At 71.5% G+C, this 54,770-nt stretch carries 55 protein-coding genes (2 of these 55 only partly in view); 17 read left to right on the forward strand and 38 right to left on the reverse strand.

The annotated features are described in order from the left end of the window. On the forward strand, positions 1–1,788 hold the 3' portion of the coding sequence (locus PH203_RS31760; protein ID WP_289924308.1) for a serine/threonine-protein kinase. 93 nt of this gene lie to the left of the window's left edge; only the last 1,788 of its 1,881 coding nucleotides appear in the window; its start codon lies off the left edge, out of view; it ends in the stop codon at positions 1,786–1,788. A gap of 61 nt (positions 1,789–1,849) precedes the next feature. Here the strand turns inward: PH203_RS31760 and PH203_RS31765 are convergent, their stop codons facing one another. Then, a complete protein-coding gene (locus tag PH203_RS31765; RefSeq protein ID WP_289924309.1) occupies positions 1,850–3,133 on the reverse strand; it encodes an adenylosuccinate synthase in 1,284 nt (427 codons plus the stop codon). Between the two features lie 210 nt (positions 3,134–3,343). Here PH203_RS31765 and PH203_RS31770 point away from each other — a divergent pair, with 210 nt between their 5' ends. Both PH203_RS31770 and PH203_RS31775 read left to right on the forward strand, forming a co-directional pair. Further along, positions 3,344–4,192: a diacylglycerol kinase gene (locus PH203_RS31770; protein ID WP_289924310.1), complete on the forward strand. Its 849-nt coding sequence runs from the start codon at positions 3,344–3,346 to the stop codon at positions 4,190–4,192. 8 nt (positions 4,193–4,200) lie between these two features. Beyond that, positions 4,201–4,617 (forward strand): DUF6086 family protein, encoded by a 417-nt coding sequence (locus PH203_RS31775; protein WP_289924311.1) that lies wholly within the window; start codon positions 4,201–4,203, stop codon positions 4,615–4,617. On the opposite strand, the gene PH203_RS31780 is transcribed toward PH203_RS31775, so the two are convergent. Genes PH203_RS31780 through PH203_RS31790 form a run of 3 tightly spaced genes read right to left on the reverse strand, consistent with a single transcriptional unit; the run spans position 4,614 to position 7,407 of the window. After that, entirely contained in the window at positions 4,614–5,234 is a 621-nt protein-coding gene (locus tag PH203_RS31780) for a Uma2 family endonuclease (protein WP_289924312.1), read from the reverse strand. The two genes, PH203_RS31775 and PH203_RS31780, sit on opposite strands and share 4 nt — an antisense overlap. Positions 5,235–5,269: 35 nt before the next feature. After that, complete coding sequence (eutC, locus tag PH203_RS31785; protein WP_289924313.1) at positions 5,270–6,028, reverse strand: ethanolamine ammonia-lyase subunit EutC; 759 nt, start codon at positions 6,026–6,028, stop codon at positions 5,270–5,272. Next, the gene (locus tag PH203_RS31790) at positions 6,025–7,407 is read right to left on the reverse strand and encodes an ethanolamine ammonia-lyase subunit EutB (protein ID WP_289924314.1); all 1,383 of its coding nucleotides are present in this window, start codon (positions 7,405–7,407) and stop codon (positions 6,025–6,027) included. Before PH203_RS31790 ends, eutC begins: the two co-directional genes overlap by 4 nt. Positions 7,408–7,578: 171 nt before the next feature. Here PH203_RS31790 and PH203_RS31795 point away from each other — a divergent pair, with 171 nt between their 5' ends. Beyond that, positions 7,579–9,087, forward strand: a complete 1,509-nt coding sequence (locus PH203_RS31795) for an APC family permease (protein WP_289924316.1) — start codon at positions 7,579–7,581, stop codon at positions 9,085–9,087. A gap of 4 nt (positions 9,088–9,091) precedes the next feature. On the opposite strand, the gene PH203_RS31800 is transcribed toward PH203_RS31795, so the two are convergent. Then, positions 9,092–9,583, reverse strand: coding sequence for a MarR family transcriptional regulator (locus PH203_RS31800; protein WP_289924317.1), 492 nt, complete (start codon positions 9,581–9,583; stop codon positions 9,092–9,094). Positions 9,584–9,657: 74 nt separating this feature from the next. Here PH203_RS31800 and PH203_RS31805 point away from each other — a divergent pair, with 74 nt between their 5' ends. Genes PH203_RS31805 through PH203_RS31815 form a run of 3 tightly spaced genes read left to right on the forward strand, consistent with a single transcriptional unit; the run spans position 9,658 to position 12,405 of the window. Further along, positions 9,658–10,566, forward strand: a complete 909-nt coding sequence (locus PH203_RS31805) for an ABC transporter ATP-binding protein (protein WP_289924318.1) — start codon at positions 9,658–9,660, stop codon at positions 10,564–10,566. Further along, positions 10,563–12,131 carry an ABC transporter permease gene (locus PH203_RS31810; protein ID WP_289924319.1) on the forward strand — a complete coding sequence of 523 codons (1,569 nt, stop codon included), beginning with the start codon at positions 10,563–10,565 and terminating at the stop codon, positions 12,129–12,131. The genes PH203_RS31805 and PH203_RS31810 overlap by 4 nt, the downstream gene beginning before the upstream one ends. A 49-nt stretch (positions 12,132–12,180) precedes the next feature. Then, on the forward strand, positions 12,181–12,405 hold the full coding sequence (locus PH203_RS31815) for a hypothetical protein (RefSeq protein ID WP_289924320.1): 225 nt from the start codon (positions 12,181–12,183) through the stop codon (positions 12,403–12,405). On the opposite strand, the gene PH203_RS31820 is transcribed toward PH203_RS31815, so the two are convergent. Then, positions 12,389–13,591, reverse strand: coding sequence for a cytochrome P450 (locus PH203_RS31820; RefSeq protein WP_289924323.1), 1,203 nt, complete (start codon positions 13,589–13,591; stop codon positions 12,389–12,391). The genes PH203_RS31815 and PH203_RS31820 overlap by 17 nt on opposite strands. Positions 13,592–13,827: 236 nt before the next feature. Between PH203_RS31820 and PH203_RS31825 the strand changes: the two genes are divergently transcribed. Continuing rightward, the gene (locus PH203_RS31825; RefSeq protein ID WP_289924324.1) at positions 13,828–14,433 is read left to right on the forward strand and encodes a hypothetical protein; all 606 of its coding nucleotides are present in this window, start codon (positions 13,828–13,830) and stop codon (positions 14,431–14,433) included. 34 nt (positions 14,434–14,467) lie between these two features. Continuing rightward, the gene (locus tag PH203_RS31830) at positions 14,468–14,698 is read left to right on the forward strand and encodes a hypothetical protein (RefSeq protein WP_289924326.1); all 231 of its coding nucleotides are present in this window, start codon (positions 14,468–14,470) and stop codon (positions 14,696–14,698) included. Here the strand turns inward: PH203_RS31830 and PH203_RS31835 are convergent. The 3 genes from PH203_RS31835 to PH203_RS31845 are packed head-to-tail and all read right to left on the reverse strand — an operon-like array spanning position 14,695 to position 16,162. Then, a complete protein-coding gene (locus tag PH203_RS31835) occupies positions 14,695–15,135 on the reverse strand; it encodes a VOC family protein (RefSeq protein ID WP_289924327.1) in 441 nt (146 codons plus the stop codon). The genes PH203_RS31830 and PH203_RS31835 overlap by 4 nt on opposite strands. Next, positions 15,114–15,311 carry a DUF397 domain-containing protein gene (locus tag PH203_RS31840; RefSeq protein ID WP_289924328.1) on the reverse strand — a complete coding sequence of 66 codons (198 nt, stop codon included), beginning with the start codon at positions 15,309–15,311 and terminating at the stop codon, positions 15,114–15,116. The genes PH203_RS31835 and PH203_RS31840 overlap by 22 nt, the downstream gene beginning before the upstream one ends. Further along, complete coding sequence (locus PH203_RS31845; RefSeq protein ID WP_289924330.1) at positions 15,311–16,162, reverse strand: helix-turn-helix transcriptional regulator; 852 nt, start codon at positions 16,160–16,162, stop codon at positions 15,311–15,313. Before PH203_RS31845 ends, PH203_RS31840 begins: the two co-directional genes overlap by 1 nt. A gap of 182 nt (positions 16,163–16,344) precedes the next feature. On the opposite strand from PH203_RS31845, the gene PH203_RS31850 reads away from it, so the two are divergent. After that, entirely contained in the window at positions 16,345–16,758 is a 414-nt protein-coding gene (locus PH203_RS31850) for an ATP-binding protein (protein ID WP_289924331.1), read from the forward strand. A gap of 144 nt (positions 16,759–16,902) precedes the next feature. Here PH203_RS31850 and PH203_RS31855 read toward each other — a convergent pair whose 3' ends face one another. The 8 genes from PH203_RS31855 to PH203_RS31890 form a co-directional block, all read right to left on the reverse strand. After that, positions 16,903–17,283: a hypothetical protein gene (locus PH203_RS31855; RefSeq protein ID WP_289924333.1), complete on the reverse strand. Its 381-nt coding sequence runs from the start codon at positions 17,281–17,283 to the stop codon at positions 16,903–16,905. A gap of 158 nt (positions 17,284–17,441) precedes the next feature. After that, positions 17,442–18,107, reverse strand: coding sequence for a response regulator transcription factor (locus PH203_RS31860; RefSeq protein WP_289924335.1), 666 nt, complete (start codon positions 18,105–18,107; stop codon positions 17,442–17,444). Beyond that, complete coding sequence (locus PH203_RS31865) at positions 18,104–19,444, reverse strand: histidine kinase (protein ID WP_289924336.1); 1,341 nt, start codon at positions 19,442–19,444, stop codon at positions 18,104–18,106. The genes PH203_RS31860 and PH203_RS31865 overlap by 4 nt, the downstream gene beginning before the upstream one ends. A 159-nt stretch (positions 19,445–19,603) precedes the next feature. After that, positions 19,604–20,278 (reverse strand): response regulator transcription factor, encoded by a 675-nt coding sequence (locus PH203_RS31870; protein ID WP_289924337.1) that lies wholly within the window; start codon positions 20,276–20,278, stop codon positions 19,604–19,606. After that, entirely contained in the window at positions 20,275–21,654 is a 1,380-nt protein-coding gene (locus tag PH203_RS31875) for a histidine kinase (protein WP_289924338.1), read from the reverse strand. The genes PH203_RS31870 and PH203_RS31875 overlap by 4 nt, the downstream gene beginning before the upstream one ends. Beyond that, positions 21,647–22,819, reverse strand: coding sequence for an acyltransferase (locus tag PH203_RS31880; RefSeq protein WP_289924415.1), 1,173 nt, complete (start codon positions 22,817–22,819; stop codon positions 21,647–21,649). Before PH203_RS31880 ends, PH203_RS31875 begins: the two co-directional genes overlap by 8 nt. Before the next feature lie 43 nt (positions 22,820–22,862). Further along, positions 22,863–23,912, reverse strand: a complete 1,050-nt coding sequence (locus tag PH203_RS31885; RefSeq protein WP_289924416.1) for an alpha/beta hydrolase — start codon at positions 23,910–23,912, stop codon at positions 22,863–22,865. 294 nt (positions 23,913–24,206) lie between these two features. After that, positions 24,207–25,094 (reverse strand): alpha/beta hydrolase, encoded by an 888-nt coding sequence (locus PH203_RS31890; protein ID WP_289924340.1) that lies wholly within the window; start codon positions 25,092–25,094, stop codon positions 24,207–24,209. Between the two features lie 233 nt (positions 25,095–25,327). Between PH203_RS31890 and PH203_RS31895 the strand changes: the two genes are divergently transcribed. The 3 genes from PH203_RS31895 to PH203_RS31905 all read left to right on the forward strand — a co-directional run bounded on the left by PH203_RS31895 (position 25,328) and on the right by PH203_RS31905 (position 28,408). Continuing rightward, a complete protein-coding gene (locus PH203_RS31895; protein ID WP_289924342.1) occupies positions 25,328–25,933 on the forward strand; it encodes a TetR/AcrR family transcriptional regulator in 606 nt (201 codons plus the stop codon). Positions 25,934–26,129: 196 nt separating this feature from the next. Beyond that, positions 26,130–28,040: an FHA domain-containing protein gene (locus tag PH203_RS31900; protein WP_289924344.1), complete on the forward strand. Its 1,911-nt coding sequence runs from the start codon at positions 26,130–26,132 to the stop codon at positions 28,038–28,040. Positions 28,041–28,063: 23 nt separating this feature from the next. Beyond that, positions 28,064–28,408: a DUF5955 family protein gene (locus tag PH203_RS31905; protein ID WP_289924346.1), complete on the forward strand. Its 345-nt coding sequence runs from the start codon at positions 28,064–28,066 to the stop codon at positions 28,406–28,408. Here PH203_RS31905 and PH203_RS31910 read toward each other — a convergent pair. The 9 genes from PH203_RS31910 to PH203_RS31950 all read right to left on the reverse strand — a co-directional run bounded on the left by PH203_RS31910 (position 28,405) and on the right by PH203_RS31950 (position 36,911). After that, positions 28,405–29,211, reverse strand: a complete 807-nt coding sequence (locus PH203_RS31910; RefSeq protein WP_289924347.1) for a hypothetical protein — start codon at positions 29,209–29,211, stop codon at positions 28,405–28,407. The genes PH203_RS31905 and PH203_RS31910 overlap by 4 nt on opposite strands. Then, complete coding sequence (locus PH203_RS31915) at positions 29,211–30,701, reverse strand: MFS transporter (protein WP_289924349.1); 1,491 nt, start codon at positions 30,699–30,701, stop codon at positions 29,211–29,213. Before PH203_RS31915 ends, PH203_RS31910 begins: the two co-directional genes overlap by 1 nt. Before the next feature lie 61 nt (positions 30,702–30,762). Next, positions 30,763–31,461 carry an HAD family hydrolase gene (locus PH203_RS31920; RefSeq protein WP_289924350.1) on the reverse strand — a complete coding sequence of 233 codons (699 nt, stop codon included), beginning with the start codon at positions 31,459–31,461 and terminating at the stop codon, positions 30,763–30,765. Continuing rightward, entirely contained in the window at positions 31,458–32,435 is a 978-nt protein-coding gene (locus PH203_RS31925) for a pseudouridine-5'-phosphate glycosidase (protein ID WP_289924351.1), read from the reverse strand. The genes PH203_RS31920 and PH203_RS31925 overlap by 4 nt, the downstream gene beginning before the upstream one ends. 13 nt (positions 32,436–32,448) lie before the next feature. After that, the gene (locus tag PH203_RS31930) at positions 32,449–33,174 is read right to left on the reverse strand and encodes a transglutaminase-like domain-containing protein (protein WP_289924352.1); all 726 of its coding nucleotides are present in this window, start codon (positions 33,172–33,174) and stop codon (positions 32,449–32,451) included. Positions 33,175–33,203: 29 nt separating this feature from the next. Then, a complete protein-coding gene (locus tag PH203_RS31935) occupies positions 33,204–34,319 on the reverse strand; it encodes an acyl-CoA dehydrogenase family protein (RefSeq protein WP_289924353.1) in 1,116 nt (371 codons plus the stop codon). A gap of 28 nt (positions 34,320–34,347) precedes the next feature. Next, the gene (locus tag PH203_RS31940) at positions 34,348–34,722 is read right to left on the reverse strand and encodes an ectoine synthase (RefSeq protein ID WP_289924354.1); all 375 of its coding nucleotides are present in this window, start codon (positions 34,720–34,722) and stop codon (positions 34,348–34,350) included. Positions 34,723–34,792: 70 nt separating this feature from the next. After that, the gene (locus PH203_RS31945; RefSeq protein ID WP_289924355.1) at positions 34,793–35,059 is read right to left on the reverse strand and encodes a phosphopantetheine-binding protein; all 267 of its coding nucleotides are present in this window, start codon (positions 35,057–35,059) and stop codon (positions 34,793–34,795) included. A gap of 370 nt (positions 35,060–35,429) precedes the next feature. Continuing rightward, positions 35,430–36,911: an AMP-binding protein gene (locus PH203_RS31950; RefSeq protein ID WP_289924357.1), complete on the reverse strand. Its 1,482-nt coding sequence runs from the start codon at positions 36,909–36,911 to the stop codon at positions 35,430–35,432. 331 nt (positions 36,912–37,242) lie between these two features. On the opposite strand from PH203_RS31950, the gene PH203_RS31955 reads away from it, so the two are divergent. Then, positions 37,243–38,454: a transposase gene (locus PH203_RS31955; RefSeq protein ID WP_289924359.1), complete on the forward strand. Its 1,212-nt coding sequence runs from the start codon at positions 37,243–37,245 to the stop codon at positions 38,452–38,454. A gap of 17 nt (positions 38,455–38,471) precedes the next feature. Here the strand turns inward: PH203_RS31955 and PH203_RS31960 are convergent, their stop codons facing one another. After that, a complete protein-coding gene (locus PH203_RS31960) occupies positions 38,472–40,466 on the reverse strand; it encodes a GAF domain-containing protein (protein ID WP_354671284.1) in 1,995 nt (664 codons plus the stop codon). Between the two features lie 254 nt (positions 40,467–40,720). On the opposite strand from PH203_RS31960, the gene PH203_RS31965 reads away from it, so the two are divergent. Both PH203_RS31965 and pabB read left to right on the forward strand, forming a co-directional pair. Continuing rightward, positions 40,721–41,452 carry a methyltransferase domain-containing protein gene (locus PH203_RS31965; protein ID WP_289924360.1) on the forward strand — a complete coding sequence of 244 codons (732 nt, stop codon included), beginning with the start codon at positions 40,721–40,723 and terminating at the stop codon, positions 41,450–41,452. A 57-nt stretch (positions 41,453–41,509) separates the two neighbouring features. After that, positions 41,510–43,591, forward strand: coding sequence for an aminodeoxychorismate synthase component I (pabB, locus tag PH203_RS31970; protein ID WP_289924361.1), 2,082 nt, complete (start codon positions 41,510–41,512; stop codon positions 43,589–43,591). Between the two features lie 97 nt (positions 43,592–43,688). Here pabB and PH203_RS31975 read toward each other — a convergent pair whose 3' ends face one another. The 9 genes from PH203_RS31975 to PH203_RS32015 form a co-directional block, all read right to left on the reverse strand. Then, positions 43,689–44,615, reverse strand: coding sequence for a transaldolase family protein (locus PH203_RS31975; RefSeq protein WP_289924362.1), 927 nt, complete (start codon positions 44,613–44,615; stop codon positions 43,689–43,691). 111 nt (positions 44,616–44,726) lie between these two features. Further along, positions 44,727–45,911, reverse strand: a complete 1,185-nt coding sequence (gene kynU, locus PH203_RS31980; protein WP_289924363.1) for a kynureninase — start codon at positions 45,909–45,911, stop codon at positions 44,727–44,729. Beyond that, positions 45,904–46,743, reverse strand: a complete 840-nt coding sequence (locus PH203_RS31985) for a tryptophan 2,3-dioxygenase family protein (protein ID WP_289924364.1) — start codon at positions 46,741–46,743, stop codon at positions 45,904–45,906. The genes kynU and PH203_RS31985 overlap by 8 nt, the downstream gene beginning before the upstream one ends. 148 nt (positions 46,744–46,891) lie before the next feature. Then, on the reverse strand, positions 46,892–47,305 hold the full coding sequence (locus tag PH203_RS31990; RefSeq protein WP_289924366.1) for a DUF3151 domain-containing protein: 414 nt from the start codon (positions 47,303–47,305) through the stop codon (positions 46,892–46,894). A 190-nt stretch (positions 47,306–47,495) separates the two neighbouring features. Beyond that, a complete protein-coding gene (locus PH203_RS31995) occupies positions 47,496–48,944 on the reverse strand; it encodes an MFS transporter (RefSeq protein WP_289924367.1) in 1,449 nt (482 codons plus the stop codon). A 58-nt stretch (positions 48,945–49,002) separates the two neighbouring features. Then, positions 49,003–50,025, reverse strand: coding sequence for a class II fructose-bisphosphate aldolase (fbaA, locus tag PH203_RS32000; protein ID WP_289924368.1), 1,023 nt, complete (start codon positions 50,023–50,025; stop codon positions 49,003–49,005). A gap of 125 nt (positions 50,026–50,150) precedes the next feature. Beyond that, a complete protein-coding gene (gene pyrE, locus PH203_RS32005; protein ID WP_289924369.1) occupies positions 50,151–50,702 on the reverse strand; it encodes an orotate phosphoribosyltransferase in 552 nt (183 codons plus the stop codon). Positions 50,703–50,712: 10 nt separating this feature from the next. After that, positions 50,713–51,501 (reverse strand): aldose 1-epimerase, encoded by a 789-nt coding sequence (locus PH203_RS32010; RefSeq protein WP_289924371.1) that lies wholly within the window; start codon positions 51,499–51,501, stop codon positions 50,713–50,715. A gap of 92 nt (positions 51,502–51,593) precedes the next feature. Beyond that, positions 51,594–52,574 carry an SRPBCC domain-containing protein gene (locus PH203_RS32015; protein WP_289924373.1) on the reverse strand — a complete coding sequence of 327 codons (981 nt, stop codon included), beginning with the start codon at positions 52,572–52,574 and terminating at the stop codon, positions 51,594–51,596. A gap of 199 nt (positions 52,575–52,773) precedes the next feature. On the opposite strand from PH203_RS32015, the gene PH203_RS32020 reads away from it, so the two are divergent. Next, positions 52,774–53,301, forward strand: coding sequence for a YbjN domain-containing protein (locus PH203_RS32020; protein WP_289924375.1), 528 nt, complete (start codon positions 52,774–52,776; stop codon positions 53,299–53,301). A gap of 10 nt (positions 53,302–53,311) precedes the next feature. Here PH203_RS32020 and PH203_RS32025 read toward each other — a convergent pair whose 3' ends face one another. Both PH203_RS32025 and PH203_RS32030 read right to left on the reverse strand, forming a co-directional pair. Continuing rightward, complete coding sequence (locus PH203_RS32025; protein ID WP_289924420.1) at positions 53,312–54,412, reverse strand: mannosyltransferase family protein; 1,101 nt, start codon at positions 54,410–54,412, stop codon at positions 53,312–53,314. A 119-nt stretch (positions 54,413–54,531) separates the two neighbouring features. Beyond that, positions 54,532–54,770, reverse strand: partial view of a pyridoxal phosphate-dependent aminotransferase gene (locus PH203_RS32030; RefSeq protein ID WP_289924376.1) — the 3' portion only. Its footprint extends 988 nt past the window's final position; the window shows 239 of its 1,227 coding nt (coding positions 989–1,227); its start codon lies beyond the right edge, outside the window; it ends in the stop codon at positions 54,532–54,534.

The following is a 54,770-nucleotide window of genomic DNA, read 5'->3' on the forward strand; positions in this document are numbered from 1 at the left end:
TGCCGGGGCGAGGACGGACGTACCGCCGCCGTGAAGCTGGTGCGGGGCGAGGTCGCCGAACAGGAGGAGTTCCGGCGGAGGTTCGCCCGTGAGGTGGCGGCGGCGCGGCGGGTGAGCGGGGAGTGGACCGCGGGCGTCCTGGAAGCGGACACCTCGGCCGAACTGCCCTGGGTGGCCACGGAGTACGTGCCGGGACCGACCCTGCGGGCCGTGGTTCGCGGCGACTTCGGGCCGCTGCCCTCCGCCTCCGCGCATGTCCTCGCCCACCGTCTCGCGCAGGCGCTCCAAGCCGTGCACGGGGCGGGGCTGGTCCACCGTGACCTCAAGCCGTCCAACATCCTGCTCACCGTCAACGGGCCGCGGGTGATCGACTTCGGCATCGCGCGGGCGCTGGACACGTCGCCGGACAGCACGCTCACGCCTGCCGGATCTCTGCTCGGGACACCGGAGTTCATGTCGCCGGAGCAGGTGCGGGGGGAGCGGGTGGGGCCGGCCGGGGATGTGTTCTCGCTGGGGAGTGTGCTGGTGTACGCCGCGACGGGGCGTTCGCCGTTCGTGGGCGAGTCCGGCAGTGATGGCATGGCCGCGCATGCGCTGATGTTCCGTATCGCCTATGAGGAGCCGGATCTCACCGGCGTACCCGAAGTGATCGTGGACCTGGTCCGGGAGTGCCTGGCGAAGGAGCCGGGTGACAGGCCGGCGGTGGCCGACGTCGTCGGGCGCACACGACGGGCTCCGGCGGGGGCCTGGCTGCCGGGTGAGCTGCTGGACCGGCTGGACCGGGCGGCCGCACAGCCGGTGCCGGAGGGGCCGCGGCGGGGAGAGCCGGAGGGGACGGGGGCACCCGGACTCACCGGGTTCCCGGACTTCCCGGAGCCGGTGGAATGGGAACGGCCACGGGACCTGCTGGACATGCCGGAGGCGGGCATCGCGCCGCCGCGTGTCCGGGAGACGGCCGTGGAGCCCCGCTCTCGGGTGCGACTCTGGGCGGCGGTCGCCCTGCTGGTGACGCTGGTGGCGCTGGGAAGCGGGCTCACGCTGGAAGCCGCCACGGCGATCCGGGGCGCCCTCTCGGGCGGCGGCTCGGAGCCCGCCGTGCAGACACCGGCGCGCAGGCCGTCGTTCGCCGGGGCGTGGCGCCTCACCCTCGGGGGACACGATCCCCTGTTCACGGTCCGGCTGGACCTCGTCGAGGGTGCGGCCCCCGGTGAGAAGGGCGCCACCGTGCTCGCGGCGACGAGCAACGCGATCTGCGCGGGCAGCGCGAAGGTGGTGTCCCGCGCGGACACCGTCCTGACCCTGGGCGGGTTCGATGTGCGCCGGATCGGACCCGGTGACGGCAAGGCGTCGAGCCGGTGCGGGCTGCCGCTCACCATGCGGATCGCGTCGGACAGGGACGACAGCCTGACGTGGCTGCAGTCCGAGGAGTGGTCCCTGGGCTTCGAGTCCGCCGGGGACCGTGAGCTCCGCGTCCCCAAAGGGCTCCAGGGCGCGTGGTACGCCGACCAGGAGGGCCTGCGTGTCACGGTCCTGCCCGGCCGGGTGGGCTCCCTCGCCGTGCGCGGCGTCCAGGACCACGACGGTCTGCACTGCGAGTGGGAGGCCGCACTGATGGACATCGGCTGGGACGGGCTCGTCACCACCGGAGCCCAGATCGTCGAAGCCGGGTCGGACCCCACGTGCGCATCGAGCCAGGCGCCCTACACCTACGACCTGATGACCATCAGGGTGCTGACCCGCAGCAGCCCCCAGGGCGCCACGGTTCTGCACCTGCGCCGCCACCCCTGATCAACCGAACGCCCCCGGCAGCCGAAGCCGGCCGGGGGCGTACGCGCGACACCAGGGCGCGTCAGATGAACTTGTTGATCTCGATCGTCTCGTCCCGGCCCGGACCCACGCCGATCGCCGAGATCGGGGCGCCCGACATCTCCTCCAGCGCCTTCACGTACGCCTGGGCGTTCTTCGGGAGGTCCGAGAAGGACTTCGCCTTGGTGATGTCCTCGGACCAGCCGGGGAGGGTCTCGTAGATCGGCTTCGCGTGGTGGAAGTCGCTCTGGGAGTAGGGGAGTTCCTCGACGCGCTTGCCGTCGATCTCGTAGGCGACGCAGACGGGGATCTGCTCCCAGCCGGTCAGCACGTCCAGCTTGGTGAGGAAGAAGTCCGTCAGGCCGTTCACGCGGGTCGCGTAGCGGGCGATGACCGCGTCGAACCAGCCGCAGCGGCGGTCACGGCCGGTCGTCACGCCCCGCTCGCCGCCGATGCGGCGCAGCGCCTCGCCGTCCTCGTCGAAGAGCTCCGTCGGGAAGGGGCCCGAGCCGACGCGGGTGGTGTACGCCTTGAGGATGCCGATGACGCGGCTGATCTTCGTCGGACCGACGCCGGCGCCCGTGCAGGCGCCGCCCGCGGTCGGGTTCGACGAGGTCACGAAGGGGTACGTGCCGTGGTCGATGTCCAGGAGGGTGCCCTGGCCGCCCTCGAAGAGGACGACCTTGTCGGCCTCCAGGGCCTGGTTCAGGACCAGGACCGTGTCGGCGACGTACGGCTTCAGGCGGTCCGCGTAGGACAGCAGCTCCTCGACGACCTTGTCGGCCTCGATGGCGCGGCGGTTGAACACCTTGGTGAGGAGCTGGTTCTTGCCGTCCAGCGCCGCTTCGACCTTCTGGGTGAGGATCGACTCGTCGTAGAGGTCCTGGATGCGGATGCCCACGCGGTTGATCTTGTCGGCGTAGGTCGGACCGATGCCGCGCCCGGTGGTGCCGATCTTCCGCTTGCCGAGGAAGCGTTCCGTCACCTTGTCGACGGTGACGTTGTACGGCGTGATGATGTGAGCGTTACCGCTGATCAGGAGCTTGGACGTGTCGACGCCTCGCTCGTTCAGCCCGTTCAGCTCGGAGAACAGGACCGACGGGTCGACGACGACACCGTTGCCGATGACCGGGGTGCACCCCGGCGAGAGGATTCCGGAAGGGAGCAGGTGCAGGGCATACTTCTGGTCGCCCACGACCACCGTGTGGCCGGCGTTGTTGCCGCCCTGGTAGCGCACCACATAGTCGACAGACCCGCCTAGCAGGTCCGTCGCCTTTCCCTTGCCTTCGTCACCCCACTGAGCACCGAGCAGCACAAGTGCGGGCACGCGCGTACACCCCTTCCGGGCGGGGCATGTCCAAGGTCAGGGGCGTACGCTGCACGGCCTTGTGCCTCGTACCCCGGCGACCTGCTTCGGCCACCGACGGCCGTCGTCGGCCGTTCACCCGTCGGACCCGGTTGCCCCGGAATAGACGAAGCCCCTGGCGCAATAGCGCAAGGGGCTCTTGCACAAAGATGCTACCCGAGGAAGCGAGGCATGACCGAGGTGGCGACTTCCGACCAGCTCCTTGTGGTCATCGACCCGGTCGCCCGGCGGACGGACGGCGAGTCCGTGCGGATCGCGAAAGACGTGCTCAGCGCGGGTGCGGCCACCAAAGTGTGTCTGCCGGAGGGGCCCGAGGAATTCGCCCGGGTACTGGCCCGAAGGGGCTCCCGGCGACCCGTCGTGGTGGGCGACGACCGGGCTCTGCTGCGGGCGGTGTCCCTTTTGCACCGGCAGCGGGAGCTGGCCGGATGTGTGCTGTCGTTCGTGCCGGTGGGCGGAGTGTTCTCCGTGGCCCGGTCGCTGGGCGTGCCCACGGGCGCGGTGGCGGCCGCGCGGACGGTCCTGGACGGCGTGGAGCGCCGGCTCGACCTGCTCGTCGACGACAGCGACGGGGTGGTGCTGGGTGCGCTGCGGATCCCGGCGCTACCGGTTCTTCCGGAGGGCGAGCCCGTGGAGGACTCCCCGGCGCATCCCTGGCTGCGGACCTGCCAGTCCCTCGTACGCACCCTGGTACCCGCCCGTCCGCCCCGGACCGCCCCCGACCCCGGGCCCCGGCCCTCCCGGCTGCGGGTCGAGGTGGACGGCGTCCTCCTCGTCGACCTCGACCAGCCCGTGGAGACGGTCTCGGTGACCCCGGGCGCCTCGGGCACGGCCGCGGTGTCGGTACGCCCCCTCTCGGTCGGCGCGGAGGCCTCACCGCTGGAGGCGTGGGGACGGACCGTCACGGTGTCGGGGGCGGACTTCCGCTACCGCGCGGACTCCGGCGTGGGCGGACCGGTACGGAGGCGGACGTGGACGGTGTGGGAGGGTGCCCTGGGGCTTACGTTGCCAGGGCAGTGAGGACACCGATGAGCCAGTACTTCGAGCTGGACGGCGAGACCCTGTGGAACCCGTCGAACGGGGCCGCACGGCTCTTCCTCGCACATGTGCGGATCTACGAGGGGGAGCTGGGCATCACGTCGGGCTTCGGGCCTATGGAGAACGACGAGTGCCAGGTCGACCCGGCCGCCCTCGCCTCCTTCGCGGACGCCCTGATCGAGCTGCACGACCGCACCCCGCACGCCGTCGTCGACGCGCTCTCGGAGGGTTTCGTCGCGACGGTCCTGGTGCTGGCAGAGCGGGCCGGCATCGAGGTACGGCGCCCCGTCGTCGCGGTCGGCTTTGAGGGGCTGCGGGACGTACAGGTGCCACTGCCCGACGCCGAGGACAGGGCCGTAGGGCTGCGGGAGCGGGCGGGTCTTCTGGGGCGCCGGATGCCGCGCTAGGCGTCGGGCTGGTCGTCGGCTTCCTCGGCAGGGGCCTGGAAGCCATCGGTGTCGAGCGTGCAGTCGAACGGGGCGGGCATCGGAAGCTTCTCGCCGAAGGGCCGCGTGCAGTGCGACTCATATCCCTTGGCGGAAGGCGTCCAGAAGACAGTGGCCTGCTCTTCCTGCATGTCGAGGACCAGATAGACGGGGACACCCGCCCTTCCATATACCCGGACCTTGTCGGTCAGGTCGTCGTCGCGGGTGGAGGTGGAGGTCAGCTCGCCGACGAAGACGAGGGCCTCGCCGTCCAAGCGGTTGCTGCTCGTCCGGGACACCTGGCGGGGCGCCGCATGGATGTCCGGTCCGAACGCCCGCTCATCTCCTGGAAAGACGTACAAGAACGGGCTGGAGCTGATGCGGTGCCCTTCAGGAAGATGCGGCCGAAGCTGATCACGCACCACCTCCATGACGTCCTCGTAGTACCCCTTCGACCACGGCGACAAGACGATGCTCCCGCTGATGATCTCGGCCTTGTAACCGTCGGGCACAATCAGCTCGTCGAGGTCATCCAGCAACGCCTCGAAGCTGCGGGGCTCGGTGCCGCTTATCGTCGGTCGCTCAGTCATCAGTGTCATGATGCGCCCTCCCTTTGGCGCAGACCAGCCACCACTCACAGTAGCCGGTCGATCACATCCTCGTGATCGCTTTCGTCCTTCAGCCCCACCCCCGTGCCCCTCAACTCCCGAGCCCGCCCCATCAACCCCGCCAGCTTCCCCGCCGCCCCCTCGTACGACAGCCCCAGCGGCGGCCGGATGTTGGACAGGCAGTTCCGGTCGGCGTCCGTCGTCTCGCCGGGCACCGGCCGGTACGTCAGATACGCGCCCAGCGAGTCCGCCGCCGACATGCCGGGGCGCTCGCCGACCAGGACGACGACCATCGCCGCGCCCATCGCGGAGGCCACGTCGTCCCCGAGGGCCACGCGCGCTTGCTCGGCCAGCACCACCGGGGCGACCCGCCAGTCGCCGAGCCGCGCGACCGTCTCGCGCACCACCGCCGCCGCGTGCTCGTGCACCGCCCGGCTGGACAGCCCGTCCGCGACGACGAACACCACGTCCCACTCCCCCGCCGGCAGATGCGCACGGTCGGTGGCGTCCAACCGGCGGCCCAGATCGGGGCGTTGGAGGTAGGTCAGCCGGTCACCGGCCGCGCTGCGGACCCGTACCGTCGGCATGCCCGTCAGCTCGGCCGCGACCCGGTCCGGGTCGAAGGGGGAGTGAACCGCGTCCCGGGCCGCCGCATGCGCGGTCTGCAACTCCAGTCGGTGTCTTGTCGGGAGCGCCGAGCCGGAGCGGCCGAGGCCGATGCGGGCCTGGGTGTGGCGGCGCAGGGAGGTCCACAACTCTCCGCCTCCCACGGCTACTTCACTCATGCCGCCAGTTCCCTTCCGATCGCCGTCAGCGGATGGCCGCCCGGCACTTCCCTGATGGCCCCGCGTTCGTCCAGCAGACCGATCGACGACAGCCACGCCTCGAACTCCGGTGCCGGGCGCAGGCCCAGGACCTCTCGCAGGTACAACGCGTCGTGGTACGAGGCCGATTGGTAGTTGAGCATGATGTCGTCGCCGCCCGGCGTGCAGATCACGAAGGACGCCCCCGCGACGCCCAGCACGGTGAGCATCGTCGCCACGTCGTCGTCATCGGCGTCCGCGTGGTTCGTGTAGCAGATGTCCAGGCCCATCGGCAGGCCGAGCAACTTGCCGCAGAAGTGGTCCTCCAGGGCGGCGCGGAGGATCTGGCGGCCGTCGTAGAGGTACTCCGGGCCGATGAAGCCCACCACCGTGTTCACCAGCAGGGGGTCATAGCGCCGCGCCACCGCGTACGCCCTCGCCTCCACCGTCTGCTGGTCCACCCCGTGGTGCGCGTCGGCGGAGAGCGCGGCGCCCTGGCCGGTCTCGAAGTACATGACGTTCCGGCCGACCGTGCCCCGCTCCAGCTTCAGGGCGGCCTCGTGGGCCTCGTCGAGCAGGCTCAGCGTCACGCCGAAGGACGCGTTCGCCGCCTGCGTACCGGCGATCGACTGGAAGACCAGGTCCACGGGCGCCCCGCGCTCCATCAGGTCCACGCTCGTCGTGACATGACACAGCACGCAGGACTGGGTGGGGATGGCGTAGCGCTGGATCACCCCGTCCAGGAGTTCCAGCAGGTCCCGTACCGCCTTGGGGCTGTCCGTCGCCGGGTTGATGCCGATGACCGCGTCGCCCGAGCCGAGCAGCAGGCCGTCCAGCAGGGCCGCCGCCACACCGGCCGGGTCGTCGGTGGGGTGGTTGGGCTGGAGGCGGGTCGCGAGGCGTCCCGGGAGGCCGATCGTCGAGCGGAAGGCCGTGATCACCTGCACCTTCCGCGCCACGGCCACCAGGTCGGCGTTCCCCATCAGCTTCGACACCGCCGCCACCATCTCGGGCGTGAGCCCCGGCGCCACAGCCGTCAGCGCCTGCGAGTCCGCCGCCAGCAGCCACTCCCGGAACTCACCGACCGTCATCCCCGCCACCGGCGCGAACGCCTCCGCGTCATGCGTGTCCAGGATCAGCCGGGTCACGTCGTCCGTCTCGTACGGGATCAGCGGCTCGGTCAGAAACGTCGCGAGCGGGACCTCCGCCAACGCCCAGCGTGCCGCGACCCGTTGGCGCGCGCTCGTCGCCGCGAGGCCGGCGAGGTGGTCGCCGGAGCGTTCGGGGCTCGCGGCGGCGAGGAGGCGGGCGAGGGTGTCGAAGCGGTGGCGTTCACCGCCGAGGACTGACGTGTAGCTCATGCCGGGGACCGTACGAGGCACGTGTTGCCGTGAGATTTCCGTGCGCGTTCCTCGAAGTTCTAAAGGTCTGGTTGACAAACATTTAACGCCCCGAGACCCTTGGCCGACTTATTCGGCCTACAGAGTTCCGGTCCAGCAGACGAGCACACCCGTAGCAGAGAGGCCAGCCCGATGGCAGTGGACGAGGGAGTCGCCCCAGCGGCGAAAACAGACGAGGGCGGTACCGTCCACCGGCTCAAGCCCAATGCCGTGGGCCTGCTGGGGGTCGTCTTCATGGCGGTGGCCACCGCCGCGCCCATCACCGCGATGACCGGCAACGTGCCCTTCATGGTGTCCGCCGGAAACGGCATCGGCGCCCCGGCGAGCTATCTCGTCGCAATGGTCGTGCTGGCAATCTTTTCCGTCGGCTTCACCTCGATGGCGAAGCACATCACCTCCACCGGAGCCTTCTACGGCTTCATCTCCTACGGCCTGGGCCGCACCGTCGGCCTCGCCTCCGGACTGCTCGCGACCTTCGCGTACGTCGTCTTCGAACCGGCGCTCATCGGCATCTTCTCGACCTTCGCGACCGAGACGCTGAAGGACCAGACCGGGGTCGACATCCCCTGGTGGGCGTTCGCGGTCCTGATGCTGGCGATCAACGCGACCGGCACCTGGTTCGGTGTCTCGGTCGCCGAGAAGCTGCTCGTCGTGCTCCTCGCGACCGAGGTGACGATCCTCGCGGCGATGGCGATATCCGTAGCCCTGCACGGCGGCGGCCCCGACGGCTTCAGCCTCGACCCGGTCAACCCGGTCAACGCCTTCCACGGCACGAGCGCGGGCCTCGGGCTCTTCTTCGCCTTCTGGTCGTGGGTCGGCTTCGAGTCGACGGCGATGTACGGCGAGGAGTCCCGCAACCCGAAGAAGATCATCCCCAAGGCCACGATGATCTCGGTCCTCGGCGTCGGCATCTTCTACGTCTTCGTCTCCTGGATGGCCATCACGGGTACGGGCCAGTCGGACGCGGTCAAGGTCGCCACCGAGAGCCCCCTCGACCTCTTCTTCAACCCCACCGAGCAGTACGTCGGCCACTGGGCGGTCGTCGTCATGCAGTGGCTGATGATCACCGGCTCGCTCGCCTGCGGCATGGCCTTCCACAACTGCGCCGCCCGCTACATGTACGCGCTGGGCCGGGAGGGCGTGCTCCCGTCGCTGAAGAACACCCTCGGGCGCACCCACGCCAGGCACGGCTCGCCGCACATCGCGGGCCTGGTCCAGACGGTCGTGACCGCCGTGCTGCTCCTCGCGTTCTGGGCCGCCGGCAAGGACCCGTACACCGGTACGTACGTCCTGCTCGCCATCCTCGGCACCATGGCGATCCTCGTCGTCCAGGCCGTCTGCTCGTTCGCGGTGCTGGTCTACTTCCGCAGGAACCACCCCGAGAGCCGCCACTGGTTCAAGACCCTCGCCGCCCCGCTCATCGGCGGCGTCGCGATGCTCGCGGTGGTCGCGCTGCTGGTGTCCAACATGGGTGCGGCGGCGGGCACCGAGTCGGGCTCGCTGGTGCTGAAGGCGACGCCGTGGCTGGTGGCGCTGGTCGCGGCGGCGGGGATCGGGTACGCGCAGTACCTGAAGCGGCGGGACCCGGCCCGCTATCAGCTGCTGGGCCGGACGGTGCTGGAGGAGACGAAGGAGCGGTAACTCCTCAGTTGTCGAAGAGCTGTTGGCGGTGGACCCGCCAGCGCTCCATCATGGCCTCCAGTTCACCGGCCGTGAACTCGAAGAAGGCGAGCGTCTCGGCGAGCCGGCGCCCCGCGGGGGTGTCGGCTCCGAGCGCTGCCACTCCGTCCCGCAGCGCGTTCTGCCACTGCTTGATGATGGCCTCGCGGTTGGTGATCGCCTCGTACCACTGGTCGCTGTGCACCCGGTACCGCTCGCGCCGCGACCCCGGCTCCCGCTCCCGTGACACAAGCCGCACCTGCGCCAGGTAGCGCACCGCGCCGGACACGGCGGCGGGGCTGATCCGCAGCTGCTCGGCCAGCTGGACCGAGGTCAGCATGCCGGTGTCGGAGGCGAGCAGCGCGGCGAAGACCCGGGCCGGCATGCGGGGCACACCCGCCTCGACGAGTTGTGCGGCGAAGTGCTCCACGAACCGCGAGACCTCCTCGGTGTCCCGCCCACCAGCAGTTTCCGTCATGGGCCCATCCTAGTCGGGGCTTTATACGCTTCCTTAACTTCACAAGTTTCTGAAAACAGCGTACGTTCGGAACCATGACGAAGGCAAAGCGCGCCATCGAGGTAGCCGGGCTCCACAAGTCGTTCGGCAGGACGCACGCACTCGACGGGCTCGACCTGGACGTCGAGGCCGGCGAGGTGCACGGCTTCCTCGGTCCCAACGGCGCCGGCAAGTCCACCACCATCCGCGTCCTGCTCGGCCTGCTGCGCGCCGACTCCGGCGCCGCCCAGGTCCTCGGCCGGGACCCCTGGGGGGACGCGGTCGAGGTGCACCGCCGGATCGCCTACGTCCCCGGGGACGTGACGCTGTGGCGCAACCTGTCCGGCGGCGAGGTCATCGACCTCTACGGCAGGCTCCGCGGCGGCCTGGACCCGGCCCGCCGCGCCGAGCTGATCGAACGCTTCGAGCTGGACCCCACCAAGAAGGGCCGCACCTACTCCAAGGGCAACCGCCAGAAGGTCGCCCTCGTCGCCGCGTTCGCCTCGGACGTCGACCTGCTGATCCTCGACGAGCCGACCTCGGGCCTCGACCCGCTGATGGAGGAGGTCTTCCAGCGCTGCGTGGAGGAGGAGCGGGACCGGGGCCGTACGGTCCTGCTCTCCTCCCACATCCTCAGCGAGGTCGAGGAGCTGTGCGACCGGGTGAGCATCATCCGGGGCGGCCGTACCGTCGAGACGGGCTCGCTCGCCGACCTGCGGCATCTGACCCGGACGAGTGTGTCGGCCGAACTGGCGGCCCCGCCCAACGGGTTGGCACATCTGCCGGGCGTGCACGACCTCGACGTACAAGGCCATCGGGTCCGCCTCCAGGTCGACACGGACAAACTCGACGCCGTACTGCGGCAGTTGAGCGAGTCGGGCGTACGGTCCCTGACCTCGACCCCGCCCACCCTTGAGGAGCTGTTCCTGCGCCACTACCAGGATGAGGAGGCGGCGTCCCGATGAGCAGCCTCGCGGGCACGGGCGTACTGCTGCGTTTCTCCCTGCGCCGGGACCGTCTGATGATCCCGGTCTGGGTCGGGGTGAACACCCTGATGGTGCTCTCCATGCCCGCCTCCCTGAAGGGCCTGTACAGCACGGCGGCCGAACGCGCCGACCTGGTACGCCAGGTGGAGACCAACTCCTCCTTCCGCGCGCTGATCGGCCCGGTCTTCGACACCGACCTGGGGGCGCTGACGGCCTGGCGGGTCGGGGTGTTCGCGGGCCTGCTCGCCGCCGCGATGAGCCTGCTGATCGTCGTACGGCACACCCGGGACGAGGAGGAGAGCGGCCGCCAGGAGCTGGTGGCGTCCGGGATGGTGGGCCGCAGGGCGTCGCTGACGGCGGCCCTGCTGGCGGCGGGGGTCGCCAACGCCGTACTGGCGCTGCTGGTGACGGCGGGGCTGGCCGGCCAGGGGCCGGTGGGAGCACTCGCGTTCGGCGTCGGAATCGGCGCCGTGGGCATGCTCTTCGCCACCATGGCGGCGATCGCGGCCCAGTTGACGGAGAGCGCGCGGCTGGCGCGGGGGCTGACGGCGGCGGCGCTGGGGGCGGCGTTCGTGCTGCGCGCGGCCGGAGACGCGGCGTCGGACGACGGCTCCTCGGCCCTGACGTGGCTTTCGCCGCTGGGCTGGCTGGAGAACCTGCGCCCGTACGCCGGCGAACGCTGGTGGGTGCTGGGGCTGTTCGCGGCGGCTGTGGCGCTCCAGGCCGGGGTGGCCTACGAGTTGACCTCTCGCCGGGATGTCGGCATGAGCTTCTTCCCGGCCCGGCCGGGCCCGGCGACCGGCGGCCTGGGCAGCGCGGGCGCGCTGGCCTGGCGGTTGCAGCGGGGCGCCGTACTCGGCTGGTCGATCGCCTTCTTCCTGGTGGGTGTCGTCTACGGCGGCCTCACGGACGGCGTGGCCGACCTGGTCGGCGACAACGACAACGCCCGGGAGATCTTCGAGCGCATGGGCGGTCAGACCGGGCTGGAGGAGGCGTTCCTGGCCTCCATGGTCGGGATGATGGGCCTGATCGCCGCCCTGTACGTGGTCGGTTCGGTGCTGCGGCTGCACGGCGAGGAGGCCTCGGGGCGCGCGGAGCCGTTGCTGGCGAACGCGGTCGGGCGGCTGGGCTGGGCCGCCGGGCATCTGCTGGTCGCCTTCGGCGGAGCGGTACTGCTCATGCTCCTCACCGGCCTGGGCTTCGCCGTGGGCTACGGCAAGGAGGTCGGGCCCATCCTCGGGGCGTGCCTGGTGCAGGTCGCCGCGGTGTGGGTGATCGGCGGACTGGCGGTCGCGCTCTACGGGCTGCTCCCGCGGGCCGCGATGGCGGCCTGGGGAGTCGCCGGGGCCGTACTGCTCATCGGCTGGGTCGGTCCGGCGCTGGACGCTCCGCAGGCGGTGCTGGACGTGTCGCCGTTCGGGCATCTGCCGAAGTTGCCGGGCGGGGAGATGAGTTGGGGTCCGGTGACGGCTCTGCTGGTCATCGCGGTGGCGCTCGTCGCCGTGGGGCTGGCGGGGCTGCGGCGGCGGGACATGACCACCTGAGACCGGTTCCGGGGAACCTGTCGGCGGCCCGCGCACGTCCGTCCCTTGCATGGGAGAACGTATGCAGGCCGCCGCGGGATGCCTGACCGCGGCCGTCGGCGCCGGTGCCGGGCTCGCGGTGTGGTCCGTCGACGTACGGGGCCGGCTGTGGCGGTTCGAGCAGAGTCCGGACTGGAGCGTGCTCTACGCCGAGCTGCCGCTCATGGTCCTCGGCGGAGTCGCCGTGTCCCTCGGACTCTGGGCCGTGCTCCGACGGCTCAGACCTCGACGCTGAGCCCCTCCAGCCCGCGGATCACGAAGTTCGGCTTCCGCTCCGGCTCGGCGGCCAGGGCCAGCGTCGGCGCCTTCTCCAGCAACGCCGTCATCGAGGCCGCGAGCTCGATTCGGGCGAGCGGGGCGCCGATGCAGTAGTGGATGCCCGCGCTGAAGGAGATGTGCGGGTTGTCCTTGCGGGTGACGTCGAGCTTCTCCGGGGACCGGAAGACGGCCGGGTCGTGGTTGGCGGAGCCGAAGAGCAACGCGATCTCGGCGCCGCGCGGCACGGTCGTCCCGTCGATCTCGATGTCGTCCAGGACCCACCGCTCGAACAGCTGGAGCGGGGTGTCGTAGCGCATCAGCTCCTCGATCGCGGACGGGACCAGGGAGTGATCGGCGCGGAGCCGCTCCAGCTCACCCGGGTTGCGGAAGAGCGCGTACCAGCCGTTGACGGTGGCGTTGACGGTCGCCTCGTGCCCCGCGTTCAGCAGGAGCACACAGGTGGAGATCATCTCCTGCTCGGTGAGCCGGTCGCCCTCGTCGTGGGCGGCGATGAGCCCGGAGATCAGATCGTCGCCCGGCTGCTTGCGCCGCTCGGCGATGAGCTCACGCAGGTAGTCGGAGAACTCGACGGAGGCCCGTACGGCCTTCGCGGCCACGTCCTGCGGCGGGTTCAGCTCGTACATCCCGCAGATGTCCGCCGACCAGGGCCGCAGCGGCGCCCGGTCGGACTCCGGGATGCCGAGCATCTCGGCGATCACCGCGACGGGCAGCGGCTCGGCCACGTCGGTGAGCAGGTCGCCGCCGCCCTTCTCGACCAGCCCGTCGACGAGCTCTCCGGCCAGCCGGGCGACGTACGGCTTGAGCTGTTCGACCGTGCGCGGGGTGAAGGCCTTCGAGACCAGGCGGCGGATGCGGGTGTGGTCCGGCGGCTCCAGGTCGAGCATCCCGTGGTCGTTGAGCGTGTGGAACGGCTCGTGCTCCGCCGGGGGCGCCGTCCGCCCGAAGTCCTCGTGCGTGAACCGGTGCTGGTAGGTCCGCCCGAGCCGCCGCTCCCGCAGCAGCGCCGACACGTCGGCGTGGTGAGGAACCAGCCACTGGTCGGTGAGCTCGTAGTAGCGCACGCGCCCTTCGGCACGCAGTTCGGCGTAGGCGGGATAGGGGTCGGCGAGAAAGCCCGCTTCCCAGGGATCGAAGACTGCCATGCCGGGACGCTAACCCGCCCCGCCCCTCCTGACCAGGGGCGTCTCACCGGGGGTCGCACCAAGCTGATTGGCAGATCTGTTCCACCCCCGGAATTCGTGACCTGCGGTTTTACAGTCCCGGCGTGGAACACATCTGCCAATCCTGGGGCTATGGGGGGAGACCGAGGTCGAGGGGTGGGGGCGGGGGTGGGGGGTGGGGGGTGTCTGGGTGGGGTGACGGCATAAGGTGCCGGGCCATGGATGCTGGACTTGCCGCGCTGCTCGGCGCGGCTGTGGGGGCTCTGGGCACCGGGGGTGCCGCCGCGGTGACCGGGTTACTGGGCCGGGGGCAGGCTCGGACGCAGCTCCGCGCCGAACATGTGCGGTTGCTGCGCGAGCCGCGGCGGTCGGCGTACGTCGCGTTCGCCCAGTGCTTCCAGGAGGTGCACGCCCTCCACTCGGAGGCGGCGCGGTCCGCCGCGTCTGCGGCGGTGACGGGGACGGAGGCGGAGGCGGGGACGGCGGCGGGGACGGCGGGTCCGGACCGGGACAGGTTGCTCACCCTCGCCGAAGAGGCTTACGCGCGCGCCGGTGAACGGCTCCACGGCGAGCTTCAGTCACGGAAGTCGGCCGTGACGGTGGAGGGCCCGCCCGCCCTGACCGCCGCCGCGTTCGAGGCGGAGGGCGCGCTGCTCGTCTCGCGGGGCGAGGTGTACCGCTGGATCCGCACCCTGCGGCAGGGAACGGCCACCGCGGACCACGAACGGGCCGCGGAGGATGCGCTGTTGGCCGTTCACCACCCCTTCGTGACGTTTCTCAACGCGGCGTCGGCCGCGTTGGCGGATGATGGCCTCGGCCCGTGACCGAAGGAAACAACGTCCAGGAGGAAGCGACTTCATGACTGAGCGATCTGGAGCCGTGGAGGACTCGGCGCACCCTCCGCTGTCCCCTCTGGACGTCAAGATTCTCCGCCTGTTGGCGCAGGGGTACTCCCTCCGCGAGGTCGAGGGTGAGGCGGACACCTCGGCGGGCGTCGCCACTCGGCAGGTCGAGAGGCTGATGACACTTCTCGGGGCCCGCGACCGCACCGACCTGGTGGCGAAGGCCAAGGAGCGAGGGCTGGTCTAAGGGGCCTGGCCGAAGTCCGGGAGCGTGACCGTGCCGTCCTCGGCGAGCGGGAAGCCGGGGTTGTGGGCGACCTCCCAGGCGTGGCCGTCGGGGTCGGTGAAGGCGGAGGAGTAGAAGCCGATCTCGTTGACGGCGGCGGGCTTGGTGACGGTGCCGCCGGCGGCGCGGACGGTTGCGAGCAGTTCGTCGACCTCGGTCTCGGACCGCACGTTGTGCGCGAGGGCGATCCCGCCGAAGCCGCCGGCGGTCTTGCCGGGCTCCAGCCCACAGTCCGCGGCGAGCTTCTCCCGGCCCCAGAGGACCAGCCCGAGACCGCCCGCCTGGAAGAAGACGGTCTCCTGGACTTCCTGGCCGCGCCAGCCGAGGGCTTCGTAGAAGGCCTTGGACCGGGCGAGGTCGGAGACGCCGAGGGTGATCAGGGTGACTCGCTGTTCCATGAGGGGCGGCCCTTCAGGTGGGTGATGAGGGCGGTGAAGGCGGGGGTGGGGAAGGAGAGGGTGGCGCGGGTGGGGGCTTTTGAGTCGCGGATGGCTATGTGGGCGGGGAGGGCAGCGATCTCGACGCACATGTCGCCGTCGCCGCCGTCGGAGTAGCTGGACTTACGCCAGTTCATCAGAGTTCCTTAGCCAAACGGTGGATGAAATCGCGCGATGCCGTGGGTTCCAGCGACGCGCTTTCCACCCTACGAATGAGCGCCCGTAGCCGTTCCAGCCGGGGTTCGGCGTCGATGAACGCGGCCCCCGCGGGTGAGTCCCGTACCCCGGTGTCCAGTCTGGGCAGCGGTCCGCCCACGTACACCATCGAGGCCCCGGCTCCGGCGAAGCCGTCCTGGTCGGTGGGGATCACTCGTACCGAGATGTGTCCGTCCTCGATCAGGTCCAGGATCTGGCGGAGTTGAACGCGCGCGGCGTCGCGGTCGGAGACTCGGAGCCGCAGCGCGACCTCGTGGATGATCGCCTCGTAGGGCGTCGGGGCGTCGCCCTCGATGACCGCGCGACGCCGCATACGGTGCTCCACCCTGGGGGCCACCTCGCTCTCGGGCAGCTCGGGGTTCATGTAGGCGAAGACCGCGCGTGCGTAGTCCGGGGTCTGGAGAAGGCCGGGGATGCGGGTGATCGCGATCTCTCGCAGGTGCGTGGCATGGTGCTCGATCTCGGCCGAGTCCATGAACACCGGCGGGAGCACTCCTCGGTACTCCTCCCACCAGCCTCGTGTGCGGTCGGTCGCCATCCCCACGAGGGCCTCGATCAACGCCTCGTCCGTACAGGAGTAGTGGGCGGCGAGGCGGCGAACTCGCTCCTCGCTGACACCGGCGAGGCCCTGCTCCACCTGGCTCACCTGCGCCGAGGTCGAATTCAACAGGGCCGCAGCCTCACGGCCTTTCAGCCCGGCCGCCTCACGCAGACGCCGCAACTCGGTGCCCAGACGCACTTGGCGTGCGGTGGCGTAACTCCTCAGCGGCATCCGCTCTCCTGCTCCCAATGCCCTGGCCGACAGGCCTCGTTCGGGTGCCAGATTACGCGAGCGGGTTGCGGCGGCAATATTTATTGCCCTACCGTCGGTGACGCAGCGACCACCCTGCGGAAGTGCACCGCTCTGCGGCACCGCCACCGCACAACCCCCCACCCCCCGAACGGAGTTCCCGCATGCCCGAAAAGGCCCCCGACTCCTGGGAGTACTCCCTCTCCATCCCCAACGACCCCCGCGCCGTCACTGTCTGTCGCCGCACCCTCCGTCTGATCCTCACCCTTCACGGTCTGATCACCCTCGTCGACACCGCCGAACTCCTCGCCGCCGAGCTGATCTCCAACGCCGTACTCCACACCACCGGCCCCGCCACCCTCCGCGTCCGCTACTCCGACGGCACCCTCCGCCTCGGCGCCTGGGACGCGGACCCCGAGCCGCCCGACCCGCCGGGTAAGTCGTTGGACCTGCCCGACAGGGAGGGCGGCCGGGGGCTTGCTCTCGTCAATGCCTGCGCCGACCTCTGGGGATGGCAGCCCCTGTCGAGATTCGGCAGGCGCGGCAAGTACGTCTGGTGCGAACTGGGCGCCGCATGAAGATCACCCGTCCGTTTCGCCGGTGACGGCTCCTGGCCCCGAGCCACACCAAAGGCGGGAACGGCCCTCCGGTCCGGCCGGTAGGCCGGACCGGAGGGCCGCGTCAGTACCCGAGCGAAGCCAGGCCCCGGACGGGACCAGGGCTCAGAGCTCCTGGAGATAGACCTTCACAGCGGAGTCCGGGTCGCTGTACGCCTTCGCGGGGAAGTCGAATTCCTGGGTCTCCCCCTTGGGGCAGGCCTTCTCGCTGTACTTCTTGCTGCCGTCGTTGTAGAGCGCGTAGACGCGGGCGCACTCGCCGTCGGCTGCCGTGTCGGTGACGTTGCCGAACACATTGACCTTGCCGCGCGAGCAGCTGATCGTCCAGTCAGCCTCGGCCCCGCTGGTTTCCACATGCTTCTCGGTGCCGCACGCGGCGAGCGCGCCCGCTGTCTGTGCGCCCGCCGAACCGGTGGACAGAGCCAGGCCGCCCGCGAGAGCAGCCGTCGCCGCACAAGCGGCCATGAGGGTACGGATCTTGGACATGGGGTTCCTCCCGTTTATGCCGTGCAGTCCGGTCTCCCGGCCGCTCGTCGCCTGGTCAGTGGCAACTCGCCGCCGGTGCACTCATCGTCCGGTGACCGCACGCATCCGGGAACCTCAACAGTTACAGGGTGTCCACCGCTGCTCCAGGGTGCCCACCCCTACCCCGGCGTCACCAACCGCGCCTCGTACGCGAACACCGCCGCCTGCGTACGGTCCCTCAGGCCCAGCTTCACCAGGATCCGGCTGACGTGGGTCTTGATCGTCGACTCCGCCACCACCAGCCGCTCGGCGATCTCCGCGTTGGACAGGCCCTGGGCGATGAGGACCAGTACCTCCGTCTCCCGCTCGGTCAGCTCGCCGTAGGCCGCCTGTGCGCCCGGCATCAGGCGGGGGGCCTCGGAGAGTTTCGAGAACTCCGTGATGAGCCGCTTGGTCACCGAAGGGGCCAGCAGGGCCTCGCCGGATGCCACCACCCGCACACCGTCGGCGAGTTGGCGGGCCGAGGCGTCCTTCAGGAGGAAGCCCGAGGCGCCGGCGCGCAGGGCCTGGTAGACGTATTCGTCGAGGTCGAAGGTGGTCAGGACCAGGACCTTCGAATCACTGGTCGCCGCCACGATCTCCCGCGTCGCCTCGATGCCGTTCAGCTCCGGCATGCGGATGTCCATCAACACGACGTCCGGGGTCAGTTCTCGGACCCGGTCCACCGCCTCCCGGCCGTTGACCGCCTCGCCGACGACCTCGATGTCGGGCATCGCGTTGAGCAGGACCGAGAAGCCCTCACGCACCATCATCTGGTCGTCGGCGATCAGTACGCGGATGGTCATGAGCCGTCCTCTGCGGTTGTGGTGACCGGCAGGAACACCGTCACCTCGTAGCCACCGTCGTCCGTCTCTCCCGCCGTCATCTCGCCGTTCAGCATCGTCACCCGCTCCCGCATGCCCGTGATGCCATGGCCGGCGCCGGGGGACGGCTTCAGCAATGCCGGGGCGGGCGGCGGGGCGTTGACTATGCGCAGCCCCAGGCCGCCGAGGACGTAGGCGACCTCCACGCGGGCGGTCGCGCCCGGGGCGTGGCGGAGGGTGTTGCTCAGGGCCTCCTGGACTATTCGGTAGGCCGACAGCTCCACGCCCTGCGGGAGCTCGCGCACCGCTCCCGTCACCGTCTTCTCCACGGCCAGGCCGGTGTCGCGCACGTTGGCGAGCAGCGCGTCCAGGTCGGCGAGGGTGGGCTGAGGGGCGTCGGGGGCCTCGTAGTCCTCGGCGCGGACCACGCCCAGGACCCGGCGGAGTTCGGTGAGGGCCGCGACCGCGTTCTCGCGGATCGTGGCGAAGGCCTGCTCCAGCTCCGGCGGCGGGTTCTCCACCCGGTAGGGGGCCGCCTCCGCCTGGATGGCGACGACCGACATGTGGTGGGCGACCACGTCGTGCAGCTCGCGGGCGATGGTGGTGCGCTCCTCCAGCAGGGTGCGCCTGGAGCGCTCGTGCGCGGTCACCGTCTGCTGGGCGGTCACCTCCTGCTGGGCCTCGCGGCGGGTGTGCCAGACGGCCACGGCGAGGAGGATCAGCGCGGAGATCACCAGCATGGGGGCGGTGTCGTCGCTGTAGTAGTAGTTCTGACCGAAGACCACGTTCGCCACGAAACCGTAGGCCGCGGTGATGGCCCACATGTATCCGGCCGTGCGCGGCCTGGTGCGTATGGCCACGACCGTCAGCACGGTCAGGTGACAGGCGAAGGCTGCGGGCTGCCAGGGGTAGCCCTCATAGCCCTTGCCGAGGAGCTGGCCGACCGGAGTGGCGGCCAGCGACAGCCAGAACGCCCCCATCGGCCGGAGCATCGTCAACAGGATCGGTACGAGGGCGAGCGGACCGATCAGCGCTTCCGCGCCGTCGCTGTCGACCGTGCCCATGAACAGCGCGAGCACGGCGATCGTGGTGATCGCCGCGTGCGGGGTCCAGGCCACGTACTCCCCCAGGCGGCCGGGCAGCCGCCGGGTCAGCGGGCCGTCGACCCGCATACGGGGCAGCGGCCGGTAGGCGAAGGCGTCGTGGAAGAGGTCCTGCCGCAGCCCGTGCAGGGCGTTCGCGGCGAGCCGGTACTCCGGGCTGCGCGGCTTGGCCCCGCCCCCCGGTGGCGGTGTCTGCATGTGGGTCGTCTCGGTCACATACAGAACCGTAGGCGGAGGCCTCCGTCGCGGTCGTCACCAGTGAGAGGGGTCCTTCGGCATCCGTCTCAGGTACTACAGGTCCTGCCCGGGCCGGCCGGTACGCGACCTGCTCCGGGCCCTGCCCGGGCCCGGTGACCGGATGCCCCTCCGCCGGACTCAGTACCCCGACGGCCGCACCAACCCCGACTCGTACGCGAACACCGCCGCCTGCGTGCGGTCCCGCAGCCCCAGCTTCACCAGGATCCGTCCCACATGGGTCTTCACCGTCTGCTCCGCCACCACGAGCCGCTCGGCGATCTCCGCGTTCGACAGGCCCGCCGCGATCAGCGCGAGGACCTCCGTCTCGCGCTCGGTCAGGTCACCCACGCGTTCCTTGAGCGGGCTGCGGGGGCGGTTGTCGAGGCGGGAGAACTCGGTGATCAGGCGTCGGGTGATGCCGGGGGCGAGCAGCGCGTCACCGGCCGCCACCACCCGTACCGCCTCGGCCAGCTGGTCCGCGGAGGCGTCCTTCAGAAGGAAGCCGGAGGCGCCTGCGCGCAGCGCCTCGTACACGTACTCGTCGAGGTCGAAGGTGGTCAGGACCAGAACCCTGATCTCGGGGGTGGTCCCCGTGATACGGCGGGTGGCCTCGATGCCGCCGAGCTCCGGCATGCGGATGTCCATCAGCACGACGTCCGGGGCGAGTTCGGCGACCTTCGCCACCGCGTCCAGGCCGTCGACCGCCTGCCCGATCACATCGATGTCCGGCTGGGTGTTGAGCAGCACGGTGAAGCCCTGCCGGACCATCTGCTGGTCGTCGGCGATCAGTACGCGGATGGGGCTGCTCGTCATGCGGAGCCGTCCTTGGTGTCGGTGGCCGGGTCGGGGCCGGTGGCGGTCGGGGGCGACGTCGGAAGATACGCGGCCACCTCGAAGCCGCCGTCGGGCGCCGGGCCCGCGCGCAGGGTGCCACCGAGCATCGCGGCCCGCTCCCGCATGCCGAGCAGTCCGTGCCCCGCGCCCTGGGTGGGCGGGGCGCCGCGGGTGGGCCGGGAGTTGACGACGCGTACGTCCAGACCGTGCCGGTGGTGGACGAGGGTGACGGACGCGCTCGCGCCGGGTGCGTGGCGCAGGACGTTGCTCAGGGCCTCCTGCACGATCCGGTACGCCGACAGCTCCACGCCGGGCGGGCGGGTGCGACGGGCGCCGTGCTCCTGGACCTGGACGGTGAGACCGGCCGCCCGGGTGTTCTCCACCAGCGCGTCGAGGCGGTCGAGGGTGGGCTGGGGGGTGTGCGGGGCGGTTCCCGTGCCGATGCCCGGACTGTCGGTGAGGTCGGGGGCGTCGGGATGTTCGGAGCGCAGGACGCCCAGGACACGGCGGAGTTCGGTCAGCGCCTCCAGCGCGTTCTCCCGGATGCCCTCCAGGTTCTCCTTCAACTCCTGGGGCGGGTTCTCGACCAGGTGCGGGGCCACCTGGGCCTGGATGGAGATCACCGACATGTGGTGGGCGACGACGTCGTGCAGTTCGCGGGCGATACGGCTGCGCTCCTCCAGCAGGGTGCGGCGGGCGCGCTCCTCGGCGGTGAGGGTGGTCTGCTCGACGAGTTCCTGGCGGGCCTCGCGCCGGCCGCGCTGAGCGCTGCCGACGACCACGGCGACCGCGCAGACGGCGACCGCGACCACCCCGGTGCTCTGGTGGTCCGGACCGCCCCACAGGCCTGCCAGGACGTAGGTGGCCGACGTGCTCAGGGCCAGCGCCTCCACGGCGACGCGGAGACGCACCCGCAGGGCCAGCAGCAGGAACACGAGCATGTGCGCGATGATCCCGGCCGGAGTCCAGGGCCAGGTGGCGCCGCCCGCCGGGCCGTCGAGCAGACCGTGGACGAGGACGGCGCCCGCCACCATGGCCGCCGTCGACAGCCACCACGCCGGAATCGGCCGCCACAGGGCGAGGACCACCGCACCGGCCTCGGCGAGCGTGACCAGGAAGGCCCAGCCGAAAGCCAGTCCGACACGGTCCTGCAAGTAGTCCAGGTCGGTGACGAGGATGCCGAACGAGGCCAGACACAGCACCCCGTGCGGAAGCCAGCGCAGCCACACCGTCGGCGGCAGCGGATCCGCGCGCAGTGTCCACAGGTCCTCGCGCAGCACGCGCAGCCAGCGCAGCACCCGGCCCTTGACCACGTGCTGGATCCCCGTTTCCGTCACACGCCCCACCCTAGACATGGGTCACCTCCACCGTCCTCGTCCTTTCGGCCGGGCTGTGGCCTCGGACGATCCGCGAACTCCGGCCCCCGCGACCGCCCTGCTCGTAGGTGCGAAATGCGGTCCAGCAGACAGTGAGGGCGAGCGCGAACACCGGGAGCCAGACCAGACGGGCGGCGACCCAGTCGAGGCCGTCCGGAACGGTGTGCAGGCCAGGGAGGCGGCCGGCGAGGAGGCCCGTGGCCGTGGTGGCCATCAACGCCGTCTGATGCCAGAGGAAGATCGTCATCGCGGAGAGGTTCACCAGGGCGACCGCCGCCCAGGCCAGGGGGCGGCGCATGGTGCGGCGCAGCCTTTCGCGCAGGAGGAGGGCCAGACCGCATTGGGCGAGGCCGAAGGTCACCGCGGCCAGGGTCGGGGGGTTCAGGTTGGAGACCGCCGCGCCGGGGACGCCGACCATCGATGCCGGGTAACCGGCCCAGGCGACCAGTGCGGCCGTGGCTGCGGTGCCGCCGGTCAGCAGGATCCAGCCTGCGCGGCGGCGGTCCAGTTCGCCGCGGGTCCACGCCGCGCCGAGGGCGTAGGGGACCAGCCAGCCCGCGGCCACGTTGATCCAGCCGAGCCAGGACGGGCCGCCCAGGCCGAAGCGGAGGAGGTCGACGTGGAGGACCACGGCCAGCGGCCACAGGGGGTTGAGGCGGGTCAGAAGGGGGGTCGCCGCGGTCAGTGCGGCGAAGACCACCAGGAACCAGAGGGGGGACAGCGCCAGTTTCACCAGCGTGCGGACCGTGATGAGCTCCGCGCCTGTCAGCAGCAGGGCGGCGGCGATCACCGTCCACAGGGTGAGGACGGCGGCCACCGGTTTGAACAGGCGGGACAGACGGGTGGCCAGCCACGCGGGATACGTCGTCCCGCGGGCCCGGGCGGAGGCGTGGCTCTTCGTCGCCACATGGCCGCCGACCAGGAAGAACACCGCCAAGGTCTGGAAGGCCCAGGAGATCGGGGCCAGCCACGGCAGGTGCTGGAGGGGGCTTGCCGTGTGGAGGCCGCGGCCGTCCGAGACCAGGGCGGTGACCAGCCAGTGGCCCAGGACCACGCCGAGGATCGCGAGGGCGCGCAGGGCGTCGACGGCGCGGTCCCGGTCGGCGGGCGTGGCCTCGTCGATGCGGGTGGCGCCGTGGCGTATCCGTGCGGCGGCTCGTCTGTGTGCGGCTCGTCGACGTATGACGTCACGCACGGGTCACCTCCGAGGTGTCTCCCAGGACGATCCGGGCCAGGTTGGTCAGGGAGACCGAGCCCGGGGCGAAGTAGTCGCTGTGGCCGCCGCCACCTGCGGCGAATGTGTGGGCGCCGTAGGCCGGGGACATGGGGTCGGTGCCGAAGCCGACGGTGATGCCGAAGAAGCCGGTTCTGATGTGCGGGACTTCGGCGACCCAGTCGTCCGCGCCGCGGGCTGCCCATATGCGGGCTCGGGTGTGGAGGGCGGCTGCGGTGTCCGCGCCGGTGCCGGGGCTGCCCAGGAGGACCAGGTCGGTGGCGTCGAGGCCGGTGGCGTCGTCGTCCGTGCCGGCGGCGCGGGCGCAGACCACCGAGCCGTAGCTGTGGCAGAGGAGGGAGACGGTGGGGTGCCCGCCGACTACGGCGCGGAGTTCGCTCATGAACTTCCGCAGCTGGGGGGCGGCTTCGTCGGCTCTGCCGGTGGTGGTGACGGTGGGGCTGATCGTGGCGGGGGTTTCGTAGCCGAGCCAGGCGATGACGGCCGTACGGGGGTCGGTGCGGGTCAGCTGGGTGTGGAGGGCAGCCGCGGCCTTGTGGAAGCGGGCGTAGGTGTCGAGGGACGTGTCGGAGCCGGGGACCAGGACGGCGATGTGCCCGGCGTTCGTGAGGTCGCCGAGGACTTCTGTGGCCCGGCCGGAGCCTCGGCCGTCGAAGTGGAGGAGGGTGCGGGTGGGGGCGGCCATGGCCCGGTCCGCGGCGGCGCGTTCGGTGTCGCCGTGGGCTGCGGCCATGCGGGACGCCTGGGCGGCGTTGGCGCGGTTGGCCGCGTAGGCCTCGTCGAGGGTGGTGGCTGTGAGAGGGGCGAGGGTCGCGGGGGGTGGGGCCGGGATCTCGGGGCGGGCCGCGGCGGAGAGAGGGAGTACCACGGCGCCGGTGATGAGGGCCGCGAGGGTGGCTCGGCGCCATTTGTGGGTGCGGCGGGGTGGGGGCTGGGCGGGGGCAGGGGTGCTCGCCGGCGCCGGCGAGGTGCCTCCCCGGGAGGGTGGACCCCCAGCGCCCACCCGTGCCGCCCCCAACGGCACGCCTGCCCGCGGTCGGCGCGGCATGCCGGCCTGCAGAAGACGCGGCATGCGTGCCCGCAGAAGACGCGGCATGCGCGCCCGCAAGCCGCGCAGACCCCCACCGACCTTGACCCCCACCGTGTCCCCCTCCCAGTCCGCCCGTCCATCGGGCTTGTCTGGTTGGGAAGTTACGGAGACGGGGTCGTCGTCCGCGTCACACCGGGGAGCTCACTGTCGACGTAGCTCTCAGGTATTACGGGTATGGGAGGGGGCTCACGCCCACCGCCCGCGCCGTCACCACGCCAGCTGCGCGATCTCCTCCGCCACCACCGCACACGCGTCCGCCGCCGGATCGATCAGGGGGAAGTGGCCGACGTCCTCCAGGAGCGTCAGGCCCACCACCTCTCCCGCCTTCGCCGCCGCGTCCGCGTAGGACTCGGCGACCGCCTCCGGGACGTCCACGTCGCTGCGGCCCTGGACGAGGGTCGTCGCGATGCCCGTGGGGAGCAGGAGGGCGGGGTCCGCGTAGGGGCGGCGGTCGGCGAAGTGGGGCTCCCCGCCGAGGAGTTGGAGTGCCGCTCCCCCGCACACGTCCAGCTTTCCCGCCATCGCGAAGTCGGCGATCGGGGCCAGGGCCACCACACCGCGCAGGGGGGCGGGGCCGGAGGTGCGCCAGGGGGCGTCCGCAGGGAGTACGTGGCGGGCGGCTGCCCAGAGGGCGAGGTGGCCGCCTGCCGAGTGGCCGGTGATCACCGTGCGGCGGGGGTCGGCCTGGGGGACCGCGTCACGTACGAGGCCGGGGAGGGCGTCCAGTGCGGCGGCCATGTCGTCGAAGGTGTCCGGCCAGCGCCCCGCCACCGGGCCCCCGGCCGCCGTCTCCGGGGTCCGGCCCGGCAGTACGGCACCCCTGCGGTACTCCACGTTGGCCACCGCGAACCCGCGCCGCGCCAGGAAGTCCGCGAACGGGGTGATGTGCCGCCGGTCGTACGGCGCCCGCCACGCGCCGCCGTGCACCACGACCACCAGCGGCGCGAGGCTGACGTCGCTCCTCGGCGCGTAGAAGTCGATCACCTGATCCGGGTGATCGCCGTACGCGGCGGTGACGTCGGGGTCGACGGGCGGGTGCGAGAAGGCGGACTCCTCCTCGGCGGCGGCCCGGGCTGCTGCGGAGTCGTCCGGCATGCTCCAACCTCTCAGCGACGTAACAGATTTGGGCGGGACGGATTTTGGAAGGGCTGCGGCGGAACTGGAGAGAGTATCGGCCGTTTGCCGGGACGGTATCAGGCCGGTGACGTGCGCCGACACGGGGATGTCACGCTCGGTGAGGGGTAAACGGTTCTGCTGTTTCGTTACGCTGGCCCAGTCCCCTGCAGTGGTCGTACGACGGCCCGTACAGCAGTCCCATGGAGGCCGTTATGTCCGCCGAACCCGGCACCGTGCGTCCTGGAGGGCGTACCGCGCGTGTGCGGGCGGCCGTGCTGCGGGCGGCCGGGGACGTGCTCGCGGAGGACGGATTCGCAGCGCTCGATCTCGCCGATATCGCCCGGCGGGCGGAGGTCGGCAAGACAACCGTGTACCGGCGGTGGGGATCCGTGACGGGGCTCGTCGCCGATCTGCTCGCCGACATGGCCGAGCAGTCGTCGCCACGGGAGGAGACCGGGTCGGTACGGGGGGATCTGCTCGCCAACGCCCTTCTGGTGCAGCGCACTCTCGCCGATCCTCGTCAAGGGGCGCTGTTCCGGGCGGTGATCGCGGCGGCGACCTGGGACGGGCGTACGGCGGAGGCGTTGCGGGGGTTCTACGAGGTGCGGGTGGCGGAGTGGGCGCCGTGCGTGCAACAGGGGGTCGAGCGGGGGGAGTTGCCGTTCGGGACGGACCCACCCGAGGTCGTACGGGCGGTGTCGGCACCCCTCTACTACACGCTGCTGACCACCGGGGCGGCTCCGGACCCCGCAGCCGCCGAGCGTGCGGCGGGAGCCGCGTTCGCGGCGGCGGCGGCAGGCGCGTACGTCATCCCGTAGCCGTCCGTAGCAGTCATCCCCTGCCCCCACCGCAACCCCCAATTTTGTGGATTGCGGGGCGTATCGGCGCACGAGGAACATGGCCCGCATCGCAGATGCTCCCGGACGTACGTGACACATGGCCACCACGGTGCACAAGGTCGCACCGCGTTGCACGGCGCGCCGGAGCGGGGCTGCGGGACGGGGGATGTGTGGCATGGCCGGGTACGGGGCGCGGGTGCCCTATCTCGTGGTGAGAGGACCGGGGCAGTTCGCGGGCGCCCGATTCGAGTTGACGCGCGATGTGCATGTGGTGGGGCGGTTCGGGGACATCCGGCTGGCCTCTCCTGATGTCAGCAAGCGCCATGCCGAGCTGCGGCGCGGCAGCGACGGGGTCTGGGTGAGCGATCTCCACTCCAGCAACGGCGTGCTCTACAACGGCGTGCGGCTCGCGCCCGAGCGGCCGGTGCGGCTGGGCGACGGGGACGTGCTGCAATTCGGGTCCGTCAAGGTGGAGTTCCATCGCAACGGGTACGGGGTCGCCGATCTGCGCGACCCCCGACGCACCACCCAGCGCCCCGCCGGGCCCGCCGCCGACCCCGATCTGCCGACCGGTCCGATGCGCAACGCGGACCCGCCGCCGATCACCGACGACGCCCGCTCCTCCTCGACCCGCTATCTCGCCGCCGCCACCCAACTCGACCCGTGGTTCGCCGATGTGGTGGTGCGTCAGGTCGTGGACGAGCCCTATCGGGCCCTCGCCCCCGTCTTCGGCGCCGACCTCGGCATCGTCACCCGCTGGGCGATCGGGGCACGACGGCGCCGGCTCGTCCGTGATCTGGTGCTGACCGCGGCACTCGTCGCGCTGCTCACCCTGCTCGGGACCGGCGTCCGCAATCAGTTCGACATCATCAAGTCCGGGGACCTGGGCGGGACTTGGTGGCAGCCGTACGCCGTCGGCGGCGCCGCCATGTTCGTCCTCGCGTGGCTCACGCTCGCCGTCGACCTGTGGGTGACCGCGTATCTGGTGCTGCGCCGGAGACTGGCGCCCGCCCGCTACGAGCCCGCGCAGGCGCCGCATCCGATGACCCGACGGGTCCGGACCCGGCTCGACACGGTCGCCGAGCGGCCCTCGGGGAACCTCATCGTGTGCTCCGGGTACTGGCCGTTCGCCGGCAGCGGGGACCAGATCGACACCTGGGAGATGCCCATCGACATCCGCCACGGCTCGACCAAGCCGGACGGCAGCCGACGTACCCCACTGCCCCTGGACACGGGCGAGTTGTACGACGTGCTCATCGCCGCCGCCCGGCTGATCGGGCTCGACAACCTGCGGGTGGAGGAGCGGCTGTTCGTCGACGGGCTGAACGTGGCCCGCGATCCCAACCTGCTGCCCGACCGTGAGCGGCCGCCGCTCAGCCGCGTCCCGGTGCCGGTGATGCGGACCATGCCGGACGGGCTCGGGGCGACGAAGCGGTCGTACGTGAGCATCGAAGTGCCCGCGTGGAGCGGGCAGTCGGTGCTCACCATGTATCTGCGGGCGGTCGTGGTCCACGGGACGCTGTATCTGGAGTGGTCGGCGCATGCGCTGCTGCCGATGCGGGCCTGGTACTACACCGTCGACAACCTTCCGCACCGCACCGCCGCCGGTGCCGCGGCCGTCGCGCTCGGGCATGCCCTGCCGAGGGTGCCGCGGGCGCTCGCCGCGGCGCCGCGGGCGCTGCTGCGGCGGGCCGCGGAGGCGTGCCGGACGGCGGCCGAACGGCGGCGGCAGCGCAGCACGATCCGGGGCGGCTACCGGTTCGACTACGGCGCCTCGCTGAGCATCCGCGAGTACGCGAGCGGCGACGACGAGGGGCGCTACTACATCGGGCGGGACCTGACCCGGGCCCTGTTCACCACCCAGCAGCATCTGCTGAACACCGTCGGGGACTTCCTGCGGTCCAAGGGCATCGCCTCCGAGCAGTTCGACCGCTTCCAGCAGAACCTGGTCCAGAACTTCAACGACAACCGCGTCCAGGCGCAGAACGTCCAGGGCCATGTCTTCGGCCACGTCAACAGCGCCCGGGCGGGCAACTACTCGGGCGGGAGCGCACCGCCTCAGGGCCGCGCCGGCGCACAGAACTGACACCGCCCCGAAGGAGAGCGCACATGCAGCACGGAGACCACATCAGCAATGTCACGGGCCATGTCTTCAGCCGTGTCGAGAAGGCGGAGGCGGGTGACTACTACGCCGCCGGCCCGCCCCAGGACCCGCGCGCGCTCGAGCTCCAGAGCCGTATGGAGGAGTTGGAGCGGCAGATCGCCCAGTACGCCGTCACCCTCCCCAACGCCGGCCAACTGCGCGAGCTCACCGAGGCGTTGAACGCCCAGCTCCAGCAAGGCCGGCCGAACCGGACCATCGTGCGCAGCCTCCTGGACTCGCTGACGGCGGGAGCGGGCGGGGTCGCCGCTGTGCTCTCCGCCGTCAACGGGGTGGCCGCGCTGATTCCCTAGCTCAGGGTCCGGGTGAACAGGCTTCCGTGAGCCCCGTCCCCGGTCTCCGCCGCCGTTCCCGCGCGCCGCAGGCCGTACCAGAGCACCGCCTGGTTCGAGGTGATCACCGGCACCCCCAGCTCCTGCTCCAGCGGGACCACGGCCCCCCGGGACGGAAAGCCGCTCCCGGGGACCAGTACCGCGTCCGGCCGCGGCCGGTCCGGGTCGTGGAACGCCTTGACGACCTGCTGGTGCACCTCGGCGGGGTCGATCGTCCAGTGGGCGCCCTCGTCGAAGGCGTTGTAGCGGGCGATGCCGTCCCACTCGGGGCCCAGCTCGAACTGGACCAGCCGGGTTTCCGCCACACCGACCTCGGCCAGGTACTCCTCCGTCGCCCGGAACGTCGGCTCGGTGAACCACGGGGGCATGACCAGCAGCGGCCGCCGTACACCGGTGGCGCGCAGGGCCGCCGTGATCGCCGTCGCCGCCGTGTACACGGGTACGCCGTGGGCGTGCGCCTCCGCCGCCGCGATGAACTCGGTGTCGAAGGCGGGCCCTCCGAAGAAGCTGCTCGACCCGAAGCACAGCGCGACGCTGTGCGCGCCGAGCCGGCCCAGCTGGTCCAGGCCGCGGACGACGTCCGGCGCGTTCGCGAGCGCGCCGGCGGGGCTGCCGACGTACTCGGTGTCGACGGGCCGGGGGCACTCGAAGCGGGCGGTGTGGACGGAGACCCCGTCGGGGGCCATGCGCCAGATCTCGGTCTCGGGGACGGGGTCGTTGTGGATGACGAGGATGCCCAGGCGGGCACCGGAAGCCGTGGCCATCAGCGCTCACCCGCCGCGGCCGGAGCCGCCACACCGTCGGCCGATACGTCATCCGTCGGCCCGCCGTCCGCCGCCTCGGCCTCCCGGCCCGCCTCGGACACGGCGGAGCCCTCCGCCCCGAACCCGACCCACCCCAGCACCGCACCCGCCACCGCGATCCCCCCGGCCAGCAGGAACCCCGTACGGAACGCGCCGTCCCCGGGGTCCGTGCCCAGGACGAGGACGAGGGCGGCCACTCCGAACGCGCCGCCCGCGTACTGCGTGGTGGTCATCAGCGCGCCGGCCACACCCTGGTTGCGGTCGTCCACGTCCCGGGTGCCGCCGACGAACATCGAGGTGTAGATCATGCCGTGGCCCAGGCCGCTGACGATCAGGCCCGGCAGCATCCCGACGAGGTAGCCGTGCTGCCCGGTGGAGAGCCCGAGCAGTACGAGCCCCGCCGCGCCGACCACGAACGCCAGCGTCAGGCACCGGCGTACGCCGAGGACCGGGACCAGCTTGCCGGCGATCATGTTGCCGAAGGTGATGCACGCGGCGAGCGGCAGGAACGCCATGCCGGCGGCGAGCGGCTCGAACCCGCGGCCGTCCTGGAGGAGCAGCGTCACGAGGTAGAACTCGACGCCCGCCACGCTCGCCATGTACAGGGCGGAGGCGCCGCAGCCCATGACGAGGCTGCGGGTGCGCCGCAGCGCCGGATCGACCAGCGGCCGCGCGCTGCCCCGCTCCCGGAGCGCGAACAGCACCAGGAGCACGACCCCGGCGAGGAAGCTGCCCAGCGTCAGCGGCTCGGTCCAGCCGATGTCTGCGGCCAGGGTGAGTCCGAGGACGGAGACGAGGACGAGGGCGGTGCACAGGACGGCGTTGAGGACGTTCAGGGCGGTGCTGCGGCCGTCCTGTGCCGTCTTCCCGGGCAGGAACCGGGGGGCGGCCAGCGAGCACAGCACGGCGAAGGGCAGGTTCACGAAGAACGTCCAGCGCCAGGACAGGGTGGTCAGCAGTCCGCCGATGACCACGCCCGCGGCGAGGCCGCTGGCCCCGACCGTGCCCCAGACCGCCAGCGCCCGGGTGCGTTCCCGGCCCGCCGGGAACGTGGTGTTGACCAGCGCCAGGATCGACGGCTGGAGACAGGCCGCGGCGACTCCCTGCGCACCGCGGGCGATCAGCAGCAGCGCCGCGTTCGCCGCGAGGCCGCCCAGCAGCGAGGCGACACCGAAGATCACCAGCGCGGCCATGAACAGCTTGCGTGCGCCGACCCGGTCACCGACCCGGCCGCCGACGATCAGGAAGCCCGCGAAGAACACGGAGTAGGCGCTGACGACCCACTGCATCGCACTGCCGGACAGGCTCAGATCGGAGCCGACGTCGGGCAGTGCGACGAAGATGACCGAGAAGTCCAGCGCGATGAGGAACTGGGCCGCGGAGAGGGTGATGAGACCGCCGACGGGACTGCGGGAAGCCGTCGGTGCGGAGGGAGCGTTCGGAAGAGACATGGTGTGGATGACCGCCTGGTTGTCGTTTCGTCCCGGGTGGGGGGCTGAGGAAGCGAATTGATCAAGAAGGTGCCGGAGTCGTCAACGGCAGCCGGCCCAGCGCCTGTTCCAGCTCAGCGACGCTTTCCGCCACCGCCGCGGCGCCCGACTCCGTCAGCTGCCGCGCCGACGCGACCCCGTACGAGACGCCGATCGCGGGCATCCCGGCCGCCGCCGCCATCCGTATATCGTCCACGGCGTCGCCGACCATCACGCAGCGCTCCGGCGCGATGTCGAGCAACTGGGCGGCGAGCAGCGCCAGATCGGGGTGCGGCTTGCCGCGCGGGGCCATGCCGTGACAGACGATCGCGTCGAACTCATCGACCAGACCGGCCGGTTGGAGCAGCTCCAGCGCGCTGGGCCGGATCTTGCTGGTGCAGATCGCGGTCCGCAGGCCCGCTTCCCGCAACCGGCCCAGCAGTTCCGGTACGCCGGGGAAGACCAGGTCGGCGGCCTTCGGCACGACCTCGTCCCGGAACAACTCCCTGAACAGCGCCACCGATTCACCCACCTCCGCGTGCTCCTCCGGCAACCCAGTGAGCTCGGCGAACACGGCCACGAGCGGCTTGCCCACCGTGCCCCGCACCCGGTCCTCGGGGACGTCCGGGCGGCCGGTCGACTCCAGCACCCGGTGCAGGACGCCCGCGATGGCGCCCGGGGTGTCCAGCAGGGTGCCGTCGAGGTCGAACAGAACGGCGGCCGGTACGTCGTACGCCGTCATGCGCGCACCCCCGACTCACTCTTGTACGCGGCGAGTTCGGCCGCGAACTGCACGGCGAACTCGCCCGCGAGGGCCGCGGTGGACAGCAGCACCGACCGGTTCGCGGCCGAGGTCCGCCCCTTCGTCGCCCGGGAGATCGCCTTCAGCAGGTACGGCGTGATGGCGGGGCCCGTGACACCGGCGGCCTGGGCCTCGGCGGTGGCGTCCGCGAGGGCGGCCTCGATCTCGGCGGACGGGATGCCGTCCGCCTCGCGGATCGGGTGGGTGAGCAGGGTCGAGGTGGCGTTGCCCGCCCGCCAGTGGGCGAGGGAGACGGCCGCTATCTCGCGCAGGTCGTCGAGCCGGTGCGGGTTGCGCACCCCGCTGCTGACGCTCAGGTAGGCGGGGAAGTCGTCGCAGCGGTAGCCGATCACGGGGATGCCCGCGGTCTCCAGCCACTCCAGCGTCCACGCCGGGTGCAGCATCGACTTGGCGCCCGCGCACACCACGGCGACCTTGCTGCGGGTGAACTGCACCAGGTCGGCGGAGATGTCGAAGGTGAGCGGGGCGTCGCGGTGCACCCCGCCGATGCCCGCGACCGCGAACACCGGGATGCCGGCCAGCTCGGCGGCCACCAGGGAGGAGGAGACGGTCGTGGCGCCCGGGCCGCCGCGGGCCAGAGCGAATGCCATGTCCCGGGTGCTGACCTTGGGCACGTCCGGGGCGGAGGCGAAGAGTTCGAGCTGCTCCTTGGTCATGCCGACCCGGATCTTCCCGTCGAGCATCGCGATCCGGGCGGGGACGGCGCCGGACGCGCGGACCTCCGTGTCGATGTCGAGGGCCAGGTCGAGGTTGGCCGGGTACGGCAGCCCGTGCGGGATGGCGGAGGACTCCAGGGCGACGACCGGACGGCCCTCGTGCAGGGCCTCGCGGACCTCCTCGTCGATGTCGAGGAGGGTGGGGTCGGTGGCGAGTGCGGAAGCGGTGGCGTTCATGAGGGGCGGCTCCTCAGCGATTCAGGGCGGGCGTCGGGGCGGGCGCGGGGGTTGGCATCGGGGTGGGCAGCGGGTCGGCCGCGGATGCCTCGGACGAGAGCGAACCGCCGGAGACGGTCCCCTCTCCCTCCAGGAACCGCGGATGCGCACTGCGCATGGACGCCATCACGAACTCGTACGGCAGGTCGTCGAAGGACCCGTGGTCCTTCAGGAACTCCATCGCGCCGCCGCTGCCGTGCGGGTGGTACAGGCTGTCGGCGGTGCCGTCGAACTCCAGGGCCTGCATGCCGTACAGCCGGCACAGCAGCTTGTTGAAGACGGGGGTGGCCTTCACCCAGCGGCCGTCCAGGTGGATCTGGGTGAGGCCGTGGAAGAAGACGTCGCCGCCGATGTGCTCGATCAGCCGGGGTGAGGCGAGGTGGTTGCGGACATCGCCGTACACCAGCCGGGAGGGGATGCCGAGGGCGCGTACGGCCGCGGCGAACAGGGCCGATTTGTGCAGGCAGAAGCCGGACCTGGTGGTCGCGGTGGTCGACGCCTTCAGGCCCTCGCGGGACAGGTCGGCGCCGTAGACCTCGTAGTGGACGGTGTCGCGGACCGCGTAGTACAGCTTCACGGCGTTGGCGCGGCGGTCGGCCGAGCGGTCCTCGACGACGTCGTCGATGAAGGTCTGGACGGCCTCCGACTCGTAGTCGAGGAACTCGGTCGGGGCGGTGAGCGTGCGGGGTATGTCGGTCATGGACTCGTTCCCTGTTCGAAAGGCCGTGGTCAGAGGCCGAGGAGGCTGGCGATCCGGGTGCGCTGGATCTCACTGGTCCCGGAGTAGATGGTTCCGGCGACGGAGTCGCGCAGCGCGCGCTCGACCCCGTGGGCGGTGAGGACTCCGCGGCCGCCGTGGATACGGACCGCGTCGAGCGCGTTCTGGACGTTCGCCTCCGACACGACGGTCTTGGTGGCGGCGAGATCCACGGCGGCGTCCTGGCCGGACTCCACCTTCACCCCGGTGTCGTGCAGCCACTTCCGGGCGGTCTCGGTGCGGATCTTCATGTCGGCGACCTTGTGGGAGATCGCCTGGTACTTGCCGATCGACTGCCCGAACTGGGTCCGCTCCTTGGCGAATCGGATCGTCTCGGCCAGCCGGCGGGTCATCTCGCCGAGCGTGATCGAGAAGGCGAAGAGCACCTCGCGCTTCATGACGTAATCCAGGACGAGGAACCCCGTCCCCTCCCCGCCGACCCGCTGCGCCACCGGCACCCGCAGCTCCTCGAAGGCGAGGGTGCCGAGGGGGCTGGTGCGCAGGCCGATCTTGTCCAGCGGCGGTCCGGCCTTCAGACCGGGCGTGCCGGCCTCGACCAGGAGGCAGGTCAGCCCGAACGGGCCGGGGGCGCCGGTACGGACGTAGAGGAGGAAGAGGTCGGCGACCGGGGCGTTGGTGATGAACATCTTCGCGCCGTTGACGACGTAGTGGTCGCCCTCGCGTACGGCGGTGGTGGCGATGTTCATCGCGTCGGAGCCGCCGGACTCCTCGGTGATGGCGTGCGCGGTGATCAGATCACCGGAGAGGATCTTGGGAAGGAAACGATCCTTCAGGTCGTCGTCGGCGAACCGCTGGAGCGGTACGCCCACGGACACGATCTGGGTGGAGGCCGAGAAGGACAGGCCGGAGTCACGGGACACCCGGCCCAGTCCTTCCAGGGCCAGCATGGTCTCGGTCAGGGAGCGGCCGTGTCCGCCGTACCGGGGGTCGAAGGGGGTGCGCAGGATCCCGGACTCCTGGACGGCCGACCACTTGTCCCAGGGGAACTCGGCCCCGCTGTCCAGGGTGTCGAGATCTGCGTTGAGCCTCTCGGCCCAGGGGGTCATCAGCTGGAGGATGTCGGACATGGCTCAGCTCCTTGGAACCGTCAGACCGTCAGTACTGGGAGAAGCCGTCCTCGGACAGGGTGTGCCGCTCGTTGCCGACTATCGGCGGGTTGAAGACCGAGACCAGGTGCAGGTCCTCGTAGTCGGAGGCGATGAGGTAGTGCGGGTCGTGCTCGTTCAGGACGTAGATCGTGCCCGGCATGATCTTGTGCCGGGTGCCGTCCTTCTCGACGACCTCGCCCGAGCCGGCGACGCAGAAGCAGGCCTCCAGGTGGTCCCGGTACTGCAGGGCGCTCGTGGTGCCCTGGCGGACCATCGTCACGGCGAAGGCGAAGCCCATGCGGTCGGCCTCGACCAGGAGGCGGTGGCTGGTGCCGTTGCCCCACTCGACGGGGACGACGTCGTCAACGCTGCGAGTGAACATGGAAGGTCTCCTTGGGGAGTTGGTGGGGGGTGGGGGGGTTGGGGTGAGGTTGAGGTGAGGCTGGGGTGGGTCAGGCCACGACGGAGCCGGAGTGCCTGCCGATCAGTTCGGTGATCGCGGCGATGGTGCGGAAGTTCTCCGGCTTGATGTCGATGCCGTCCATCGGCACCTGGTAGGTCGTCGCGATGTGCGAGACCAGCCGGACCAGACCGAGGCTGTCGATGACCCCGGAGGCGGCGATGTCGTAGTCGTCGGTGAGCTCCGAGGCGTCCTCGCCGTCCAGGAACTCGGCGGCGATGAAGGCGCGCAGCTCGTCGGCTGTCTGTTGGGCGGTCATGAGGTGGGAGGTCTCCTTCGTGGGCGACGGATCAGGGGCGGGCGGCCTCCGTCGGGTGAGGGAGGTCGGGCGGAGGGAGGTCGGGGCGTGCAAGGGAGGCCTCTTCCGGGGCGCGGGCGGGACACCGGCCGCGGGCGGGACTCCGGCGCGGACGAGACCCCGACCGCGAACCGGACTCAGGCGCGGACGGAACCCCGACCGCAGACGGAACCCCGGCGCGGACGGCCCCCGGGCCACGGACGAGACTCCGGCCACGGATCGGACTCAGGCCGCGGATCGGACTCAGGCGCGGACGAGACCCCGGCCCTGGATGGGACTCCGGCGCGGCCAAGGCTCAGGCCGTGGACGGGACTCAGGCCGCGGACAGGACTCAGGCCGCCGACGTCTCCTTCAGGCGGTCGGCTCGGATTCGGTTGCGGTCGGGCTTACCCGTGGAGGTGCGGGGCAGGGGCTGGTCGGTGATGTGGACCGAGGAGGGGATGGCGTGCCGGGGCAGCCGGGCGCCGGCGTGGCTGCGCAGGCCGAGTCCGGTCAGCGCGGTGGCGGGGCGCCGGGTCACCGTGGCGTGCAGCCGGACCCCGGCCCGCCCGTCGGGCAGGGCGACCACGACCGCCTCGGCGACATCGGGGTGGGTGGCGATGACGGCCTCCACCTCCTGGAGGTTGGTGCGGATGCCGCGCACCTTGACCTGCCAGTCGGCGCGTCCTTCGAGGTGGACGAGTCCGTCCGCGTCGCGGGTGACGAGGTCGCCGGTGCGGTAGTAGACCCGGCCGTCGATCTCGGTGAACACCCGCTCGTTCAGGGAGGTCTGGAGATAGCCGTCGGTCTGGAACGGCGTCGACACCAGCAACTCGCCGCTGCCCGCGCCTTCTCCGGCCCCGTCGACCAGGGCGTGCACACCCGGCAGCGGGCGCCCGATCGGCAAGCGTTCCCCGGCCCCGGCCCCGGCAGCCGCCTGGTCGCGGGGCACCTCGTGGACGAACGAGTCGTTGGTCTCCGTACACCCGAAGACGTTGTGCAGCCGCGCCTCGGGGAACGCCTCGGACACCGCGGCCAGCAGGTCGGCGGGCATGGCCTCGCCGGTGAAGACGGCCTGCCGGACCGTGGGATACGGTCCGTCGGCGCCCTCGGTGAGCAGCCGGTGCAGCATCGGCACCCCCTGGACGAAGCTCACGCCCCGCCCGAGGACCAGATCCCCCAGCTGACGGGCATCGGCGGCATGCTCCTTGCCGACGAGCACCACTTCGGCGCCGAGCCGCAGGAACGTCCATACGTCCAGCAGCGCGAGGTCGAAGTTGAGCGGGGCGTAGGAGAGGGCGACATCGTTGCCAGTGAGCCGGAAGGCGTCCTCGGCCCAGTCGGCGAACGCGGCGAACCCCTCGACGGGGATGGGCACGATCTTCGGGGTCCCGGTGGACCCGGAGGTGGTGAGCAGCAGCCGGGTGCGGGCCGGGTCGGGGACCGCGAACCCCGCCGCCTCGGCCTCGTCCGCCTCGATCGGCTCGGCCGACAGGAGCCCCTGCTCGTCCGCGCCCAGCAGATGGGAGGCCCGGGCCCGCCGGCTGAGCCGGTCCAGCGCCTCGCCGCCGAGGTCGGGCGACGGGACGAGCGCGACGAGCTCCTGCCGGAACACGGCGAGCAACAGGGCGATGGTCTCGGGGGACTTGTGCGCCGGTACGCACACGGTGGCACCCGGGACGAGCGGCAACCGCTCCAACTGCTCGGCGAACTCCCGTACCAGGCAGTCCAGTTGCTCGTACGTGACGCTTCGGTGGCAGCACGACAGTGCCACCCGGTCGGCGTGTTTTCGTCGGTACCTGCCGACGGTGTCGGCGAGTTGCGGTGAGGGCATGGCCATCACTGTGTGGAGCGGGCCGGGGGTGTCACAAGCAAGGTCCAGGATCCTCATCAGGTCCGGCAAAGTCCGTCAGGTCGCCTCTTGAAGGAGGGGAACGCCAGGCCCCGAACCGGCAGCGCGACAGACTCCCGATGGTGACCGGCCCACCCCCCGGAGCCCGACTCCGGCCCCTTCGACCGGTTCGACCGGCGCTCCGGGACCGCCGGTGGTGGTCCGGCCACCACCCGCCCGCCCGAGAGGGTTCCCTCCGCACCTCCTCCGGGCGGCAGCCCACTCGGCAGTGTGGGACGGGTCAGGAGCCGTCGGACGAAAGGCAGGCGTGACCATGAGCAGAGCCGTCTTCGGCGGGCCCTGGACGGACCCGGGGTGGGCGGCGGTCCACCAACCGGCGGACGTCGTCGCGGAGTTGTCCGCCGCGCTGTTCCCCCGGACGCTGCGCAGGAAGGACCAGCGCTGGTGGGCCGAGCAGTACGTACGCGGACTGCTCGCCGCCGACGGCCGCAAGTCGGTGCGCCGGATCGCCTCCGCCGTCGGCGGCGGGGCCGCCGAGCAGAGCCTGCACCACCTCATCGCCGCCTCCACCTGGTCCTGGTCGCCGATGCGGGAGGCACTGGCTTGCCGGCTCCAGGACGCCATGACCCCGGCCGCCTGGGTGGTCCAGCCGATGGTCATCCCCAAGGTCGGCGAACACTCGGTCGGCGTCGGCCGGCACCTCGTGCCCCACCCGGGCGGCCCGGACAACGGCCAGCAGGCCTTCGGTCTCTGGTTCGCCTCCGAGCAGTCGAGCGCCCCGGTCAACTGGCGGCTGCATCTGCCGGACGGCTGGCTCCACGACCCCGAACGCAGGCGGCGGGCCGACATCCCCGACGGGGCGTGCGAGGAGACGCTGGAGGAGTGCGCGGCGGCGGTCGTACGCTCCACGCTCGACTGGGGGCTGCCGCGCCGCCCGGTGGTGCTGGGGGCGGCGGGCCCGGACCTGGGTGCGACGATCCGGCGCTACCAGGACGCCCAGGTCCCGCTGCTGGTACGGGTGTCCGCGGCCACGGCCGTGACCGTGAGCGAACCGTCGCTGCCCGGCTTCGGCGCGGGGCCGCTGGCGGTGGGCCGGATCGCCGACTCGGTCCGCGCGCTGCGCAGGCCCGTACGCTGGGCCGACCCGCTCAACGGGCCCTCGGTGATCCGGAGTTCACCGGTGGTCGGCGTCCCGGTGACACTCCCCCGGGCCGGTACGGACGACGGCCGGCCCGGACTGCTGCTCGGCGAGTGGACCGACCCGCACCGCCCGCCGACGGAGTTCTGGCTGACCGACCTGGACCGCACCCCGGTACCCATCCTCCTGAGGCTGTCCAAACTGGCCCGCCGGGTGACCCACGACTGCGCCACGACCGGCGAAGAGGTCGGCCTCCGGGACTTCGTCGGCCGCTCCTTCAAGGGCTGGCACCGCCACACCACACTGGCCTCGGTCGCCTATGCGGCACGGTCCCTGTCCGAAGCGGCACAAGGGGAGTTCGACACCTTGGAGGCGAGAAGCGCCTGACCGCCGTACGCCGACGACTACGGCCGTACGACACCCCCGTCGCCGTCCGCCAGCAAGTGCCGTGTCCGATGCAGCCGCAGCGCCAGCTGGACCTCCAGTGCCTGCGCGGGCTCCTGCCAGGCCGGGCCGAGCAGGTCGGTGATCCGTTCCAGCCGTCGCGAGACGGTGTTGGGGTGGACGTGCAGCAGTTCCGCCGCCCGCGTGGGACTGCTGCCGGAGGCGAAGTACGACTCCAGGGTCCGCAGCAGTTCCGTCGACTGCTGGTGGTCGTAGTCGAGGACCGGCCCGATCGCCGAGCCGACGAACCGTGTCACGTCCTGCTTCTCGGACAACAGCAGCCCCAGGAACCCGAGTTCCCGCGGAGACGCCGTGCTGCCGATGCCGTCGAGGACGGTGAGCGCGTCCAGGCAGCGCTGTGCCTCGCGGTAGACGTGGCGGACTTCGTCCGGGGCATGGGCCGGCCCGGCGGCGCCCCCGGTCACGGGGTGGCCGAGCACGACGGACAGCTCCCGCTGCACCGCCCGCGCGGCCCCGGCCGGATCGGCGCCCGGCAGCAGGAGCACGATGTGGCCGCCGTCGACGTACTTGAGCCCGGAGAGCCGGTGCGCGTACGAGGACGCCCAGGCGTTGGCCCGGCTCTGCGAACCGCCCTCGGGGCGGACCACCACGATGACGTGCGGCGCGCCGAGATCGACCGCGAGCCGGCGGCCCCGGGCGGCGAGCTGGCCCGGGGGCAGCTGGGAGACATGCAGCAGGTCGTGCAGCAGCTCGTCCCGGACCTGGCCCTCCGCCACCGCCGTACTGCGCTGCATCAGCAACTGGACGGCGACGGCCTGGGCGACGAGGCCCAGCAGCTGCTCCTGCTCCTCGGACGGGGGCATCCCGCCGCCCAGCACCAGCGTGCCGAGGCTCTCCGCGCCGCCGGTGACCGGGCAGGCCGACAGCACGCCGTCGACGCCGTCGTCGTACCGGACGGGCCCGCCCGCGGCCTGCGAGTCCAGGCAGATCCGGTCGATCACGGTGTCGGCCGGGTCACCGCCCGGCCCGGGATCTACGCGGGTTGCATCACGGCCTGAAAAAACCGCCGGGAAGCCTTCCGTGCTCGCGAGATCCTTGCCGACGGTGTCCCGCACCAGCAGTGCGCCGCCCAGTTCGAGCGCCGCCCGCTCCACCAGCACGGACAGTTCACCGCCGCCGAGCGCCAGATCGATCAGGCCCCGGTGGATGCTGTGCAGCCGGCGCGCGGTGGCGGAGGAGTCCTGCGCCTGCGAGACATCGCCCGCCAGCGCCGCGACCTCGGTCCGGGTCCGCTCCAGCAGCCGGGTCCGTTCGATGGCCACGGCCGCGAGGTCCGCGAGCGAGGTCATCAACGAGATCTCGTTGGGCAGGAAATGGCGGATGTCGCGGTCCGCGACGTACAGCACGCCCAGCGTCGAGTGCTCGTGGCGCAGCGGGACCGCCATGATGGCGCGCAGCCCCTCGGAGCGCACGACATGGTCGATGGCCTCGCTGTGGACGAAGCTGTCGTCGGCCAGATAGTCGGGGGTCCAGAAGGGCGCGGACCGCTGCTGCGCCTGCCGGCCGACCCCGCCGCCGATCGGCACCCGGAACCCGACGGTGATCGCCGACGCATGGCCGTCCGCGGCCCGGACGTGGGACGCCCCGTCGTCGCCGTGCAGGCTCACCCACGACATGTCCAGGCCCATCAGCAGCCGGGCCCGGCGGGTGATCACCGTCAGCAGGGTGTCCAGGTTGTACGGATGGGTCAGGTCGCGGGCCGTGTCGACCAGCGCGGACAGCCCGGCCTCGCGCTGCTGGCGGCGGGCGAACAGCTGCCGGACCTCAAGCGAGCGGTTCTTGGCCGCGACGACCTGGGCCAGCGCGTCCTCGCCTGCGCCGTCCGCGGCCGCCTGCCGGACCAGCTCCTCGAAGTGCTCGGCGGGCGCCTCCTTGGCCAGCAGTTCGAGCATGGCCAGGGCATACCTGTCGAGCGGTTCTCCACCGGTCGGCACCTGCGGCTCCCCCCGAGCAAGTGTGCAAGTTCGATGAAAAGCTAATTCAAAATCTTCTCGATGGTCAACGAATTCCTGCTACAGAGCCGTTAAAAGGCCAGTTCACGACCCTTGACTGTGGCGCGGACACCTACTAGGCGAGCAAGCGCTGTCGTCGGACCACCTTCCGCCACACCCTCACCGGCCGTCACGCTCAGCCCAACGGGCATCGCACAGTGCGACGCCTCAGAGCCGTTCGGAACAGGTGGGGACCCATGCCGTACACATCTCAGGTGCAGGACTACCGGCGCTCGCTGGAGCGCAGCCGCCAGTCCCTCAGCCGCGCGGACCGCCCCGACGTCTTCCCCCTGGCGGGACGCCGATGGGATCTCCTCGACGAGGTGTTCGCACCGGTGTACTCGCCCTCGACCGGCATCGCCCTGGACTTCCTCGGCCTCACCGGCCCGGTCGACGACCGCGCGCACCGCGGCTCGTTCCTGGAGATCGGCTGCGGCACCGGCGTCATCGCGGTGACCGCCGCCCTCGCCGGCCACGGCCCGGTCGTCGCCTCGGACATCAACCCGCGAGCCGCGGAGAACGCGGCCGTCAACGCCCGCCGCCACGGTATGAGCGACCGGGTCAGAGCCGTGCACAGCGACCTGTTCGCCGCCCTCGGCGACGACGAGCGCTTCGACACCGTCTTCTGGAGCTCCAACTACGTCCTGGGCCCCGACCACTACCAGTACGAGTCCGACCACGAGCGCGCCTACGTCGACGCCGGCTACCGGGCCCACCGCCGCTACCTGGAGCAGGCCCCGCACCGCACCACCCCCGGCGGACGGGCCCTGCTGCACTTCAGCAGCCGCGGCGACCACCCGCTCCTGACCCGCCTCGCCGCCGAGACCCACCGCGAACTGCGGCTCGTGGACAGCCGCACGGTCCGCGAGGGCGAGTACGGCGACGACCTCGTCGAGCATCTGCTCCTGCAGATCGTGGCCATCGGCTGACCTGCCCGTCCGTACGCCGTCCGTACGAGGAGAGACCCGAGGAGAGACCGGACCTCCATGCGCACACTGCTCGTCGACAACTACGACTCGTTCACCTACAACCTCGTGCACCAGATCGCCCGCGTCACCGGCGAGGAGCCGACGGTCGTCCGCAACGACGACCCGCACTGGCACCCCGCGAAGCTGGCGGACTTCGACCGCGTCGTCATCTCGCCCGGACCGGGGACCCCCGAGCGCGCCGAGGACTTCGGCATCTGCCGGGAGATCATCGCGAGCACGGCACTGCCCCTGCTCGGCATCTGTCTCGGCCACCAGGGCATCGGGCTGGCACACGGCGCACACGTCGGACGTGCCCCGCGGCCCCGGCACGGGCAGACCTCGCCGGTCCTGCACGAGGGCAACGGCCTGTTCGCGGGGCTCCCTTCGCCGTTCGAGGCGGTGCGCTACCACTCGCTCGCGGTGACGGACCTGCCCGAGGAGCTGGAGGTCACCGCGTGGACGCCGGACGGGGTGGTCATGGGCCTCAGGCACCGGACGCGACCGCAGTGGGGCGTGCAGTTCCATCCCGAGTCGATCTGCTCGGAGTACGGCGACGAACTGCTGGCCAACTTCTTCGGTCCGGTCGCGGCGGGAGCGGGGCGCGATCGCGAGACGGTACGGACGGCGCAGACGGTACAGCCGGCACACCTTCGGTCGGCCGCCCCCCGGTCCCTGCGCGTCCTCACCGCCCAACTGCCCACCCCCTGCGACGAGGAGACCCTCCACGAGCGGCTCTTCACCGGCGCCGACCACGCGTTCTGGCTGGACAGCAGCCGGCGCGGCACCCAGGGCCGCTTCTCGGTCATGGGCGACGCCTCCGGCCCCCTCGCCCGGGTGGCGACCGCCGACGTCGCCACCAACACGGTGACCGTCCGGTCGGCCGGCACCGAGGAGACCGTCGAAGGCCCGTTCCTGGACTGGCTCGACCAGGACCTCGCCTCACTCGACGTCGAAGTCCCCCCGCTGCCCTGCGACTTCGCCCTCGGCTGGACGGGTTACCTCGGCTACGGCCTCAAGGCGGAGTGCGGCGCGCCCCTCGGCCCGCGCACCGAAGAACCCGACGCCGTCATGGTCTTCGCGGACCGGGCCCTCGTCCTCGACCACGAGACGGGTACGACGCATCTGCTGGCGCTGGCGGAGACCGGCGCGACGCAGGCCGCCCGGGACTGGCTCGCCGCCACCACCCGCCGCCTCTCCACCCTCACCGGCACCCTCCCGCCCCCCGAACCCCCCACCACCCTGGGCGAGATACGCCTCCGCCACGACCGCCCCGCCTATCTCCGCCTGATAGACCGCTGCCAGGAAGAGATCGCCGCAGGCGAGAGCTACGAGATCTGCCTCACCAACATGGCCGAGGCCGAAGGCGAGTTGGACCCCTGGCAGGCCTACCGCCACCTCCGCCGCAGCAGCCCCGCCCCCTTCGGCGCCCTCCTCCGCTTCGGCGAACTGTCGGTCCTGTCCACCTCCCCCGAGCGCTTCCTGCGCATCTCCGCCGACGGAGTGGCCGAGTCCAAGCCCATCAAGGGCACCCGCCCCCGCGGCGCCACCCCCGCCGAGGACGCCGCCCTCGCCGCCGACCTGCGCACCCATGAGAAGGACCGCGCGGAGAACCTGATGATCGTCGACCTGGTCCGCAACGACCTCGGCCGCTGCGCCGAACCCGGCACCGTGCGCGCCGACCCGGTCTTCGCCGTCGAGAGCTACGCCACCGTCCACCAGCTCGTCAGCACGGTGACCGCCCGACTGCGCGCCGACAGCAGCCCGGTGCGGTGTCTGCGCTCGGCGTTCCCGCCCGGCTCGATGACCGGCGCGCCCAAACTCCGCACCATGGAGATCATCGACCACCTGGAGGACGGCCCGCGCGGAATCTACTCCGGCGCCATCGGCTACCTCTCCCTCACCGGCGCCGCGGACTTCAGCGTCGTCATCCGCACCGCCGTGGTCACCCCCGGCCAGCTGCGCTACGGCGTCGGCGGCGCGATCGTCGCCCTCTCCGACCCGTCGGCCGAGTTCGAGGAGACCATCGTCAAGGCGGCCCCGCTGCTGGCACTGACCGGCACGAAGTTCCAGGAAGCAACGCTCACTCGTCAGAACGCCTGAGCAGGAGCGCCCCCGAAGGGGCGCGGGGAACTGCGCGACCAGCCACAACGGCGCCGCAGCCAACAGACAACCCAACCCGCCTCACCCAGCGGAGCGCCTAGCGGGCCCGGCTCCAAGACACGGACCGGGCCCGCAACAGCTCCGCCCCGACCGCCTCGACATCCACGCCCCGCTCGGCCAGCAACCGAAGCGCCTGCACGGACTGCTCGTGCCGCCCGAGCAGGGTGTCGCCCTCCAGACCGTGCCCGCGGGCCGCCGCCTCCACCGTCTCCGCGCTCAGCACATGCCCGGTGTTCCAGCTGACCAGGGACCGCACCTGCTCGGGCCGCAACCCCGACCACAGCAGCATCAGCGGCCGGGCGCCGGACTCCCGCAGGCTCAGCCACCGCTTGCTGGCCAGCGCCGTCTCCCGTGTCCGGTACAGCAGCCGCGCGGTGGCCAGTCCCGCCGTGTCCCGCAGCTCACCCGCCGCGCCGTCGTCGCCGAGCCGGTCGAGGCGGGCGTTCACCGCGGCGTCCAGCGCCCCCAGATCACAGGAGGTGGCCGCCCCGGGAGCCGCGAGATCGACCCCGCGCGCCCGGGCCCGTTCCAGGCCGGCGCACTGGGCATCCAGTACGGCACGGTACTGCCGCACCGAGAACACCGAGGTCGCCTCGATGCCGATGCCCTCCGCGAGGCAGCGCTCGACAGCGGTGAGCCCGGCCGGCGTCGCCGGAACACCCACCAGCAGATTCGGCCGGTCGACGCCGCTGTGCAGCATCCGCGCCGCCGCCACCCAGGCCGCAGGATCGTCGGCCCCGTCGAAGGCGGCCGCGCCGAACGCCACGAACCCACCACAAGACCGCAGTTCGTCACAGGCCGCCCGCACCACGCCGACCGGCGTCCCGGCCGCCATCCGTACACCCCGGAACCCGCACGACAGGGCCTCGGGCACGGCCGGCTGCTCCCCCGGTCGCGCCGCCCACCAGGGCGAGACTCCTTCGGCAGCGAGCTCGTCCAAGAGCCGCATGGCTTCCGTCGTCATCACCCTTCGACGCTACGCCGAACACCGGGCACGGATGATGGCGCGGCCCAGAGGTTGTCAGGTCTCCACGGACTCCGTCAGATGCACCGGGTGCAGGCAGACGCGCCGGGTTCAGGCCACGACCTCCCCCAGCACCCGGGCCGCCCGCTCCACATCACGGAACCCGACGTACAGGGGCGTGAACCCGAACCGCAGCACATCCGGATGCCGGAAGTCCCCGACCACACCCCGCTCGATGAGCCGCTTCATCACATCCCCGGCGTCATCACACCGCAGCGCGACCTGGCTCCCCCGCTCGGCATGCGCCAGGGGGGTCACACACTCGACGCGCCCCTCGTCGACGTACGCGGAGACACACTCCAGGAAGAAGTCCGTCAACGCGAGCGACTTGGCCCGCACCGCCTCGATGGAGACGCCGTCCCACACCTCGAGTGCCGCCTCCAGGGCGAGCATCGAGAGAATGTCCGGCGTACCGACCCGCCCCCGCAGCGCCCCCGGCGCCGCCTCGAAGTCGGGCCGCATCCCGAAGGGCTCCACATGCGAGTTCCACCCGGGCAGCGGCGAGTCGAAACGGTCCTGGAGCCCGGACCGCACATAGAGGTACGCCGGTGAACCGGGCCCGCCGTTGAGGTACTTGTAGGTGCAGCCGACCGCGAGGTCGACCCCGTGCTCGTCCAGCCCGACCGGCATCGCGCCCGCGCTGTGGCACAGGTCCCAGACGACGTACGCCCCCACCGCGTGCACGGCGGCGGTCAGTCCGGGCAGATCGTGCAACCGCCCCGACCGGTAGTCGACGTGGTTCAGCAGCACGGCCGCCGTACGCTCGCCCAGCACTCCCGGCACCTCGGCCGGTGTGACGGGCCGCAGGGTGCACCCGGTCATCCGGGCGGCGGACTCGGCGATGTACCCGTCGGTCGGGAAGGTGGTGGCGTCGACGACGATCTCGTCCCGCCCGGGACCGGCCATCCGCACGGCCGCCACAAGTGCCTTGAACACATTGACACTTGTGGAGTCCCCGACCACGATCTGCCCGGCCGCGGCCCCCACCAGCGGGGCGATAAGATCACCGATCCGCTCGGGCGCGGTCCACCAGCCGCTCTCGTCCCAGGACCGGATGCGCAACTCGCCCCACTGCCGCCGCACGACGTCCTCGACGCGCCCGGGGACGGAGGCGGGCAGCGCACCCAGCGAGTTCCCGTCCAGGTAAACAACGTCATCGAGCAGGAACTGCGAGCGGAGACCGGCGAGTTGATCGCCCGCGTCCAACTCCCTTGCCTTGAAGTCGAGTTCAGACATGGGACCGCGCCGTCCACAGCTCGGGGAAGACGTTCTTCTGCGCCCGCTTCTCCAGCCAGGCCACCCCGGCCGAACCACCGGTACCGGCCTTGGCCCCCATGGCCCGCCGGGTGGCGACGAGATGATCGTTCCGCCATCGCCACACCAGCTCGGCGACATCGGTCAACGCCTCACCGAGCCGGGCGACCTCATCACCGGCGTCACCGGAGTAGACGGCCGTCCAGGCGGCCTCGACCTCGGCCGACGGCACATACCGCTGCGCGACGTCACGGCTCAGCACCGTCTGCGGGATCGCGTGCCCGCGCCGCGCCATCAGCCGCAGCACCTCGTCGTACAGGCTCGGTTCGTGCAGCGCCTTCTCCAGCTCGGCGTGCACACGCGGCGCCCCGCGGTGGGGCACGAGCATGGACGCGGACTTCTCACCCAGCAGGAACTCCATCCGCCGGTACATCGCGGACTGGAAGCCGGACCCCTCACCGAGGGCGGCACGGTACGAGTTGAACTGGGCCGGCGTGAGCTGCCCGAGCGGCTTCCAGGAGGCGTTGAGGGCCTCCAGCTCCCGTACGGAACGCTTGAGCGCATCGATGGCGACCGGCACGTCATCGGAGCGGAGCGCCCGCGCGGCGGTCTCCCACTCATGGACGATGACGGTGAACCACAGCTCCATCACCTGGGTCGTGACCAGGAAGACCATCTCTCCGGGATCGTCGGAGAGGGTGCTCTGGAGGTGGGTGAGCACGTCCGCCTTGACGTAGTCCTCGTACGGCGTCGTGCCTTCGAAGTCGAGATGCGGAGTCGACGGCTCTTCGATCTCGTGAGCCTCGTGGGACATCGCTGTCTCCTGCTATTACTCCGGGTAGCGGTCCGCCCCTGCCGTTACCGACACGGGGGCCCCGGTCCCCACCCGAATCCTCAGGGTTCACCCCCGAGAAGTGCAAGGCCCGACTGGATCACAGCCGGGCCTTGGACAGGTCCCAGGACTAGCCGAGCGTCTGCGCCGCCGTGGGCGAGGAGTCCTTCAGGAACTGCGAGCAGCGCTCGTACTCCTCCTGCTCCCCGATCGCACCGGCGGCACGGGCGAGCGCGTGCAGCGCCCGCAGGAACCCACGGTTCGGCTCGTGCTCCCAGGGCACGGGCCCGTGCCCCTTCCACCCGTTGCGCCGCAGCGCGTCAAGGCCGCGGTGGTACCCCGTACGGGCATAGGCGTACGACTCCACCACACTGCCCCGCTCGAACGCCTCGTCGGCCAGCTGGGCCCAGGCCAGCGAGGACGTCGGATACTTCGCGGCGACATCCGCAGGCGCCGTACCGCTCGCCAGCAGCTCCCGCGGCTCCGGATCATCGGGCAGCTGAGTCGGGGGCGGTCCCCCGAGAAGGTTCTCGTGAATCGACATGCCTCCAGTCTCCTCCATCCGGCCCCCCACAGAAGCTGCGGGCATCAGTGCGTCCCCCGCCGCACAAGCTGCGGGCAATCGTGCCGCCTAGGGCGGCACGGGTGGGCGCTGGGGGTCCCCCCTCTGGGGGAGGCACCCCGCCAGCGCGGGCAAGCGCCCCCCCCCACGGCAACCCCCACCCCGGGGACGCTCAGGCCAGCTTCCCCCGCGACCGCTGCCCCTCCAGCGGCGGCGCCACGACCGACCCATGGTGCAGACACTCCGGCCGCGTACAGTCCGGCGGCAACCGCCGCACCGTAGCGAAGGCCACCCCCGCCCCCAGCACCAGCAGCCCCGCACACACCACCATCGCCCGCCCGAACGCATCATCGAAGGCCCCCGGCGTCCGGTACGCCTCCTCCCCCATCCCCGCGATCAGCGGCAGCGCGGCCACCGAGATCAGCCCCGCCGCCCGGGCCGCCGCGTTGTTGATGCCGCTGGCCAGACCTGCCCGCGCCACGTCCACCGAGGCCAGGACGGTCGCCGTCAGCGGGGCGACCAGGGTGACCATGCCGAGACCGAGGACGAGCAGAGCCGGTACGACGTCCGCGAGGTACGACGCGTCGGGCCCCACCCGCAGCATCAGCAGCATCCCCGCCGCGCACAGCAGCGGGCCGACCGTGAGCGGGATGCGCGGGCCGATCCGGTCCGCCAGCTCACCCGAGCGGGCCGAGAGCAGCAGCATGATCGCGGTCGTCGGCAGCAGCGCCGTACCGGCACCGAGGGCGGAGTAGCCCGCCACGACCTGGAGCTGCAGCGCCCCCAGGAAGAAGAACCCGCTGAAGGCCGCGTACACGCACAGCGTCACCAGGTTGACCGCCGTGAACTGTCTCGACGCGAAGATCCCGAGCGGCATCATCGGATCCGGCCGCCGCTTCTCGACGTACACGAAGGAGACCCCGACGGCCACACCGAGCACCGCGGTGATCCAGTCCTCCTCGATCAGCGCGTACGTGACGAGTGCGAGCGCGGCCGCGCCCAGGAAGGCGCCCAGCACGTCGAAGCTCGTGTGCCGGCGTCCGTCCCCGGACTCCGGGACGTGCCGTACGGCGATCGGGGCGCAGACCAGGGCCAGCGGCACGTTCAGCAGGAACACCCAGCGCCAGCCGGGCCCGTCCACCAGCCAGCCGCCCAGGAAGGGACCGACGGCGGCCCCGATCCCGCCGAAGCCGGACCACAGCCCGACCGCCTTGCCCCGGTCGTCGGGATGGAAGGAGGCCTGGATGAGGGCGAGCGACCCGGGGGTGAGCAGCGCGCCGCCGACTCCCTGAAGGGCCCGGGCGGCGATGAGGACCTCGGCGTTCGGCGCGAGCCCGCACAACAGGGAGGCGGCGGCGAACCACACCACCCCCACCACGAAGACCTTGCGCCGCCCGTACCGGTCCCCGAGCGATCCGCCGAGCAGGATCAGCCCGGCCAGGGTCAGCATGTAGGCGTTGACGGTCCACTGGAGCGCGGCGAGGTCCGCGTCCAGATCCCGGCCGATCCGCGGCAGCGCCACGTTGACGACGGTCGAGTCCAGCATCGCCATGCTGGAGCCGAGCACGGTGGTCAGCAGGATCCACTTGCCTTGCGGTGAGGACAGCCGGACGTCGGACATGCACCACATATACAGCGAGCCCGGTGCCGTAGCACCGGGCTCGCAGAAGTACCTCGGGTTACTTCAGCTTCGTACCCGTGGAACGCAGGTTGGCGCAGGCCTCCGTGACGCGCGCGGCCATGCTCGCCTCGGCCAGCTTGCCCCAGGTGCGCGGGTCGTAGGTCTTCTTGGAGCCGACCTCGCCGTCGACCTTCAGGACACCGTCGTAGTTGCGGAACATGTGGTCCGCGACCGGGCGGGTGAAGGCGTACTGGGTGTCGGTGTCGATGTTCATCTTGACGACGCCGTTGTCCAGCGCGGTGGCGATCTCCGCCTCCGTGGAGCCGGAACCGCCGTGGAAGACGAAGTCGAACGGCGACGCCTTGCCGTACTTGGCGGCCACGCCCTCGTTGAGCTCCTTCAGCAGCTCGGGACGGAGGACGACGTTGCCCGGCTTGTACACACCGTGGACGTTGCCGAAGGACGCGGCCAGCAGGTAGCGCCCCTTCTCGCCGAGACCGAGGGCCTCGACGGTGCGGATCGCGTCGTCGACGGTGGTGTAGAGGGAGTCGTTGATCTCGTGGGAGACGCCGTCCTCCTCGCCACCGGTCGGGGTGATCTCGACCTCAAGGATGATCTTCGCGGCGCGGGCGCGCTCGAGGAGCTCCTGCGCGATGGAGAGGTTGTCGGCCAGGGTCTCGGCCGAGCCGTCCCACATGTGCGACTGGAAGAGCGGGTTCTCACCCCGGGCGACGCGCTCCTCGGAGACGGCCAGCAGCGGCCGTACGTACCCGTCGAGCTTGTCCTTCGGGCAGTGGTCCGTGTGCAGCGCGACGGTGATGTCGTACTTCTTGGCCACGATGTGCGCGAACTCGGCCAGCGCCACCGCACCGGTGACCATGTCCTTGTTGTGCTGACCGCCCAGGAACTCGGCGCCGCCGGTCGAGATCTGGATGATGCCGTCGCTCTCGGCCTCGGCGAAGCCGCGCAGTGCCGCGTGCAGGGTCTGCGTCGAGGTGACGTTGATGGCCGGGTAGGCGAACTTGCCCGCCTTGGCCCGGTCGAGCATCTCGTTGTAGACCTCGGGAGTTGCGATGGGCATCTGACCGCTCCTTGATTGTGCGGGTTGGCGTGTTCCTTACGGCCCTGACCTAGGGGGCGACGTCATCGTCGGCCCCATCTTTCCAGACGAACCGGGATGCTCCGAGCGGCCGTAAGTCCCTGCTCTCAATCCAGCCCGAGCTCGTCCTTGGAGTACGCGAACCGATAGGGAACCCCCGCGCCCTCCTCGATCTTCTCGGCGGCGCCGGTGGCGCGGTCCACGATCGTGGCCACGGCGACGACCTCCGCGCCCGCCTCCCGCACGGCCTCGACCGCGGTGAGCGGGGAGCCGCCGGTGGTGGAGGTGTCCTCGACGACGAGGACGCGGCGGCCGGCGATGTCCGGACCCTCGACCCGCCGCTGCAGACCATGGGCCTTGGCCGCCTTGCGCACGACGAAGGCGTCGACCTTCTTCCCGCGCGCGGCGGCCGCGTGCAGCATGGCGGCGGCGACCGGGTCGGCGCCCATCGTCAGCCCGCCCACCGCGTCGAAGTCGAGGTCGGCGGTCAGGTCCAGGAGCACCTGGCCGACCAGTGGGGCGGCCTCTCCGTCGAGGGTGATGCGCCGCAGGTCGACGTAGTAGTCGGCCTCCAGACCCGAGGAGAGGGTCACCTTGCCGTGCACCACGGCCTTGTCCTTGATCTGCTGCAGCAGCGCGCCGCGTACGTCGTCCGTCATACCGCTCAGCTTAGAGGCGCCGCCAGCTCCAGACGGTCTCGGCTTCCAGCGGCTCCAGGGGCGTGACCAGGCGAGGGAGGGTGTTCAGACCGTTGGGCGGCCCGGTCTGCGGCTCCACGCACACGGCCTCGGCCTGCTCGTCGTAGATCACGACCCACTCCTCGCGCGAGGCGACGGTGAGCTCCAGCTGCCCCGGCCAGGTGAGCTTCACATCCACCCCGCCGGGCATCCCGAAGCAGTCGTCCCACGGCCCGGGCTTCGGGTCGGTCCGCTTGCCGGTGGGCAGATGGTCCTCCCCCCGCTCCTCCTGCCAGGCGGCGGAGAAGTCGAGCCGCACGTCTTCCCCTCCCAGGTTCCGGTTGAACCACGGGTGCCAGCCGATCTGGGCCGGGAAGGAGGAGTCGTACGTCTCCACGGCCATGGTGAGCGTGAGGGCGTCCGGGGTCAGGGCGACCTGCTGGGTGACCCGGCCCGAGTAGGGCCACGGTTCGACCAGGTCGTACGTGATGACCGCCTCGTCCGGCGCCGTGCGCGCGATGCGCCAGGCGCCGTCGCGGGCGGTGCCGTGGATGGCGTGGGGCGGGGAGTTGAGCGGCAGCTGGTGCACGGTGGTCCCGTCCCGGAACCGGCCGTCCCTGGTCCGGCCGCACCACGGCACCATCGGGAAGCAGCCGAAGCGCTCGCCCTGCCGCAGCAGTTCGGTACCGCCGACGCGCAGCCCGCCGATCCGCCCGCCGTTGCCCGGCAGCACCGTCGCCTCCGCGTCGCCCGCGGTCAGCGTGATGGGTTCGTTACTCACGGGACGACCCTACTGGGGCGATCAAGCGGTTGCTCCGGGCCACCCCTTTTCTCTTCCGCTCTCCTCTCCCCCTCTTCTCTTCCGCCCCGGCTTCAGCGCCGCCTGCGCAGCACACGCCCGACGACGATCGCCGACGCGACGACGACGGCCGCGGCCGGGGCCGCCCAGCGCAGAGCGGAACGACGGTCGACGGTCTGCGGCGCCGGCACAGGCGCGTACCGCCCCCGCGGCGGCGCGTGATCCACCTCCTCCGCACTCCGCCCGATCATCGTCCGCCGAGCGTGCGCGGCTTCGGCGGGGAGGTCGGGGGTGCCGGTGTAGTCGTCGGGGGTGGAGGGGGTGACGGGCGGTTCCACCGGGGGCGAGGCGTCCTCGGCGTCAGGGGCGGGTTCGAAGTCGCCGGTCGTGGAGGGGCCGAAGTCGCCGGTCGTGGAGGGGCCGAAGTCGCCGGCCGCGGGAGGTCCGAAGTCCTCGGTGTCTCCCGGGGTAAGGGGCTCGGTGGGCTCGGTTGCCTCGCCGACCGCTGGCCCGGTGGCCTCGGTGAGCGGGTTCTCGGCATCCTCGTCGGCCTTGGTGCCTTCGGCCGCCGCAGGGTCGACCGCTCCGGCGGCGCCCGTCTCCTCCCCCGTCCGCGCCTTCCGCCCCGTCTCGCCCGCCGCGTTCCCCAGCTGCTCCGCGAAACGGTTCAGCAGTCGGGTCGTGGCCGAGACGACCGCGTCCGTCGGGAGTTCGCTGATGCGGCCGTCCGCGGAGGCGGTCCCGTCGAAGGTGAGTGTCGACCCGCCCTCGGCCTCCCCCACCCGCAACGTGAGGGCGAGCTTCACCGCGCCGGTGCCGCGCGCCTCCGTGGCGTCGCCCTCGACGGCGTACGAGCCGTCCTCCCGTGCGGAGAGCCGGGCCGAACCGCGGTAGGTGATGGTGTGGCCGCCGACCCGCACCTTCAGCCGCCCGGTGACGGGCTCGGCGCCGGCGTCCTGCTGGAGCCCGGGAACGGCCCGGGCGACCCGGGCGGGGTCCCCCAGCACCTCCCTGAGCCGCTCGGCCGGAACCGGAACGAACACCTCATGCTCCATGTCTGCGGAGCCTACCCAGTGGGCGCCGCCATGCACCCGCGTTGGTCGAAAGTGACCGCGCGTCTGGCGCACCCGCCCTGTGAGTCGCCGCCGACAGCCCGAGCAGGTTGCCGGGCACCGGCCAAGAGAGAGAGGGTGGGCTGTACGTCTGGTCTCAGCGATGGCCGGACGAGCCAGACGACCACGGGAGTTCCCAGTTATGTCCATCGACCCGTCCTCGATTCCGAACTTCGGGGGCCAGCCCGAGCCGCAGCCCCAAGGACCGGCGGGCCCCGTCGTCCCGGATCAGGACCTCGTGAAGCAGCTCCTCGACCAGATGGAGCTCAAGTACGTCGTCGACGAAGAGGGTGACCTCGCGGCGCCGTGGGAGCAGTTCCGTACGTACTTCATGTTCCGCGGTGAGGACGACCAGCAGGTCTTCTCGGTGCGGACGTTCTACGACCGGCCCCACAAGATCGACGAGAAGCCGCAGCTGCTGGAGTCCATCGACGACTGGAACCGGCGCACCCTGTGGCCCAAGGTCTACACGCACACCCACGACGACGGCACCGTCCGCCTCATCGGTGAGGCGCAGATGCTGATCGGCACCGGCGTCAGCCTGGAGCACTTCGTGTCGTCGACGGTCAGCTGGGTGCGGGCCGCCATCGAGTTCGACAAGTGGCTCGTCGAGCAGCTCGGCCTCGAGCAGGAGGTCAACGACGCCGAGAAGCCCGAGGGCGACGAATAAGCCTGAGCGGCTACAGGGGCGTATCGGCGACAACCACCAGATACGCGCCGTAACCGAACGAGAGCCCGGCCAGGGCACCGGCCACCAGCGCCGCGTGCCAGGGCCGGGCTCTCGCCGTCCGTACCAGCGCCCGCGCGAGCGGCAGCAGCAGCGGAAAGGCGGGCAGCAGAAAGCGCGGCTTGGACTCGAAGAACCCCGAGCCGCCGAGGGTGATCAGCAGGAGTACGCCGCTGTAGGCCAGCAGGGGCAGCGGGGCGCGGTCGGCGAGCAGCAGCGCGTACAGCAGGACCGCCGCCGCGACGATCAGCATCGCCATGGGGTAGAGCGGGCGGTCGCCCTGGAGGAGGACGTGGCGTACGAAGTGCAGTGAGCCGGCGCCGAAGTCGAAGCGCGAGCCCCACAGCCGCTGCACCTCGAAGTAGCCGCCGAGCGGATCGCCCTCGCGGTGCCCGACCCAGAGCACGTACGCGAGCCAGCCGAGCGGTGCGAGCGCGGCGCCCGTCCACAGCCTGTGGGTAACTTTTCCGCGGCGCCGGACGATCTCGTAGGCCGCCGTCGCCAGCACCGCCGCCGCCACCGCGAGACCGTTCGGCCGGGCCAGCCCCGCCAGCGCGGCCAGCGTGCCCGCCCACAGCCAGCGCCCGGTGAGGACGGCGTACAGCGACCAGGCGGCGAACGCGGTCAGCAGGGGTTCGGTGTACGCCATCGACAGCACGACCGAGTGCGGCAGCAGGCCCCACAGCAGGACCAGGGCGGTGGCGACCGCGCGTCCGTGGAGGCGGGCCGCGAGGGCGTAGATGCCGGCGGCGGCCACGCCCGCCGCCGTCCACGACACCAGCAGACCCGCCGCGCCGCCGCCGAGCGGGGTCAGCGCGGTCACCGTCCGGATCAGTGCCGGGTAGAGGGGGAAGAAAGCGAGGTCGCTGAAGACGAGGTCCGGACCGAGGTGCCGGGCGTGGCCGTATCCGTGCTCGGCGATGCCCAGGTACCAGCGGGAGTCCCAGGAACGGCCGAGCAGGGTGAGCGGGCGGTGTCCGGTGGCCCAGGCGGTCGCGGCGAGTACGGCCGTACCGGTGAGCCGGGCCGCGGCGAACAGGCCGAGCGCCGTCACCAGGGGGTGGCGGCGCGTGGTGCGTTCGGCAGTGCCGGGGGGTGTGACGGCGGGCGGTGCGAGGGTGCTGGCGTGGGTCACATCAGCACATTGCATAAGAAGTCAGGCATAAGCGAGCATCATGCGCCCGGTGTCTGACCCCGGTCCGCCAGCGTCCTCAGCCGCTTCGCGGCCTCCTCCAGGACCGACGTCTGCTTGCAGAAGGCGAACCGCACGAAGGGGGCGCCGGCCTCCCGGTGGTCGTAGAAGACCGCGTTCGGGATGGCGACCACTCCGGCCTGCTCCGGCAGCGCACGGCAGAAGGCGAAGCCGTCGCCCTCGTGCGACAGCGCAGCGCCGAGGGGGCGGATGTCGGTGG

It is taken from the genome of Streptomyces sp. S.PB5, from assembly GCF_030403745.1.
In the GTDB taxonomy this organism is placed as follows: domain Bacteria; phylum Actinomycetota; class Actinomycetes; order Streptomycetales; family Streptomycetaceae; genus Streptomyces.

What these genes read in the sequence shown, in the direction of transcription:
- PH203_RS31770 (WP_289924310.1), top strand. Translation starts at nt 3,344, where the DNA reads ATGACCGAGGTGGCGACTTCCGACCAGCTCCTTGTGGTCATCGACCCG.
- PH203_RS31775 (WP_289924311.1), top strand. Translation starts at nt 4,201, where the DNA reads ATGAGCCAGTACTTCGAGCTGGACGGCGAGACCCTGTGGAACCCGTCG.
- PH203_RS31780 (WP_289924312.1), bottom strand. Translation starts at nt 5,234, where the DNA reads ATGACACTGATGACTGAGCGACCGACGATAAGCGGCACCGAGCCCCGC.
- eutC (WP_289924313.1), bottom strand. Translation starts at nt 6,028, where the DNA reads ATGAGTGAAGTAGCCGTGGGAGGCGGAGAGTTGTGGACCTCCCTGCGC.
- PH203_RS31790 (WP_289924314.1), bottom strand. Translation starts at nt 7,407, where the DNA reads ATGAGCTACACGTCAGTCCTCGGCGGTGAACGCCACCGCTTCGACACC.
- PH203_RS31795 (WP_289924316.1), top strand. Translation starts at nt 7,579, where the DNA reads ATGGCAGTGGACGAGGGAGTCGCCCCAGCGGCGAAAACAGACGAGGGC.
- PH203_RS31800 (WP_289924317.1), bottom strand. Translation starts at nt 9,583, where the DNA reads ATGACGGAAACTGCTGGTGGGCGGGACACCGAGGAGGTCTCGCGGTTC.
- PH203_RS31805 (WP_289924318.1), top strand. Translation starts at nt 9,658, where the DNA reads ATGACGAAGGCAAAGCGCGCCATCGAGGTAGCCGGGCTCCACAAGTCG.
- PH203_RS31810 (WP_289924319.1), top strand. Translation starts at nt 10,563, where the DNA reads ATGAGCAGCCTCGCGGGCACGGGCGTACTGCTGCGTTTCTCCCTGCGC.
- PH203_RS31815 (WP_289924320.1), top strand. Translation starts at nt 12,181, where the DNA reads ATGGGAGAACGTATGCAGGCCGCCGCGGGATGCCTGACCGCGGCCGTC.
- PH203_RS31820 (WP_289924323.1), bottom strand. Translation starts at nt 13,591, where the DNA reads ATGGCAGTCTTCGATCCCTGGGAAGCGGGCTTTCTCGCCGACCCCTAT.
- PH203_RS31825 (WP_289924324.1), top strand. Translation starts at nt 13,828, where the DNA reads ATGGATGCTGGACTTGCCGCGCTGCTCGGCGCGGCTGTGGGGGCTCTG.
- PH203_RS31830 (WP_289924326.1), top strand. Translation starts at nt 14,468, where the DNA reads ATGACTGAGCGATCTGGAGCCGTGGAGGACTCGGCGCACCCTCCGCTG.
- PH203_RS31835 (WP_289924327.1), bottom strand. Translation starts at nt 15,135, where the DNA reads ATGGAACAGCGAGTCACCCTGATCACCCTCGGCGTCTCCGACCTCGCC.
- PH203_RS31840 (WP_289924328.1), bottom strand. Translation starts at nt 15,311, where the DNA reads ATGAACTGGCGTAAGTCCAGCTACTCCGACGGCGGCGACGGCGACATG.
- PH203_RS31845 (WP_289924330.1), bottom strand. Translation starts at nt 16,162, where the DNA reads ATGCCGCTGAGGAGTTACGCCACCGCACGCCAAGTGCGTCTGGGCACC.
- PH203_RS31850 (WP_289924331.1), top strand. Translation starts at nt 16,345, where the DNA reads ATGCCCGAAAAGGCCCCCGACTCCTGGGAGTACTCCCTCTCCATCCCC.
- PH203_RS31855 (WP_289924333.1), bottom strand. Translation starts at nt 17,283, where the DNA reads ATGTCCAAGATCCGTACCCTCATGGCCGCTTGTGCGGCGACGGCTGCT.
- PH203_RS31860 (WP_289924335.1), bottom strand. Translation starts at nt 18,107, where the DNA reads ATGACCATCCGCGTACTGATCGCCGACGACCAGATGATGGTGCGTGAG.
- PH203_RS31870 (WP_289924337.1), bottom strand. Translation starts at nt 20,278, where the DNA reads ATGACGAGCAGCCCCATCCGCGTACTGATCGCCGACGACCAGCAGATG.
- PH203_RS31875 (WP_289924338.1), bottom strand. Translation starts at nt 21,654, where the DNA reads ATGTCTAGGGTGGGGCGTGTGACGGAAACGGGGATCCAGCACGTGGTC.
- PH203_RS31890 (WP_289924340.1), bottom strand. Translation starts at nt 25,094, where the DNA reads ATGCCGGACGACTCCGCAGCAGCCCGGGCCGCCGCCGAGGAGGAGTCC.
- PH203_RS31895 (WP_289924342.1), top strand. Translation starts at nt 25,328, where the DNA reads ATGTCCGCCGAACCCGGCACCGTGCGTCCTGGAGGGCGTACCGCGCGT.
- PH203_RS31900 (WP_289924344.1), top strand. Translation starts at nt 26,130, where the DNA reads ATGGCCGGGTACGGGGCGCGGGTGCCCTATCTCGTGGTGAGAGGACCG.
- PH203_RS31905 (WP_289924346.1), top strand. Translation starts at nt 28,064, where the DNA reads ATGCAGCACGGAGACCACATCAGCAATGTCACGGGCCATGTCTTCAGC.
- PH203_RS31910 (WP_289924347.1), bottom strand. Translation starts at nt 29,211, where the DNA reads ATGGCCACGGCTTCCGGTGCCCGCCTGGGCATCCTCGTCATCCACAAC.
- PH203_RS31915 (WP_289924349.1), bottom strand. Translation starts at nt 30,701, where the DNA reads ATGTCTCTTCCGAACGCTCCCTCCGCACCGACGGCTTCCCGCAGTCCC.
- PH203_RS31920 (WP_289924350.1), bottom strand. Translation starts at nt 31,461, where the DNA reads ATGACGGCGTACGACGTACCGGCCGCCGTTCTGTTCGACCTCGACGGC.
- PH203_RS31925 (WP_289924351.1), bottom strand. Translation starts at nt 32,435, where the DNA reads ATGAACGCCACCGCTTCCGCACTCGCCACCGACCCCACCCTCCTCGAC.
- PH203_RS31930 (WP_289924352.1), bottom strand. Translation starts at nt 33,174, where the DNA reads ATGACCGACATACCCCGCACGCTCACCGCCCCGACCGAGTTCCTCGAC.
- PH203_RS31935 (WP_289924353.1), bottom strand. Translation starts at nt 34,319, where the DNA reads ATGTCCGACATCCTCCAGCTGATGACCCCCTGGGCCGAGAGGCTCAAC.
- PH203_RS31940 (WP_289924354.1), bottom strand. Translation starts at nt 34,722, where the DNA reads ATGTTCACTCGCAGCGTTGACGACGTCGTCCCCGTCGAGTGGGGCAAC.
- PH203_RS31945 (WP_289924355.1), bottom strand. Translation starts at nt 35,059, where the DNA reads ATGACCGCCCAACAGACAGCCGACGAGCTGCGCGCCTTCATCGCCGCC.
- PH203_RS31950 (WP_289924357.1), bottom strand. Translation starts at nt 36,911, where the DNA reads ATGCCCTCACCGCAACTCGCCGACACCGTCGGCAGGTACCGACGAAAA.
- PH203_RS31955 (WP_289924359.1), top strand. Translation starts at nt 37,243, where the DNA reads ATGAGCAGAGCCGTCTTCGGCGGGCCCTGGACGGACCCGGGGTGGGCG.
- PH203_RS31965 (WP_289924360.1), top strand. Translation starts at nt 40,721, where the DNA reads ATGCCGTACACATCTCAGGTGCAGGACTACCGGCGCTCGCTGGAGCGC.
- pabB (WP_289924361.1), top strand. Translation starts at nt 41,510, where the DNA reads ATGCGCACACTGCTCGTCGACAACTACGACTCGTTCACCTACAACCTC.
- PH203_RS31975 (WP_289924362.1), bottom strand. Translation starts at nt 44,615, where the DNA reads ATGACGACGGAAGCCATGCGGCTCTTGGACGAGCTCGCTGCCGAAGGA.
- kynU (WP_289924363.1), bottom strand. Translation starts at nt 45,911, where the DNA reads ATGTCTGAACTCGACTTCAAGGCAAGGGAGTTGGACGCGGGCGATCAA.
- PH203_RS31985 (WP_289924364.1), bottom strand. Translation starts at nt 46,743, where the DNA reads ATGTCCCACGAGGCTCACGAGATCGAAGAGCCGTCGACTCCGCATCTC.
- PH203_RS31990 (WP_289924366.1), bottom strand. Translation starts at nt 47,305, where the DNA reads ATGTCGATTCACGAGAACCTTCTCGGGGGACCGCCCCCGACTCAGCTG.
- PH203_RS31995 (WP_289924367.1), bottom strand. Translation starts at nt 48,944, where the DNA reads ATGTCCGACGTCCGGCTGTCCTCACCGCAAGGCAAGTGGATCCTGCTG.
- fbaA (WP_289924368.1), bottom strand. Translation starts at nt 50,025, where the DNA reads ATGCCCATCGCAACTCCCGAGGTCTACAACGAGATGCTCGACCGGGCC.
- pyrE (WP_289924369.1), bottom strand. Translation starts at nt 50,702, where the DNA reads ATGACGGACGACGTACGCGGCGCGCTGCTGCAGCAGATCAAGGACAAG.
- PH203_RS32015 (WP_289924373.1), bottom strand. Translation starts at nt 52,574, where the DNA reads ATGGAGCATGAGGTGTTCGTTCCGGTTCCGGCCGAGCGGCTCAGGGAG.
- PH203_RS32020 (WP_289924375.1), top strand. Translation starts at nt 52,774, where the DNA reads ATGTCCATCGACCCGTCCTCGATTCCGAACTTCGGGGGCCAGCCCGAG.